Origin of the sequence: Nonomuraea rosea (assembly GCF_039539705.1) — a bacterium.
In the GTDB taxonomy this organism is placed as follows: domain Bacteria; phylum Actinomycetota; class Actinomycetes; order Streptosporangiales; family Streptosporangiaceae; genus Nonomuraea; species Nonomuraea rosea.
Map to the genome: position 1 here is coordinate 57,281 of NZ_BAABDQ010000028.1, position 56,937 is coordinate 114,217.

53 protein-coding genes (1 of these 53 running past the window's edge) are annotated in these 56,937 nt (G+C 69.4%); 12 read left to right on the top strand and 41 right to left on the bottom strand.

Going from position 1 to position 56,937, the window contains the following annotated elements:
• Together ABEA43_RS44660 and ABEA43_RS44665 are read right to left on the bottom strand one after the other, a co-directional pair.
• On the bottom strand, positions 1-836 hold the 5' portion of the coding sequence (locus tag ABEA43_RS44660; protein ID WP_345572047.1) for an ABC transporter ATP-binding protein. The gene continues 232 nt to the left of window position 1, outside the view; the window shows 836 of its 1,068 coding nt (coding positions 1-836); it begins with the start codon at positions 834-836; its stop codon lies off the left edge, out of view.
• 13 nt (positions 837-849) lie between these two features.
• Positions 850-2,283 carry a gamma-aminobutyraldehyde dehydrogenase gene (locus tag ABEA43_RS44665; RefSeq protein ID WP_345572049.1) on the bottom strand — a complete coding sequence of 478 codons (1,434 nt, stop codon included), beginning with the start codon at positions 2,281-2,283 and terminating at the stop codon, positions 850-852.
• A gap of 198 nt (positions 2,284-2,481) precedes the next feature.
• Here ABEA43_RS44665 and ABEA43_RS44670 point away from each other — a divergent pair, with 198 nt between their 5' ends.
• Entirely contained in the window at positions 2,482-2,973 is a 492-nt protein-coding gene (locus tag ABEA43_RS44670) for an Lrp/AsnC family transcriptional regulator (RefSeq protein ID WP_345572051.1), read from the top strand.
• Positions 2,974-2,982: 9 nt separating this feature from the next.
• Here the strand turns inward: ABEA43_RS44670 and ABEA43_RS44675 are convergent, their stop codons facing one another.
• The 12 genes from ABEA43_RS44675 to ABEA43_RS44730 form a co-directional block, all read right to left on the bottom strand.
• Entirely contained in the window at positions 2,983-3,666 is a 684-nt protein-coding gene (locus ABEA43_RS44675; protein WP_345572053.1) for a cyclase family protein, read from the bottom strand.
• Positions 3,666-5,174 (bottom strand): purine-cytosine permease family protein, encoded by a 1,509-nt coding sequence (locus ABEA43_RS44680; RefSeq protein ID WP_345572054.1) that lies wholly within the window; start codon positions 5,172-5,174, stop codon positions 3,666-3,668. Before ABEA43_RS44680 ends, ABEA43_RS44675 begins: the two co-directional genes overlap by 1 nt.
• Positions 5,171-6,124 (bottom strand): agmatinase, encoded by a 954-nt coding sequence (gene speB / locus ABEA43_RS44685; RefSeq protein WP_345572056.1) that lies wholly within the window; start codon positions 6,122-6,124, stop codon positions 5,171-5,173. Before speB ends, ABEA43_RS44680 begins: the two co-directional genes overlap by 4 nt.
• A 133-nt stretch (positions 6,125-6,257) precedes the next feature.
• A complete protein-coding gene (locus ABEA43_RS44690) occupies positions 6,258-7,148 on the bottom strand; it encodes a hypothetical protein (RefSeq protein ID WP_345572058.1) in 891 nt (296 codons plus the stop codon).
• 31 nt (positions 7,149-7,179) lie between these two features.
• The gene (locus tag ABEA43_RS44695; protein WP_345572060.1) at positions 7,180-9,921 is read right to left on the bottom strand and encodes a glycoside hydrolase family 38 N-terminal domain-containing protein; all 2,742 of its coding nucleotides are present in this window, start codon (positions 9,919-9,921) and stop codon (positions 7,180-7,182) included.
• The gene (locus ABEA43_RS44700; protein ID WP_345572061.1) at positions 9,918-11,015 is read right to left on the bottom strand and encodes a Gfo/Idh/MocA family protein; all 1,098 of its coding nucleotides are present in this window, start codon (positions 11,013-11,015) and stop codon (positions 9,918-9,920) included. Before ABEA43_RS44700 ends, ABEA43_RS44695 begins: the two co-directional genes overlap by 4 nt.
• The gene (locus ABEA43_RS44705; protein ID WP_345572063.1) at positions 11,012-11,917 is read right to left on the bottom strand and encodes a TIM barrel protein; all 906 of its coding nucleotides are present in this window, start codon (positions 11,915-11,917) and stop codon (positions 11,012-11,014) included. Before ABEA43_RS44705 ends, ABEA43_RS44700 begins: the two co-directional genes overlap by 4 nt.
• A 40-nt stretch (positions 11,918-11,957) precedes the next feature.
• Entirely contained in the window at positions 11,958-13,133 is a 1,176-nt protein-coding gene (locus ABEA43_RS44710) for a CehA/McbA family metallohydrolase (RefSeq protein ID WP_345572065.1), read from the bottom strand.
• Positions 13,130-14,194, bottom strand: coding sequence for an ABC transporter ATP-binding protein (locus tag ABEA43_RS44715; protein ID WP_345572067.1), 1,065 nt, complete (start codon positions 14,192-14,194; stop codon positions 13,130-13,132). The genes ABEA43_RS44710 and ABEA43_RS44715 overlap by 4 nt, the downstream gene beginning before the upstream one ends.
• Positions 14,194-15,012 (bottom strand): carbohydrate ABC transporter permease, encoded by an 819-nt coding sequence (locus tag ABEA43_RS44720; protein ID WP_345572069.1) that lies wholly within the window; start codon positions 15,010-15,012, stop codon positions 14,194-14,196. The genes ABEA43_RS44715 and ABEA43_RS44720 overlap by 1 nt, the downstream gene beginning before the upstream one ends.
• Entirely contained in the window at positions 15,009-15,947 is a 939-nt protein-coding gene (locus tag ABEA43_RS44725) for a carbohydrate ABC transporter permease (RefSeq protein WP_345572070.1), read from the bottom strand. Before ABEA43_RS44725 ends, ABEA43_RS44720 begins: the two co-directional genes overlap by 4 nt.
• Complete coding sequence (locus tag ABEA43_RS44730; protein WP_345572072.1) at positions 15,922-17,292, bottom strand: extracellular solute-binding protein; 1,371 nt, start codon at positions 17,290-17,292, stop codon at positions 15,922-15,924. Before ABEA43_RS44730 ends, ABEA43_RS44725 begins: the two co-directional genes overlap by 26 nt.
• Positions 17,293-17,468: 176 nt before the next feature.
• Here ABEA43_RS44730 and iolC point away from each other — a divergent pair, with 176 nt between their 5' ends.
• The 5 genes from iolC to ABEA43_RS44755 all read left to right on the top strand — a co-directional run bounded on the left by iolC (position 17,469) and on the right by ABEA43_RS44755 (position 23,044).
• Entirely contained in the window at positions 17,469-18,407 is a 939-nt protein-coding gene (gene iolC, locus ABEA43_RS44735; protein WP_345572074.1) for a 5-dehydro-2-deoxygluconokinase, read from the top strand.
• A 5-nt stretch (positions 18,408-18,412) separates the two neighbouring features.
• Positions 18,413-19,309: a Cgl0159 family (beta/alpha)8-fold protein gene (locus tag ABEA43_RS44740; RefSeq protein WP_345572231.1), complete on the top strand. Its 897-nt coding sequence runs from the start codon at positions 18,413-18,415 to the stop codon at positions 19,307-19,309.
• Positions 19,306-20,145, top strand: a complete 840-nt coding sequence (gene iolB / locus ABEA43_RS44745) for a 5-deoxy-glucuronate isomerase (RefSeq protein ID WP_345572077.1) — start codon at positions 19,306-19,308, stop codon at positions 20,143-20,145. Before ABEA43_RS44740 ends, iolB begins: the two co-directional genes overlap by 4 nt.
• Positions 20,142-21,989 (top strand): 3D-(3,5/4)-trihydroxycyclohexane-1,2-dione acylhydrolase (decyclizing), encoded by a 1,848-nt coding sequence (iolD, locus tag ABEA43_RS44750; protein ID WP_345572079.1) that lies wholly within the window; start codon positions 20,142-20,144, stop codon positions 21,987-21,989. The genes iolB and iolD overlap by 4 nt, the downstream gene beginning before the upstream one ends.
• Before the next feature lie 62 nt (positions 21,990-22,051).
• Complete coding sequence (locus ABEA43_RS44755) at positions 22,052-23,044, top strand: AI-2E family transporter (RefSeq protein WP_345572081.1); 993 nt, start codon at positions 22,052-22,054, stop codon at positions 23,042-23,044.
• A gap of 179 nt (positions 23,045-23,223) precedes the next feature.
• On the opposite strand, the gene ABEA43_RS44760 is transcribed toward ABEA43_RS44755, so the two are convergent.
• The gene (locus tag ABEA43_RS44760) at positions 23,224-23,724 is read right to left on the bottom strand and encodes a DivIVA domain-containing protein (RefSeq protein WP_345572083.1); all 501 of its coding nucleotides are present in this window, start codon (positions 23,722-23,724) and stop codon (positions 23,224-23,226) included.
• Between the two features lie 138 nt (positions 23,725-23,862).
• Here ABEA43_RS44760 and ABEA43_RS44765 point away from each other — a divergent pair, with 138 nt between their 5' ends.
• From ABEA43_RS44765 to ABEA43_RS44775, 3 genes are read left to right on the top strand one after another with little or no spacing between them, the layout of a single operon-like run.
• Positions 23,863-24,609: an ABC transporter ATP-binding protein gene (locus ABEA43_RS44765; protein ID WP_345572085.1), complete on the top strand. Its 747-nt coding sequence runs from the start codon at positions 23,863-23,865 to the stop codon at positions 24,607-24,609.
• Positions 24,606-25,274 carry a hypothetical protein gene (locus tag ABEA43_RS44770; protein WP_345572086.1) on the top strand — a complete coding sequence of 223 codons (669 nt, stop codon included), beginning with the start codon at positions 24,606-24,608 and terminating at the stop codon, positions 25,272-25,274. The genes ABEA43_RS44765 and ABEA43_RS44770 overlap by 4 nt, the downstream gene beginning before the upstream one ends.
• Positions 25,275-25,310: 36 nt before the next feature.
• The gene (locus ABEA43_RS44775; RefSeq protein ID WP_345572088.1) at positions 25,311-26,024 is read left to right on the top strand and encodes an SGNH/GDSL hydrolase family protein; all 714 of its coding nucleotides are present in this window, start codon (positions 25,311-25,313) and stop codon (positions 26,022-26,024) included.
• A gap of 135 nt (positions 26,025-26,159) precedes the next feature.
• Here ABEA43_RS44775 and rlmN read toward each other — a convergent pair whose 3' ends face one another.
• Complete coding sequence (gene rlmN / locus ABEA43_RS44780) at positions 26,160-27,260, bottom strand: dual-specificity RNA methyltransferase RlmN (RefSeq protein ID WP_345572090.1); 1,101 nt, start codon at positions 27,258-27,260, stop codon at positions 26,160-26,162.
• A gap of 119 nt (positions 27,261-27,379) precedes the next feature.
• Here rlmN and ABEA43_RS44785 point away from each other — a divergent pair, with 119 nt between their 5' ends.
• Positions 27,380-28,402: a suppressor of fused domain protein gene (locus ABEA43_RS44785; RefSeq protein WP_345572092.1), complete on the top strand. Its 1,023-nt coding sequence runs from the start codon at positions 27,380-27,382 to the stop codon at positions 28,400-28,402.
• A gap of 9 nt (positions 28,403-28,411) precedes the next feature.
• Here ABEA43_RS44785 and ABEA43_RS44790 read toward each other — a convergent pair whose 3' ends face one another.
• From ABEA43_RS44790 to ABEA43_RS44815, 6 genes are all read right to left on the bottom strand, one after another.
• Positions 28,412-29,251: a phosphatidate cytidylyltransferase gene (locus tag ABEA43_RS44790; protein ID WP_345572094.1), complete on the bottom strand. Its 840-nt coding sequence runs from the start codon at positions 29,249-29,251 to the stop codon at positions 28,412-28,414.
• A 105-nt stretch (positions 29,252-29,356) separates the two neighbouring features.
• Positions 29,357-29,914, bottom strand: a complete 558-nt coding sequence (gene frr / locus ABEA43_RS44795; RefSeq protein ID WP_345572096.1) for a ribosome recycling factor — start codon at positions 29,912-29,914, stop codon at positions 29,357-29,359.
• Between the two features lie 43 nt (positions 29,915-29,957).
• A complete protein-coding gene (pyrH, locus tag ABEA43_RS44800) occupies positions 29,958-30,656 on the bottom strand; it encodes a UMP kinase (RefSeq protein WP_345572098.1) in 699 nt (232 codons plus the stop codon).
• A 146-nt stretch (positions 30,657-30,802) separates the two neighbouring features.
• Positions 30,803-31,636 (bottom strand): translation elongation factor Ts, encoded by an 834-nt coding sequence (gene tsf / locus ABEA43_RS44805; protein WP_345572100.1) that lies wholly within the window; start codon positions 31,634-31,636, stop codon positions 30,803-30,805.
• A 1,043-nt stretch (positions 31,637-32,679) separates the two neighbouring features.
• On the bottom strand, positions 32,680-33,666 hold the full coding sequence (rpsB, locus tag ABEA43_RS44810) for a 30S ribosomal protein S2 (RefSeq protein WP_345572102.1): 987 nt from the start codon (positions 33,664-33,666) through the stop codon (positions 32,680-32,682).
• Between the two features lie 846 nt (positions 33,667-34,512).
• Positions 34,513-35,127, bottom strand: coding sequence for an ArsR/SmtB family transcription factor (locus tag ABEA43_RS44815; protein WP_345572104.1), 615 nt, complete (start codon positions 35,125-35,127; stop codon positions 34,513-34,515).
• A 69-nt stretch (positions 35,128-35,196) separates the two neighbouring features.
• Between ABEA43_RS44815 and ABEA43_RS44820 the strand changes: the two genes are divergently transcribed.
• On the top strand, positions 35,197-36,651 hold the full coding sequence (locus ABEA43_RS44820; protein WP_345572106.1) for an MFS transporter: 1,455 nt from the start codon (positions 35,197-35,199) through the stop codon (positions 36,649-36,651).
• 235 nt (positions 36,652-36,886) lie between these two features.
• On the top strand, positions 36,887-38,038 hold the full coding sequence (locus ABEA43_RS68320; protein WP_425570488.1) for a M23 family metallopeptidase: 1,152 nt from the start codon (positions 36,887-36,889) through the stop codon (positions 38,036-38,038).
• A gap of 682 nt (positions 38,039-38,720) precedes the next feature.
• Here the strand turns inward: ABEA43_RS68320 and ABEA43_RS44825 are convergent.
• The 19 genes from ABEA43_RS44825 to ABEA43_RS44915 form a co-directional block, all read right to left on the bottom strand.
• The gene (locus ABEA43_RS44825) at positions 38,721-39,821 is read right to left on the bottom strand and encodes a tyrosine recombinase XerC (RefSeq protein WP_345572108.1); all 1,101 of its coding nucleotides are present in this window, start codon (positions 39,819-39,821) and stop codon (positions 38,721-38,723) included.
• A 579-nt stretch (positions 39,822-40,400) separates the two neighbouring features.
• Positions 40,401-41,696 carry a DNA-processing protein DprA gene (dprA, locus tag ABEA43_RS44830; RefSeq protein WP_345572110.1) on the bottom strand — a complete coding sequence of 432 codons (1,296 nt, stop codon included), beginning with the start codon at positions 41,694-41,696 and terminating at the stop codon, positions 40,401-40,403.
• A 41-nt stretch (positions 41,697-41,737) separates the two neighbouring features.
• Positions 41,738-42,058: a hypothetical protein gene (locus ABEA43_RS44835; protein WP_345572112.1), complete on the bottom strand. Its 321-nt coding sequence runs from the start codon at positions 42,056-42,058 to the stop codon at positions 41,738-41,740.
• 652 nt (positions 42,059-42,710) lie between these two features.
• Positions 42,711-44,246, bottom strand: a complete 1,536-nt coding sequence (locus ABEA43_RS44840; protein ID WP_345572113.1) for a YifB family Mg chelatase-like AAA ATPase — start codon at positions 44,244-44,246, stop codon at positions 42,711-42,713.
• Complete coding sequence (locus ABEA43_RS44845; protein ID WP_345572115.1) at positions 44,247-44,606, bottom strand: YraN family protein; 360 nt, start codon at positions 44,604-44,606, stop codon at positions 44,247-44,249.
• Between the two features lie 871 nt (positions 44,607-45,477).
• Complete coding sequence (locus ABEA43_RS44850) at positions 45,478-45,801, bottom strand: DUF2469 domain-containing protein (RefSeq protein WP_026215037.1); 324 nt, start codon at positions 45,799-45,801, stop codon at positions 45,478-45,480.
• 39 nt (positions 45,802-45,840) lie between these two features.
• Entirely contained in the window at positions 45,841-46,509 is a 669-nt protein-coding gene (locus ABEA43_RS44855) for a ribonuclease HII (protein ID WP_345572117.1), read from the bottom strand.
• Between the two features lie 52 nt (positions 46,510-46,561).
• Complete coding sequence (gene lepB / locus ABEA43_RS44860; RefSeq protein ID WP_345572119.1) at positions 46,562-47,155, bottom strand: signal peptidase I; 594 nt, start codon at positions 47,153-47,155, stop codon at positions 46,562-46,564.
• Entirely contained in the window at positions 47,155-48,015 is an 861-nt protein-coding gene (gene lepB / locus ABEA43_RS44865) for a signal peptidase I (protein WP_345572121.1), read from the bottom strand. The genes lepB (ABEA43_RS44860) and lepB (ABEA43_RS44865) overlap by 1 nt, the downstream gene beginning before the upstream one ends.
• Positions 48,016-48,157: 142 nt before the next feature.
• On the bottom strand, positions 48,158-48,520 hold the full coding sequence (rplS, locus tag ABEA43_RS44870) for a 50S ribosomal protein L19 (protein ID WP_345572123.1): 363 nt from the start codon (positions 48,518-48,520) through the stop codon (positions 48,158-48,160).
• Between the two features lie 136 nt (positions 48,521-48,656).
• Positions 48,657-49,436: a tRNA (guanosine(37)-N1)-methyltransferase TrmD gene (gene trmD, locus ABEA43_RS44875; RefSeq protein WP_345572232.1), complete on the bottom strand. Its 780-nt coding sequence runs from the start codon at positions 49,434-49,436 to the stop codon at positions 48,657-48,659.
• Entirely contained in the window at positions 49,436-49,936 is a 501-nt protein-coding gene (gene rimM / locus ABEA43_RS44880; protein ID WP_345572125.1) for a ribosome maturation factor RimM, read from the bottom strand. The genes trmD and rimM overlap by 1 nt, the downstream gene beginning before the upstream one ends.
• 70 nt (positions 49,937-50,006) lie before the next feature.
• Positions 50,007-50,252, bottom strand: coding sequence for an RNA-binding protein (locus tag ABEA43_RS44885; RefSeq protein ID WP_020546537.1), 246 nt, complete (start codon positions 50,250-50,252; stop codon positions 50,007-50,009).
• A gap of 1 nt (position 50,253) precedes the next feature.
• A complete protein-coding gene (gene rpsP, locus ABEA43_RS44890) occupies positions 50,254-50,766 on the bottom strand; it encodes a 30S ribosomal protein S16 (protein ID WP_345572128.1) in 513 nt (170 codons plus the stop codon).
• A 308-nt stretch (positions 50,767-51,074) separates the two neighbouring features.
• Positions 51,075-52,619 carry a signal recognition particle protein gene (gene ffh, locus ABEA43_RS44895; RefSeq protein WP_345572129.1) on the bottom strand — a complete coding sequence of 515 codons (1,545 nt, stop codon included), beginning with the start codon at positions 52,617-52,619 and terminating at the stop codon, positions 51,075-51,077.
• Positions 52,620-52,676: 57 nt separating this feature from the next.
• The gene (locus tag ABEA43_RS44900) at positions 52,677-53,237 is read right to left on the bottom strand and encodes a GTP-binding protein (protein WP_345572130.1); all 561 of its coding nucleotides are present in this window, start codon (positions 53,235-53,237) and stop codon (positions 52,677-52,679) included.
• A 7-nt stretch (positions 53,238-53,244) separates the two neighbouring features.
• On the bottom strand, positions 53,245-53,649 hold the full coding sequence (locus ABEA43_RS44905; RefSeq protein WP_425570489.1) for a DUF742 domain-containing protein: 405 nt from the start codon (positions 53,647-53,649) through the stop codon (positions 53,245-53,247).
• A gap of 5 nt (positions 53,650-53,654) precedes the next feature.
• Positions 53,655-54,077 carry a roadblock/LC7 domain-containing protein gene (locus tag ABEA43_RS44910; RefSeq protein WP_345572131.1) on the bottom strand — a complete coding sequence of 141 codons (423 nt, stop codon included), beginning with the start codon at positions 54,075-54,077 and terminating at the stop codon, positions 53,655-53,657.
• A complete protein-coding gene (locus tag ABEA43_RS44915; RefSeq protein WP_345572132.1) occupies positions 54,074-56,860 on the bottom strand; it encodes a sensor histidine kinase in 2,787 nt (928 codons plus the stop codon). The genes ABEA43_RS44910 and ABEA43_RS44915 overlap by 4 nt, the downstream gene beginning before the upstream one ends.
• Positions 56,861-56,937 lie beyond the last annotated feature (77 nt).

Here is a 56,937-nt window from a genome sequence, read left to right on the forward strand (position 1 = left end):
TCGGGCCGTACGGTGACCGTCACGTCGCCCTCGTGCCCCGGCACCAGGACCCGGCCCCCGCCGATCTTCAGCTCGCCGCCGGTCGCGGTGCCGGCGAGCAGGTTGGAGGTGCCGATGAAGCCCGCCACGAACGCGGTCGCGGGCCGCTCGTAGATCTCGCGCGGCCTGGCGAGCTGCTCGACCAGGCCGTCGTTCATGACCGCGATCCGGTCGCTCATGGTCAGCGCCTCGTTCTGGTCGTGCGTCACGTACACGAACGTGATGCCGACCTCCCGCTGGATGCGCTTGAGCTCGATCTGCATGGCCTGGCGCAGCTTGAGGTCGAGCGCGCCGAGCGGCTCGTCGAGCAGGAGCGCGCGCGGCCGGTTGACCAGGGCCCTGGCCAGCGCCACGCGCTGTTGCTGGCCGCCGGACATCTCCCGCGGCCTGCGCTTCTCCCTGCCGGTCAGATCGACGATCTCCAGCATCTCGCCGACCCGCCGCCTGATCTCCTCCTGCGGCGTCCTGCGCTGCTTGAGCCCGAAGGCCACGTTGTCCCAGACGCTCATGTGCGGGAAGAGCGCGTAGGACTGGAAGACCATGTTCACGTCCCGCTTGTTCGGCGGGACGTTGGTGACGTCCTTGCCGAGCAGCTTGACCACGCCTTTCGAGGGCTCCTCGAAGCCGGCGACCATGCGCATGGTCGTGGTCTTGCCGCAGCCGGACGGGCCGAGGAGGGAGAAGAACTCCCCCTCGGCGATGCCCAGCGTGACGCCCCTGACCGCCTGGACGACCTCGCCATGCGAGAGGTACTCCTTGACGACGTCCTCAAGCTCGATCGCGTTCAGCTCAGTCATCCCAGGCACTGTCCTATTCGCCGATGTAGTGCATGACGTGCTTGACCCTGGTGTAGTCGTGCAGGCCGAAGACCGACAGGTCCTTGCCGTACCCGGAGTGCTTGAACCCGCCGTGCGGCATCTCGGACACGAACGGGATGTGCGTGTTGACCCAGACCACACCGAACTCCAGGCGGTTCGACATGCGCATGGCGCGGCCGTGGTCGGAGGTCCAGACCGAGCCGCTGAGGCCGTACCTGACGTCGTTGGCCTTGGCGAGCGCGTCGGCCTCGTCGGTGAAGGTCTGCACGGTGATCACCGGGCCGAAGACCTCGTTCTGCACCATCTCGTCGTCCTGCTTGAGCCCGTCGACGACGGTCGGTGCGAAGAAGTAGCCCTTGTCGCCGACGCGCTGGCCGCCGGTGAGCACCTTGGCGTGCGCGGGGACCCGGTCGATGAAGCCCTGGACCCTGGTGAGCTGGTTCTCGTTGTTGAGGGGGCCGTACAGCGCCTCCTCGTCGGCCAGGTCGCCGGTCACGGTCCCGGCGGCGGCCTCGGTCAGCGCGGCCACGAACTCGTCGTGCACGCTCTCGTGCACCAGCACCCGGCAGGCGGCGGTGCAGTCCTGGCCGGCGTTGTACAGGCCCGCGGTGGCGATGTCACCCGCCGCCTTGCGCAGGTCCTTGACGTCCTCGAACACCACGACCGGCGCCTTGCCGCCGAGCTCCAGGTGCACGCGCTTGAGGTCGTCGGCGGCGCTCTTGGCGACCGACATGCCCGCGCCGACCGAGCCGGTGATGGCGACCATGGACGCCGTCGGGTGGCTCACCACGAGGTGGCCGGTCTCGCGGTCGCCGGTGACGACGTTGAAGACGCCGGCGGGCAGCACCTCGCCGAGGATCTCGGCGAGCTTGAGCGTGGAGGCCGGGGTGGTGTCGGACGGCTTGAGCACGACCGTGTTGCCGGCCGCGAGCGCCGGGGCGATCTTCCAGACCGCCATCATCATCGGGTAGTTCCAGGGCGTGACCTGGCCCACCACGCCGATCGGCTCGTGCCTGATGACGCTGGTGTGCTCGGCGAGGAACTCGCCCGCCGTCGGGCCCTCCAGCGTCCGCGCCGCCCCTGCGAAGAAGCGGAAGTGGTCGGCCGCGACCGGGGTCTCGTCCTCTGCCATGCGGGCGCGCGGCTTGCCGGTGTTGAGGCACTCGGCCTCGTTGATCTCCTCGGCTCGCGCGTCGATCGCGTCAGCCACCTTCAGCAGCAGATTCGCCCGCTCGCCCGGGGTGGTCCTGCCCCACGACTCGAACGCGGCGGCCGCGGCGGCGAAGGCGGCATCGACGTCCTCGGCGCCGGAAACGGGCGCCTGCACGTACGCGTCGCCCGTGCAGGGGTCGATGATGTCCGAGAATCGCCCGCTCTTGGCGTCCACGAACTCACCGTTGATGAAGTTCTGCAGACGGGTAGTCATGCGCCCTCCTCGTGAGGTGGCTGAGATGCCGCGACTCTTACAGAGCGTGTGCATCTGGACAAGGGATTTCGTGGTGAAGATATCAAATTGCTACGAATTCGCTTGACAGACCGCCAGGAACTGACAACATGTCGCAGCAGGACGGCAACCCAGCGGGCATACCCCCGTAACGCCGGACCGCTAGGAGGACCCCTCTCGATGACCACGCCGCCCCGCGTCCGCCGCGCCAACGCCAGCACTGGGCCTGTGGTGCTCGACGATCTGTCCAAGCAGATCATCGAGCAGCTCCAGGGCGACGGGCGCATGCCGTACGCGGCGATCGGGAAGGCGGTCGGCCTCTCGGAGGCCGCGGTGCGGCAGCGCGTCCAGCGGTTGCAGGACACGGGCGTCATGCAGATCGTGGCGGTCACCGACCCGCTCACGCTCGGGTTCCCCCGCCAGGCGATGATCGGCATCAACTGCGAGGGCGACCTGGAATCGGTCGCCGACGAGCTGGCGGCCATCGACGAGATCGACTACGTCGTGCTCACGGCGGGCTCCTTCGATGTGATCGTCGAGGTGGTCTGCGAGGGCGACGGGCACCTGCTGGAGATCCTCAGCAAGATCCGCGCCATCCCCGCCGTGCGGGCCACGGAGTCGTTCGTGTACCTGAAGCTGCGCAAGCAGACCTACTCATGGGGCACCCGCTGACCCACCTGCTCATGGGGCACCGCTGACCCACCCTGCTGATCCACCCTGCCGACCTACCCTGGCCACGGCCCTGACCGGCGCGCCGTCGGCGCCGGGGAGCCGTAGCGGCAGCATGAAGACCTCGATCGGCCTGCCGCTCGCCTGCGCCCGCAGGAGACGGTCGAGGCCGGTCAGGTTCTCGGCGATGACGGCGTGCGCGCCACACAGCACCCGGTGCGCGGGGAGGTCCGCGGCGGGCGTGGGGTCCACGCTCAGCGCGTCGATGCCGACCGTACGCACGCCGCGGGCGACGAGCAGCGCCGCGGCCTCCTCCGTCAGGAACGGATGGCCCTCGTACGCGGCCGTCCCCCAGTGGAGCGACCACCCGGTGGCCACGAGCACGATCATCCCCTCACCCACGCCGCCCTCGAACGCCGCCGGTCCGATCGGGGACCGCGGCGCCAGGCCTCGGGCGTCCACCACCACCGCGGGCCCGCAGAACCGATCGAGCGGCAGCGCGTCGAGCGCGGGCAGCGAGTCGTCGATGTGGAACGGCGCGTCCACATGGGTGCCGGACTGGGAGCCCAGGTGCAGGCCCAGCACGTTGACGCCGTCGCGCGCGACGGTGAGCGCCGGCCCGATCGAGACCTCCGGATCACCCGGATAGACGGGCATCCCGGTCTCGATCGGCACCGACAGATCGACCAGCTCCATCAGGCGACCGGCTCCGCGACCGCGTCGACGATGGGCAGCACCGGGGTGTCGGCCGAGCGGACCAGGCGCGGCCCGTCGGGCCCGTACACCTCGCGCGGCTCGGGGAAGGCGGTCAGCAGCGCCAGGTAGAGCAGCGCCGCGACGGCCAGTCCGACCGGGAGCGAGACGTCCACCCCGCCCGCCAGGTCGCCGAGCGGCCCGACGAACTGGCCGGGCAGGTTCACGAACATGAGCGCCAGCCCCGCCGAAACCAGCCAGGCGCTCAGCCCCCGCCAGTTCCAGCCGTGCGCGAACCAGTAGCGGCCGCCGCGCTGACGCCGGTTGAAGACCTGCAGCGCCTCCGGGTCGTACCAGCCCCGGCGCGTCACGTAGCCGAGCATCATGATCACCATCCACGGCGCCGTGCACGTGATGATCAGCGTGGCGAACGTCGAGATGCTCTGCGTGAGGTTCGCGGCGAAGCGGCCGACGAAGATGAACACGATCGACAGCGTCCCGATGAACACCGTGGCCTGCACCCGGGAGAAGCGCGGGAAGACGCTGGAGAAGTCGAGGCCCGTGCCGTAGAGGGAGGTCGTGCCGGTGGACATGCCGCCGATCAGGGCGATGAGGCAGACCGGGACGAAGTACCAGCCGGGCGAGACGGCCAGCAGGCCGCCGACGTAGTTGGGCGCGGCCGGGTCCACGTATTCTGCGGCCTTGGCGGCGATGATCGAGGCGGTGGTCAGGCCGAAGAGGAACGGCAGGATGGTGGCGATCTGCGACAGGAAGGCGGCGGCCATGACCCGTGAGCGCGGGGTGCTGGCCGGGATGTAGCGCGACCAGTCGCCCAGGAACGCGCCGAAGGAGACCGGGTTCGACAGCACGATCAGGGCCGCGCCGATGAACGACGGCCAGAACAGCGGGTCGCCCGGCGGGAGCGAGCCGGCGTACGACGGGTCGAAGTCACCGGCGAAGGCGAACACGCCCAGCACGAACAGCAGCGACGCCGCCGCAACCGCGATCTTGTTGACGAACAGCATGAAGCGGAAGCCGTACACGCAGACCACGAGCACGAGGACCGCGAAGACCGCGTACGCGACCCCGTACGACAGGTCGGAATCCGGCAGCCCCGCCAGCCGGTGCGCCCCGCCCACCAGCGCGTCGCCGGACGACCACACCGAGATCGAGAAGAACGCGATCGCGGTCAGCAGGGACAGGAACGAGCCGACGACCCGGCCGTGCACGCCCAGGTGGGCGGAGGAGGAGACGGCGTTGTTCGTGCCGTTGAGCGGCCCGAACAGCGCCAGCGGCGCCAGGATCAGCGCGCCGACGACCAGGCCGAGCACGGTGGCGGCCAGCCCCTGCCAGAAGGACAGGCCGAACAGGATGGGGAAGGCGCCCAGCACGCAGGTGGCGAAGGTGTTGGCGCCGCCGAACGCGACCCTGAACAGGTCGATCGGGCGGGCGCTGCGGTCAGGGTCGGGAATGCGCTCGACCCCGTAGGTCTCGACCTCGGTGATGCTCATGACGACTGCTCCTCCTGGACGTTCTTCGCCTGCAGGGCCAGCAGGCTGACGAGGTCGTAGACCACATGGGAGGCGGCCACCGAGGTGATCTCCGCGTGGTCGTAGGCGGGGGCCACCTCGACCACGTCGGCCCCGACGAGCCGGCAGCCGGCCAGGCCGCGCAGGATCTCCAGCAGCTCCCTGCTGGTGAGGCCGCCCGCCTCCGGCGTACCGGTGCCGGGGGCGTGGGCGGGGTCGAGCACGTCGATGTCGACGGAGACGTAGAGCGGCCGGTCGCCGACGCGCTGGCGCAGCACGTCGATCACCTCGTCCAGCCCGCGCCGCAGCACGTCGGCCGCGGTCAGGATGCCGAACCCGAGCCGCCGGTCCTCCTCCAGGTCCTTCTTGCCGTACAGCGGGCCCCGGATGCCGACGTGGCTGACGGCCTCGGTGTCGAGCAGCCCCTCCTCGACCGCCCGCCGGAACGGGGTGCCGTGCGTGTACTCGGCCCCGAAGTAGGTGTCCCACGTGTCGAGGTGCGCGTCGAAGTGCAGCAACGCCACCGGCCCGTGCTTCCTGGCGGCCGAGCGCAGCAGCGGCAGCGCGATCGTGTGGTCGCCGCCGACGGTGACCAGCTTGGCGTCCAGCGCGTCGGCCGCGCCCTCGATGGCCTCGATGGCCGCGCCGATGTCGAACGGGTTCGCCACGATGTCCCCGGCGTCGGCCACCTGCACCCGCTCGAACGGGGAGACGTCCAGCCCGGGATGGTAGGGCCGCAGCAGCCGCGAGGCCTCCCGGACGGCGGCGGGCCCAAACCTGGCGCCCGGCCGATAGGACACGCCGGCGTCGAACGGCACGCCCACGACCACCACATCAGCCCGCCGAACCTGGTCGAGCCTGGGCAGCCGGGCGAAGGTCGCGGGCCCGGCGAAGCGCGGGACCTCGGAGGAGTCGACGGGACCTGTGTTCATGTCGGCCAGTGTTCGTCATGCTCCTGACCTGCGACAATTGTCTTCGGCACAAAGTGCTGCGGCGTGTGTTGTGGCTGACCACAACACACGCCGACGAACGAGACCGGCTCAGGACCGGGAGCTCAACGATGGCTCAATCGAAGAGCTCCTCCGTGGAGCCGGCGGAGTAAGCCCGCTGGAACCAGGCTTCGAGCTGGGCCGTGTCCTCGCACCCGTTGACCCGCGCCCGGATTTCCTCGGACACCGCGAAGCCACGCAGCTCCAGCAGCTTCAGAAGCAGCTTGGCCTCACCCTTGGCCTCACCCTTGGCCTCACCCTTCGCCGCGCCTTTCGCCTCACCCTCGGCCAGCAGGCTCTCGGCGTACTCGCCTTGGTATGGATAGGTCTGCATGGCCATCAGTCTTCCCCATTCCTTCTGTGCGATGCCGGTCAGCGACACGGCGATGTAACGGCCGTACTGCCCGGCGAGCTGACGATCGAGTTCGTTCAGAGCCTTGTCCAACGTGCCCAGGATGTCCCTGAACAGCGGATCGTCGCTCTTGGTGACGGCTGACACGATGGCCAGCCCGATATTGCTCAGCGCCTCGGCCACGTCGGTGATGACCGGGGTGTTGTCGGGGCCGATGACCAAGGGGGTCAGCGTCAGCCCCGGATGGCCCGTTTCGATGGGCTTGGCGGCCCAGCGGGCGATGTTTCGATCTGGGCAGATGACGACCAGGCAGGTCGGGCACTTCTCACGCGCCCGGAAGTTGGCGATGTATTCCAGCCACGAATACATCTTCTCGTCATCTCGCCCACGCTGCGTCTCGGTGATGATGCCGAGCTTGTGCTCGTTCTCGCCATAGAGCAGGGCGCCGTCAGCGCGGCACACCGACGGCGCGGCCTCCGACAGCTCGGGCGAGGCCAGGCGGGCCTCGCCCGATTCAGGTATCGGCAGGTCGAACAACGCCCGCAGCATTTGTGCGGTGTGTCCGAAATTGAGGGTGGTGATCTTTGTCAGGCCCTCGTGTTGCTGGGTGACCATGACGGAGACATTACTACATGTGTTCTAGTCATTACTCAGCGTTTGCCAACTGGATCGTGGCGATCTCCCAGGCGTTCAGTGGCAGGCGGATCGTTCCGTCCGTCACCGGGATCGGTGCGCCGGGGCGTCCGCGCAGGTCGGCGTGCCGGGCCTGGCTGAACGTGCCCTCGATGACCGCCTCCGTGCCCGCAGGGGTCAGGGCCACCACGCGGAGCTCCTGCCACTCGTCCCGCATCCTGAGCGAGGTCATCACCACCCCCGCCCCCGTCACCGACAGGCCGTGGCCGGGCTGCGGCAGCGCCAGCAGGTCGCGATCGCCCTGGCCGGGCAGCACCAGCAGGTCGTGGCGGAACGTCTCCGCGTGCGGCACCACCTCCTGCCACGACTCCCCGTACGGCATCAGGGCCAGGCTCACCGAGCGCAGCCCGCGCGACTGGGCGGCCGGGGTGGGCAGTTGCGGCCCCGCGGGCTCGGGGCGCAGGGCGTTGCGGTTGCGCGAGAGGTAGCCGACCGAGCGCAGCAGCGTGAGCGCCAGCTCCCCGTCCGCCAGCTCGTACTCCGTCACGTGCTCCAGCAGCGCCGCCACCCCGCCGGCCGCCACCCACGAGGAGGCGGGGAAGGTGGGCAGGGGCGTCTCGCCGCAGCCGCCCTCCGACGTCAGCCCGCGTGTCACGACCGCGAACTGCCCCTCGGCGTGCGACTGCTCCGCCGCGGCGGGCAGCGGCACGTGCAGGCGCACCCGGTGGTCCGCGCAGCGGTTGTCGAACTCGACGTGCAGCCGGACGTACGGCTCGCCCGCGCGCAGCTCCACGCGGGTGGTGACGACGATCTCCTCCATCCGCCCGCTGCGGGCGGCGGCGGGCAGCTCGGGCGAGCCCTCGACGCCGTCGCCCGCCGCCGGCCACAGGTACGTGCGCCGCACGTCCACCGCCGCCACCAGCGGGCCGGAGCAGACCAGCTCGCTCTCGACCGACACGGGCTCGGACACCAGCAGATCGCCGGCGGGCGGCGCGTAGTTGTAGGTGTCGCCCACGTCACCGCCGTCCACGATGCGACCGGCGCCCGTGACCGTCGTCCCGTCCTGGCCCACCAGCGTCAGCGTCCCGTCGGCCGCGATCACGACCCGCAGCAGCCCGTTGTCCAGCACCCGCTCGTCGCCCCGCACCGGCAGGGTCGCCGAGTCCGAGCTGAGCCAGCAGGACGGGTCGTGCTCCAGGGGCAGGCGGCCGGCGGCAGGCCGGTCGCCGAACACCTTGGCGTGCGACGCGGTCCGCAGGCTGGTGTGGCCCAGCGGCGGCACCTCGACCATGGCCGCGACCGTGCGGCGCGGCTCGGCGAGGATGCGTACGCGCGTCACGCCGGCCACGGCCCCGCGCAGGTCGTCCACGTCGAAGGCGGCCGAGGTCTCCCGCGCCACCGTGAACGTCAGCGTCCCGTCCTCGACCGACCAGTTCGTGATGTGCTGCCCGTACAGCTCGGTCCCGTGCACGAAGGTCAGCGCCGTCGCCGGGTCCATCTCCTCGTCGAGCAGCAGCGTGGGCGCGTACTCCAGCGGCTGCGTGGGCACCGCCGCGCGAGCCGGGTCGACCAGCGGGTCGTTCCCCGCGACGTCCACGATCACGACGCCGCGCCGGGTGGCGGGCGTCGGGTTGACCACGAGCACCCCGTCAGCCGGTACGGACGCCGCCAGGTGCGCGGTCACCATGTCGCGCACGGCCTGACCGAGCTGCTCGGCCTCCGCGATCCGGGCGGCCACCTGCTGGGCGGTGTCGTCCACCCCGCAGCCGGTCACCGAGTCGTGGCCGCTGGCGTCCACCAGCCGCCACCACGCCATGTCCAGGAAGCGTCCCGGCCATTCGCGGCCCCAGAGGGTGGCCAGCGGCTCGGCGTAGCGTTCGACCATCCGCTCGGCGCGGCCCATCGCCTGCTTGACGTGGGCGCGGACGGAGATGACGCCGGGCAGGATGTTGGCCCGCGCGTGGGAGCGCAGCTCGCCGGTGACGCGCGGGAGCCCCGCCACATCACCCGAATAAGCCCCGATATATCCGGACAAGGTGTCCATGCGGGCGCCGATCGCCGACACCATCTCCGGCAATCCTCGGACCGGCGCGGAATGGTCGGTCCCGTACATCGCCAGCAGCGACCCTTCGGGCCCGTGCCACTCGCGCATCGTCGCGACGAACGCCGCCGCCCGCCCCGCCAGCCCCGCAGCGTCGTGGAACAGGTGCGCCCCGTTGCCGTAGCCGCCCGCCGGCAGGTACTGCGTACGCAGCGCCGTCCCGTCGGGCGCGACCCAGGCGAAGGCGTCGGTGGTCACCGAGGACGGCACCCCGCGATAGACGCAGGCGTGCAGCAGCCCGGCCTTGCGCAGGATCTGCGGCATCTGCGCCGTGTGCCCGAACATGTCCGGCAGGTAGCCCACCGGCATCGCGCCGCCGAGCTTGTCCGCCCGGTCCATGCCGAGCTCCAGGTTGCGCACGATGTTCTCGCCCGAGCACAGGAACTCATCCAGCAGGATCTGCCACGGCCCCACCGCCAGCCGCCCGGACTCGACGAGGGCGGCGATGCGGTCGCGGTTCTCCGGCCGCACCTCCAGGTAGTCGTCCACGCAGGCGAGCTGCCCGTCGAGGGTGAAGTGGTAGCCGGGCTCGCGTTCCATCGTGTCGAGCACCTCGTCCAGCAGCGCCACCAGGCGCAGCCGGAAGCGCTGGAACGGCTCGTACCACTCCCTGTCCCAGTGTGTGTGCGGTACGACGACGATCTCCGTGCTCACGCTGCTTCCCCTCCAATGGGCAGTCCATGCTGTACGGCGTAGCGGGCGGCGATCCGCTGGGCCGTCACGATGTCCTCCAGGGCGCCGCTCGCGCCCGTGAGCGGCGGCTTGCCATCGTTCACGAAAGCATGGAAGGCGGCGAGCTGTACCTCGAATGCCTCAGTCACGTCACGCCATTCGTTACGGCTCCCCGATCCGAAGACACCGGAGACCCCGGAGACCACGGTGAGCGTCGTGGGCGCGTTCATCAGGTAGGGCGAGGGGAAGACCAGCTCCAGCGAGCCCCGGTCGTGGTGGATGACGACGGTCTCGCGGTAGGCCGGATAATCCTCCAGGTAGTGCCAGCGGATCGCGAACCTGCCCGCGACCGGCAGCGGCCCGGAGATCTCGATGGACCCGGGCGCGGGCCCCCAGGCGTCAACGTACGAAATTTCGGCAGGCGACCCGGTAAAGCGCCTCAAGAGCGACAAATCGTGGCAGATCGAGCCGAGCGATACCCCGTACACATTCCGTACCACGTCCGTGGCCGTCTCCCCCAGCGCCCGCGAGACGAGCGCCCGCTCAGCCCCCCGCAGCGAGCCGAGCAGCTCCGGGTCCACGTCGCGCGCCTGCGTCAGGTTCGCGAAAGCCAGCTGCGACTCCCCGCTCGGGTGCAGCACGGTCACCTCGACCGACCTGACCGCCTCCGGGCCGCCCAGCTCGGCCAGCAGCTCCTCGGCCCGGCGCACGGCCGGGTCGTACTGCTTCATGTAGCCGACCATCAGCCGCCCCTCGGGCAGCGCCGCCACCTCCGCCCTGGTCAGCGCGAGCGGCTTCTCGCACAGCACGGCGTACCCGGCGGCCAGCGCCTGGCGCACGGCCTCGCCGTGCGAGCCGGAGAACAGCATGACGACCGCGTCGAAACCGCCGTCGGCGAGCAGCTCCGCCAGCTCCGTGTACCGCCTGGCCGTGCCCAGCCGGTCGCCCACGGCGTCGGCGAGCGTGCGCGACAGGTCACAGACGGCCGTCACCTCGAACAGGTCGCGGCGCCTGGACAGCAGCGGCACGTAGACCGCCTGCGTGACGGCGCCGCACCCCACAAGAGCGAGTTTCACAGTCCCAAGTCCTTCAGCTTCTGGCGGTTGGCGGCCTGGTCGGCGATGTTCTGGGCGACGGTGCGGCGGCCGGGCAGGGTGTCCTGCTCGATGATGATCCAGCCCGCGTAGCCGATGTCGTCGAGCGTGCGGATCACCGCGGGCAGGTCCAGCTCACCCTCGCCGAGCCGGGCGAACCCGCCGCGGCCCATGAGCTCACGCAGGTCGGAGCCGTCGGCGAGGGCGGCGGCCAGGATCTTGGTGTCGCCGTCCTTGATGTGGACGTGCCCGACCCTGCCCGACCACTCGCGCAGCGCGGTCACGGGGTCTCCCCCGGCCAGCAGCAGGTGCCCGGTGTCGAGGCAGAGCTGCACGTCGGTCAGCTCCAGCAGCCGCTCCACGTCCTCCGGCGTCTCGACGAAGGTGCCGAGGTGGTGGTGGAAGGCGGGCTCGAACCCGCGCTCGCGGCACCGGCCGGCCGCCTCCTGCACGCGGGCGGCGAAGGCGGGCCACTCGGACGCGGGCAGCCCAGGAGCGCTCCCGCCCGGCCGCGCGAACCGCTCGGCCGTCCCCGGGCAGGCCAGCGTGGGCCGCGGTCCGAGCCCTTCCGGCGCCTGGGGCGCGGCGGCGAACACCTCCAGCGCGGCCTCCAGCGCGGGCAGCCCGTACGCGAACGCCTCAGCGTCCTCGAAACGCAGGTCCACCCAGCCGCCCGCGAGCAGCAGGCCGTTCGCCGCCAGGCGGCCGGCCAGCTCGGAGCCGGTGCCCAGGTAGCCGATCGGCCCGGAGTCGATGCCCTCGTAGCCGGCCTCGGACAGCGCGCGGACCATCTCGTCCGCGCTCAGGGGCGGCGGCGCGTCGCTGAGCTCGAACACGCCGAAGCTCACGGGGGCGTTGGCGACTTTCCTCACGCGAGTGCTCATGGCTTGACTCCGTTCCTCAGCGGCTCGCTCGCCCGGATGCTCACTCGCATAGGGCGATGACCTCGTTCTCGTACGTCTCCAGCCGGTGCCGTCCCGCCCCGGCGCGCAGCAGCACACGCGTGCCGCGCACCACCTGCCGCTCGCCGTCCGGCCGGACCAGCACGAGGCCGTCGGCGTCCAGCGCCAGCAGCTCGTCACCCAGCCTGACCAGCAGCGGCCCGTCGGGGTCCGTGGAGACGGCGGTGCGCCCGGCCCGCACGCCGTCCAGCACCGCGCTCGTGTCCTCGGCCAGCACCCAGGTCGTGGGCGACCCGGGCAGCCCGTCGGAGCCGGAGCGGTGGAAGTCGCTGCCGCCGATCGCGATCACATCGTCCCGCCAGGCGTCGGCCCAGGCCAGCGGCGCGCCCCAGCGGCGGTCCCACCAGCCGGAGCTCCAGACCTCGGCGACCCGGGGCCGGCGGCTGATCGGCAGCAGCCAGGCGCAGTCGCCGCCGAGCGGGTGGTTGATGGAGATCAGGCCGCCCGCGCGCTCGGCGTGCTCGGCCCACGAGTCCGCGGGCCGGCGGAAGTCCACCCAGCCGACCTCGCCGAACACGTTCGCGTGGCCCCGGTCGGTGGTGACCTCCTGGCCGGGGATGAGCGTGATGTCGCGTCCGATCTTCGCCAGGTGGGGATGGTGGCTGACTGTGTTGTGGTCGGTGACGGCCAGGAAGTCGAGCCCGCGCCCGTGGGCCAGCTCGGCCAGCTCGGCGATGGTCAGGCTGCCGTCGCTGTGCACGGTGTGGGCGTGGAAGTCCCCGGCGAACCACCGCAGGCCGTCCACATCGGGCAGGTCGCGGCGCGGCGGTCGCTCCCCGTGCGGCGGCTCGGCGACGACCGGCTCCGGCGGCGCGACGGTCTCCGTCGTGATCTCCAGCGTGTAGTCGAGCCCCTGCGGCGGGATCCGGTGCAGGCGCAGCCACACGTGCCAGGTGCCCGATTCGGGCTCGCCCGGCAGGTAGCCGGGGGTCGCCCAGTCCGCGGTGATCGTGTACTCGTCGCGCGCGCCGCCCGACCAGCCGCGGAACCCGTCCGGCGCGCCGCACCCGAGGTCGATCACGCCCTGCGACCTGTCGTACGCCAGCTTGACGGTCACGGCCGCGGCGCCCGCGGGCACCTCGAACGGGACCTCCCGCAGGATCCGCTCCAGCCGGTCGTCCAGACTCCAGCGGCTCACACCAGCTCTCCGTCCCGGTAGACCAGGGCACGGTCACGCCTGGGCAGCGCGAAGCCCTCGTCGCCGATCCCGGGCTCGCTGCCCTCGGGCACGACGGCCTGCACGCTCACGTCGTTGACGTCGAGCGTCACCAGGTGGGACGCGCCCAGGTTCTCCATGATGACCACCTTCCCGCCCAGCGCGCCCTCCGCGGGCTCGGCGGAGTAGGCCATGTACTCGGGCCGCACGCCGTACACGATCCGCTCCCCGTCGGACAGCCGTCCCTCGGCCGAGGCCGGGACGGCGACCTTGCACCCTGCCACGTCCAGCGTGTCACCTCGTACGGCCCCGTCCAGCAGGTTCATGGGCGTCGAGCCGATGAACCCGGCCACGAACGTGTTCGCGGGCCGCTGGAACACCTCGGCCGGTGTACCGATCTGCCGGATGTGCCCGGCCTCCATGACGGCCATCCTGTCGGCCATGGCCAGCGCCTCCGCCTGGTCGTGCGTGACGAAGACGGTGGTGACGCCCAGCTCGCGCTGGAGCTTCTTCAGGAACGTACGCGCTTCGAGCCGGAGCCTGGCGTCCAGGTTGGACAGCGGCTCGTCGAACAGGAACGCCTGCGCCTGCGTGGCCATCACCCTGGCCAGGGCCACCCGCTGCTGCTGCCCGCCGGAGAGCTGGCCGGGCCGCCGGTCCATGAGCTGGTCGAGCCCCAGCCGCGTCCCCACCTCCAGGGCCTTGTCGCGGCGCGCCCCCTTGGCGACCTTCTTGATCCGCAGCGGGTAGGCGATGTTGTCCGTGACGTCCATGTGCGGGAACAACGCGTAGTCCTGGAAGACCATCGCGATGTCCCGGCCGCCCGGCTGCACCCCGGTCACGTCGCGGCCGCCGATCACCACGGACCCGCCCGTGGCGGTCTCCAGCCCGGCGATCGTGCGCAGCAGCGTGGTCTTGCCGCAGCCGGAGGGGCCGAGCAGGGCGAAGAACTCGCCGTCGGGTACGGCCAGGTCGAGCGCGTCGAGGGCTTTCACCCCGCCGGGATAGACCTTGGTCAGCCCGCGTAGTTCGATGGCGGCCATTAACGCTTGATCCCTCCGTGGAAGCGGAAGCCATACTTCTTGCTGACGAACAGGTACATGAGCACCACGGGAACCGAGTAGAGCAGGCCGAACGTGGACAGCATGCTGAGGTTGGCCTGGCCGCCCTCGGTGTACAGCGTGTACGTGATCACCGCCGCCGGCTGCTTCTCGACGTCGCTCAGCAGCAGGTACGGCATCAGGAAGTTCCCCCACACGTTGGCCACGGCCCAGACCCCGATCGTGGCCAGCCCTGGGCGTACCAGGGGCACCACCACGTGCCGCACGATCTGCAGCGGCGTGGCCCCGAACACCCTGGCCGACTCCTCATAGGACTGCGGCGTGGAGTCCATGAAGTCCTTCAGCATGAAGATCGCCGCGGGCAGCAGGCCGCCGGTCAGGATGAGGATCACGCCGAGCTGCGAGTCGATGAGGTTCAGCTCCACCGCGAGCTGGAACAACGGCACCATGGCCGCCGTCCCCGTGATGATCGACGACAGCAGCAGCAACGCGTACAACAGGGCGTCCCGGCCGGGCAGCCGCACCCGGCTCAGCGCGTACGCGGCCAGCGCCGCCAGCGCCACCACCAGCACGGCCGTCCCCACCGACAGCACCACCGAGTTCCACAGCGACGGCAGCGCGTACGGGTGATCCAGGACCGCCAGGAAGTTGTCCAAGGTGAAGTCGGGCACCGAGACCTCGTAGGTGGGGTCCGAGGTGAACGGCGCCGTCACCAGCCACAGCAGCGGGATCGTGAAGAAGGCCAGCAGCACCGCGATCAGCGTGTAGAAGCCGATCCGGCCCAGGACGAAGCGCGTCATTTCTTGCTCCGGAGCAGCCGCAGGTAGAACACCGCCACGACCAGGTTGATCAACAGGATGATCGTGGACACGGCCGCGCCGTAGCCCAGCTCGCCGCTCTGCAGCGCCACCTTGTACACGTGCACGGCCAGCACCTCGGACTTGCCGTCGGGGCCGCCCGCGGTGAGCAGGAAGGGGGTGAAGTCGTTGAACGTCCACAGGCTGATGAGCAGCAGGTTCGTCAGGATGTGGCCGCGGATGTGCGGGAAGACCACGTCCCTGAGCTGCTGCCAGCCGGAGGCCCCGGCCAGGCGGGCGCTCTCCAGGTGGGAGGGCGGCACGTTCCCGAGCGCGGCGCCGTACAACATCATCGAGAACGCGGTGCCGCGCCAGGTGTTGAACACGACGATCGACAGCATGGGGTGGTCCAGCAGCCAGGCGAAGCCGGGGATGCCGAGCAGCGCGTTGAGCGTGCCGCCGTCGCGGTCGAGCAGCGCCACCCACAGGAACGACACCACGGCGCTCGGCAGGATCCAGGCCAGGATGACCAGGCCCTCCACCAGCCGCTTCAGCGGGCCGCGCCGGTCGCGCAGCAGCCACGCGATGGTGAAGCCGAGCCCGACCTGGCCGATGACGGCCGAGCCGAGCACGAACTGCGTGGTCAGCCAGGTCGAGCTCCAGAATTCGGGGTTCGACACCGCGCCGAGGAGGTTGTCCAGCCCGACGAACTGCGGCTCCGCGGCGGCGGCCCCGGTCAGCCGGTAGTTGGTGAGCCCGAGATAGAGCACCCACAGCGCGGGGAAGACCAGGAAGATCGCGATGAGCAGCAGGGCGGGCGCGGCGAAGGCCCCGGCCCGCAGCCTGCCCAGGCCCGCCGCGTCCGAGCTGTAGCGGCGGGCGGGCCCGGCCTCTCCGGCCGACTCGGGGGCCTCAGGAGGCGATATTGCCTGCGCCACCGGCGATTCCTTCGAGCTTCTTCTGATAGTCGGCCGCCGCCTGGTCGGGCGCGGTGCCGCCCACGACCGCGGCGGTCGCCTCCTGCAGCGCCACCGACACCTGCGGGTAGAGCGCGACCGGCGGCCGGTAGGCCGTCAGCGGCAGCACCTTCTCCGAGATGAACGTCAGCAGCGGCTCACCGGCGAGGATCTCCTTGTTGACGTCGGTACGCGGCGTCACGCGGACGTTGCCGTCCTTGGTCTCCTCCTTCAGCGCCTCGGGCGAGAGCGTGAAGGCCGCCAGCTCGAAGGCCTCCTTCGGGTGCTTGCTGTTGGGGTTCACGGTACGCAGGGCGCCGCCGGACATGCTGACGAAGTCCTGGCCGCGCAGGCCCTTGCCGGGCTCCATGGCCGGGATCATGGCGTAGCCGACGACCTGGTCACGGTCGTCCATCTTGGCCACGCCCTCCTTGGGGTTGACCACGCCGCGCCAGAAGTAGTCGCCCTCCATCAGGATGCCGATCTTGCCCTGGGCGAACTGCTGGAACGACTTGTCGCGCCCCTTGGCCTCCTGCTGCAGCTTGGGATCGCCGAGGCCACCGCCGTAGATCTTCTGGTAGAAGCCGAGCGCGTCCTTCAGCGGCTGCGCGGCGCCGGTCCACTTGCCGTCCTTCTGCACCTCGCCGCCCGCGCCCGCGAGCAGCGGCAGCACGCCCTGCATCGCGGTGGCCTCGCCCATCGCGGTGCCGGCGTTGATCTGGATCGGCACGGGCACGCCCGAGGACTTCAGCTTGGTCCCGGCGTCGAGGATCTCCTGCCAGCTCTTCGGCTGCCAGTCGGCGGGGAGCCCGGCCTTCTGGAAGAGCGTCTTGTTGAAGTAGAGGACCCGGCCGTCGGTGCCGACGGGCAGGGCGTACTTCTTACCGTTGAACTCCGTCATGCCCTGGACGGCCTCAGGGATCTGGGACCAGCCGTCCCAGCTCTCGGCCTCGGCCCCGATCAGGTCCGGCAGAGGCTTGAGATAGCCCGCCTCGGCGAACTCGCCGGCCCAGATGCCGTCGATGTCGATCACGTCCGCGCCCTTGCCTGACTTGAGGTCGAGGGAGAGCTTGGTCTTGTACTGTTCGTCGTCGACGCCGCTGGGGACGAACTTGACCGTGACGTTCTTGCCCTTCGCCTTCTGCGCCGCCTCGAACTTGGGAATCACCCAGTTCGCGATGAAGTTCGCGGCGGCGGCGTTCTTGCCGCCCGCGATGGCGTTCTGGGCGATCGTCAGCTCGATGGCGTCGCCGCCACCCCCGCCGGACGACTGGCCGCAGGCGGCGAGCCCCAGCCCGGCCGCGGCGAGGACCGCGACCACACCCATAGACCGTTTCCGCAAAGCCATGCAAACCCTCCGACGTGTCCTTAAAGGGGAGGAGCCAGTGGCCAATATGTCATGACATTCATATGACGTAAAGGCCCGGCCATAATAGGTAACATAGCGGACATCCGAATGTCATGACAATATGCCATAGTGTGGAAGTTAGCCCTGGAGGTGCTTTGTACGATCTGATCACGATCGGCCGCTGCGGCGTCGACGTCTACCCGCTGCAGACCGGCGTCGGCCTGGCCGACGTCGAGACCTTCGGCAAGTTCCTCGGTGGCAGCCCGACGAACGTCGCCGTGGCCGCGGCACGGCACGGGCTGCGCTCCGCGGTGATCACGGGCGTGGGGGCCGACCCCTTCGGCGAGTTCGTCAGGCGCGCGATCCGCGGGTTCGGTGTGGACGACGCCTACGTGAGCACCGTCGAAGGGCCGCCGACGCCCGTCACGTTCTGCGAGATCTTCCCTCCCGACCATTTCCCGCTCTACTTCTACCGCGGCGAGCACCCGCCCGATCTGCAGATCACGCCCTCACTCCTGGACCTGGAGGCCATCGGCGCGGCGAGCGTGTTCTGGTTCTCGCTGACCGGCCTGAGCCAGGAGCCCAGCGCCGCCGCCCACGCCGCGGCCCTTTCCGCGCGGAAGACCGGCTGGACGGTGTTCGACCTGGACTGGCGGCCGATGCTGTGGGAGTCGCCCGAGGCGGCCCAGGCCGCCGTGCGCGGGGCGCTGCCGTACGCGAACGTGGCCGTCGGCAACCTGGACGAGGTGGAGACCGCGGTCGGCGTACGCGATCCGGAGGCCGCCGCCCAGGCGCTGCTGGACGCGGGCGTCCAGGTGGCCATCGTGAAAATGGGCCCTGAAGGGGTTTTCGCGCGTACCTCTGAGGAGAGCGCCTTGGTGGAGCCGGTGGAGGTGAAGGTGGTCAACGGGATCGGAGCGGGCGACGCGTTCGGCGGCGCGATCTGCCTCGGGCTGCTGCGCGGCTGGCCCCTGGAGCGCACGATCCGCTTCGCCAACGCGGCGGGCGCGTTCGTCGCCGCCCGCCTGGCCTGCGCCGATGCCATGCCGTCCACGGCGGAGGTCGAGGACCTGCTGAACGGAGTGCGTTCTTGACTGACATGACGCTGCCCAGGACCACCGGTTACGAGCGGCTCACCCACATCCGCGCCACCAGGCCGGAGGAGATCGCCGCGGCCGCGGCGCGACGCGAGCGGCGCGGGCTGCCGGTCGAGGGCGAGCGGCTGCTGATCATCGCCGCCGACCATCCCGCGCGCGGCTCGCTGGGCGTCCGCGACCGGCCGCTGGCCATGGCCAGCCGCACCGACCTGCTCGACCGGCTCCAGGCGGCGCTGGCCAGGCCGGGCGTGGACGGCATCCTGGCCGCGCCGGACGTGCTGGAGGACCTGCTGCTGCTGGGCGCGCTCGAAGGCAAGCTGGCCTTCGGCTCCATGAACAGGGGCGGCCTGCAGGGCTCGGTGTTCGAGCTGGACGACCGCTTCACCGGCTTCGACGCGGCCTCGATCGACGCGATGCGGCTGGACGGCGGCAAGATGCTCTGCCGCATCGACCCCGGCGACCACGCGACGGTGGCCACGCTCGAGTCGTGCGCCCGCGCGGTCACGGACCTGGCCCGCCGTCGGCTGGTGGCCATGGTGGAGCCGTTCTGGTCGCAGCGCTCGGAGTCGGGGGCGGTGCGCAACGACCTGTCCCCCGAGGCGGTGATCCGGTCGATCAGCATCGCCCAGGCGCTCGGCGTCACCTCGGCCTACACCTGGCTCAAGATCCCCGCCGTGCCGGAGATGGAGCGGGTGATGGCCGCCACCACGCTGCCCGCCCTGCTGCTCGGCGGCGACCCGCCCGACATCGACGCCGCCTTCGCCGACTGGCACCGCGCGCTGAGCCTGCCGGGCGTGCGGGGGCTCGTCGTCGGGCGCGCCCTGCTCTACCCTCCGGACGACGACGTGGCAACCGCCGTAGACGGCGCCGCCGCCCTGGTTCGAGAGGTCCGCGCATGACACACCTTCCGTACGGCAAGGCCGCCAACGCCCCCTGGGCGGTCGAGATCACGCCCTCCCTGGCCGGCTGGACGTACTCGGGGCTGCGGGTCGTGGACCTGGCCGGTGAGCCGGTGTCGTTCCTGACGGGCGAGGAAGAGGTGCTCGTCCTGCCGCTGGCGGGGTCGTGCTCGGTCACGCTGCCCGGAGCGACGTACGAGCTGGCGGGCCGCGCGTCGGTCTTCGACGGCCCCTCCGATTTCGCCTATATCCCGATTTCTACGCAGGTGACCCTGGAGGGGACCGGCCGGATCGCGCTGCCCTCGGCCCGCGCCACCCGTGCCCTGCCGCCCCGCCACGTCACCGCCGCCGAGGTCCCCGTCGAGTTCAGGGGCGCCGGCCAGGCCAGCCGCCAGGTGAACAACTTCTGCGCCCCCGGCGTCTTCGAGTGCGACAAGCTCATGGCCGTGGAGGTCCTCACGCCGGGCGGCAACTGGTCCTCCTATCCGCCGCACAAGCACGACACCCCCAACCCGGGCGAGGCCGTGCTGGAGGAGATCTACTACTTCGAGGTGGCCGCCCAGGGCCTCGGCTACCAGCGCGTCTACTCCTCGGAAGGCGGCCAGATCGACACCCTGGCCGAGGTCTCCTCGGGTGACGTGGTCCTGGTCCCGTACGGTTACCACGGCCCGTCCATGGCCGCGCCCGGCTACGACCTCTACTACCTGAACGTGCTGGCGGGCCCGGCGGAGCAGCGTTCGATGGCGTTCTGCGACGATCCCCGCCACGCCTGGATCCGCTCCTCCTGGGAAGACCAGCCCACCGACCCCAGACTGCCGTTCGGGAGGACATCATGACCCGGTTGACCGTCGCCCAGGCCGTCGTGCGCTTCCTGGCCGGCCAGTGGACCGAGCGCGACGGCGTGGAGCACCGGCTCATCGGCGGCTGCTGCGGCATCTTCGGCCACGGCAACGTCGCCGGGCTCGGCCAGGCGCTGGCCACCTCGACGGAGGACCTGCCCTACCACCTGAGCCGCAACGAACAGGCGATGGTGCACACCGCCGCCGCCTACGCCCGGGCCAGCAACCGGCTGTCCACCCTGGCCTGCACCACCTCGATCGGCCCCGGCGCGACCAACATGATCACGGGTGCGGCGGGCGCGACGATCAACCGGCTGCCCGTGCTGCTGCTGCCCGGCGACATCTTCTCCACCCGCGTGGCCGGCCCCGTGCTCCAGGAGCTGGAGGACCAGCGCTCCTACGACATCTCCGTCAACGACTGCTTCAAGCCGGTCTCCCGCTTCTGGGACCGGATCAACCGTCCCGAGCAGCTCCCGTCCGCGCTCCTGGCCGCCATGCGGGTGCTCACCGACCCGGCCGAGACCGGCGCGGTGACGCTGGCGCTGCCGCAGGACGTGCAGGCGGAGGCGTTCGACTGGCCGGACGAGCTGTTCGCGCACCGCGTCTGGCACATTCCCCGTCCGCGCCCCGAGCGGGCGGCCCTGACCAGGGCCGCCGAGCTGATCAGGTCGGCGGCCCGCCCGCTGATCGTCGCGGGCGGCGGGACCATCTACGGCGAGGCCACCGAGCAGCTCAGGATCTTCGCCGAGACGCACGGCGTCCCGGTGGCCGAGACGCAGGCGGGCAAGGGCGCGCTGCCCCACGGGCACCCGCTCGCCGTCGGCGCGATCGGCGCCACCGGCACCACGGCCGCCAACGCGCTGGCCCGCGAGGCCGACGTGATCATCGGCGTCGGCACCCGCTACAGCGACTTCACCACGGCCTCCAGGACCATCTTCGCGCCCGACGCCCGGTTCGCGAACATCAACGTCACCGGCTTCGACGCCGCCAAGCTGTCCGGCCTGCAACTGGTCGCCGACGCCCGCGAGGCGCTGGCGGACCTGAGCGAGGCGTGCGCGGGCTGGGGCACACCGGCCGCCTACCGCGAGCGGGCCGCCGAGCTGACCGGGGTCTGGGACGCGGCCGTGGACACGGCGTACGGGCTCGACGGCTCGCCGCTGCCGCAGTCCGCGGTGATCGGCGCGGTCAACGCGGCAGCGGGCGCCGACGGCGTGGTCGTGTGCGCGGCCGGGTCGATGCCCGGCGACCTGCACAAACTGTGGCGGCCGAGCGGCCCGGGCAGCTACCACGTCGAGTACGGCTACTCGTGCATGGGCTATGAGATCGCCGGCGGCCTGGGGGTCAAGATGGCCGCCCCTGAGCGCGAGGTGTTCGTCATGGTGGGCGACGGCTCGTACCTGATGATGGCCCAGGAGCTGGTGACGGCGTTCTCCGAAGGGATCAAGCTGGTCGTCGTCCTGGTGGACAACTCGGGCTTCGCCTCCATCGGCCGCCTGTCGGAGAGCGTCGGCGCCGAGCGGCTCGGGACCGCGTACCGGCATCGTGACGGCGGGCCGCTGCCGGTGGACCTGGCCGCCAACGCGGCCAGCCTCGGCGCGTCCGTGCTGCGCCCCGAGTCGATCTCGGAGCTGCGCAAGGCGCTCGACACGGCCCGCACGGCCAGGGAGACCACGGTGATCTACGTGCGCACCGACCCCATGGCCGACGACGCGCCCTCCTCCGAGGCGTGGTGGGACGTGCCCGTGGCCCAGGTGGGCACGACGAGCGCGACCTACGCGGCGCGGGAGACGTACGAGGCGAACAAGCGCTCGCAGCGTCCGCACCTCAGCCCGCCCGGCTGATCAGGGTTGCCGCCGATCACCTGTGGGAACCCCTCTGACCAGGCATGATCTGGGGGGATCGGATGAGACCGTGGCGGGTGGTCGGCTGGGTCGCGGTCATCGCGGTGGCCCTGTTCTGCCTCTACCACGTGTGGACGGTGGCCATCTCCCTCGTCATCGGCGTGTTCATCACGGCGCTGCTGCTGCCACCGGCCCACTGGCTGCGCTCGCGCGGGCTGAACCGCGCGGCGGCCACCGCGATCGTCTTCACGGCCGGCCTCCTGCTGGCCGCGGCGCTGATCGCGCTGCTGGTGCCGCCCACCGTGAACAGCCTGGCCGAGCTGCGCTCCAGCGTCGGCAAGGTGCTCGACGACCTGCACAACCTGACCGCCAGGTTCGGGCTCGACGACCAGCAGCTCGTCGCGCAGGCCAGGGACTACCTGGCCGGCCAGGGCCGGCAGATCACCAGCGGGGCCCTGGCCGGGGTCAGGACGGTCGGCGAGATCGTGGTCGGGGCCGTGCTGGCGGTCATCCTGTCGATCTACTTCGTGCACGGCGGCGACCGGCTCTTCCGCTGGCTCGTGGACCTCGCGCCCGTCGCGGCCAGGGCGCGCATCTCCGAGGCCGGTCACCTGATCTACTCGGTGATCGGCCGCTACATCCGCGGGATCGCGATCGTGGGGGCGGTGGACGGGTTCTTCATCGGGATCGCGCTGTGGATCCTGGGGGTGCCGATCGCGCTGCCGCTGGCGGTGCTGACGTTCGTCGGCGCGTTCCTGCCGGTGGTGGGGGCGTTCATGGCCGGGCTGCTCGCGGCGGTGGTGGCACTCGTGGCCAAGGGCTGGCTGGTGGCGCTGATCGTGGTCGCGGTGACCGTGGCGGTGCAGCAGATCGAGGGGCACGTGCTCGCGCCGCAGATCTACGGCAAGGCGCTGGACCTGCCGGGGGCGGTGATCCTGGTCGCGATCACGGTGGGCAGCGTGGTCGCCGGCATCACCGGCGCCTTTCTCGCCGCGCCGGTGGCCTCGGTGATCGTCGCTCTGCTCCGCAGGACTCCCGGGACGGTCAGAGCATGAGCTCCAGCTCGTGCCCGGACTCCGGGACGGTCAGAGCGTGCGCTCCAGCTCCAGCTCGTGCCTGATCGGGATGCGTCGGACTCGGCCGGAATGCTCGGTTTGAGGGCTCGCGCCCGATCGACGCCGTGGCGGTGCAGGGCGATCAGGTCGAAGCCGCGCTCGCGTCCACCAGCTCGCACTTAGTGGCGCTGCTCCAGCACGTCCGCGATGCCTGCCAGGAAGGAGTCCACGTCCGCGATGAGGTAGCCCGACCTGATCAGCACGGTCGAGAACTTGGCCCCGCGCACGTCCTTGGCCGTCACGGGATAGTCGGTCGTGCCGCGCAGGGTGGCCACGATCCGGTCGAGGAAGGAGTCGATCTCGTCCTCGTTGTAGCCGGTGCCCATGCGGCCGGGACGGAAGGCCACCCGCTCGACGCGGGCCGCCTGGGTCTCGAACCACTCCTCGCGCAGCATGTCGCCGGTGGGCTCGGCCATGGCCAGGCGGATGGGCCGGTTGGCCAGGGTCTCCAGCGCCACCACGAACGCCTCCAGCGCGAAGTCGACCGCGGTCTCCTGGTAGCCGCCGCGTCTGGCGCGGAACGTGGCGCCGCGGACGTCGTCGGCGGTGACGGGCTCCATGGCGCGCGAGCCCCGGCCCAGGGTGGCCTCGATCCGCCCGATCAGGGCGTCGACCTCCATGGGGTCATAGCCTGAACGCATACCCATGACGCGCGGAAAGCGGTTCAAGCTCACTCCTTTTGAAACGTGCTGAGGGGTACCTCCATTGTGACGCCCTTTATCACGACCATGCGACCTGACGGCTAGCGTGGCAGCACCATGCGTCTGTCTCAAATCTCCTTCCGCTATCGAAAGCGTGATCCGTTCGTCATCCAGGAAGCCGATGCCCGGCTCGTCCCCGGCGACGTGATCGAGCTGACCGGGGCGAACGGGGCGGGCAAATCAACCCTGCTCCGCCTCCTGGCAGGTCTCGCCGAGCCGACGATCGGGACGATCGCCGACCGCCCGGCGGTCGTCGGCTTCGCCCCCGACCGCTTTCCCTCGGCCCAGCCGTTCACGGTGACGGCGTACCTGCGCCACATGGCCCGCGTACGCGGCGGAGCCCGCTGGGAGCCGTGGGCCGAGCGCCTGAACATGGGCCACCTCCTGGCCCTGCCGCTCGGCGAGCTGTCGAAGGGCAGCGCGCACAAGGTCGGCCTGACCCAGGCGCTGATGGCCGACCCGGGCCTGCTGATCCTGGACGAGCCGTTCGCCGGGCTCGACGCCGACACCCGCGACACGCTGCCCTCGATCGCCATGGAGATCGGGGCGCGGGGCGGCATCGTCATCGCCAGCGACCACCAGGGCGGCCTGCGCGGCCTGCCCGGGCTCCGCCAGTGGTCGATGGTCGACGGACGGCTCAAGGAGAGCTCAGAGGCCCTTCAGGAGCCGGAGACCGCCCCTCGGGCAGGAGGGCGCCAGGAAGCGGTCGTGGCGGTCACGTTACCCGCGGCCGAGCTGCCCCGCTTCCTCGCCAGGATGCGCGGCGAGGGCTACCGGGCCCGCGAGATCGAGGAGACCGGATGATCGCCCTGGCCGTCTTCCGCGTGGCCGCCTACATCCGTTCGCACCGCGTCTACCAGGCGCTCCTGCTCACCTTGGCGGTGCTCGCGATCGTGCACGGCAGCCGGGCCCCGAGAGGCGCTGAGGCCAGCGTGCTCACGGACGGCGCCATCCTGCTCATCCCCGTCCTGGCCTGGGCCGCCAGAAGCCTCCTCGACACCGAGCCCGACCGGCAGCGCGAGATGTCCGCGATCCAGGCGGGCGGCCGGGGCAAGGAGGTGGCCGCGGGGCTGATGGCGGCGTTCGCGGCGTGTGCCGTGATCGCGGCGCTCGGCCTGGGCTGGGCGCTGCTGCTCGGCGTGAGCCAGACGCCGCAGCCGGGCGTGCTGGCCGCCTCCCTCCTCCTGTACGGCGTGGCCGCGCTGACCGGAACCGTGCTGGGCGCCCTCACCAGCCGCGTGATCCTGCCGTCCCCGGCCGTGTCGATCATGGCCCTGCTCCTCGGCTTCATGGTGATGCTGCTGCTCAGCGCCTCGTCCCTGTACTGGCTCACCGTCCCGCTCATCCCGTGGATGAAGGCCGCGAACGACGGTCAGCTGCTCACCCAGGTCCCGCCGCTCGCCGCCATCTCGCTGGCCTGGTGCCTGGCGGGGCTGGCCGCCTATCTGTGGCGCCGGCGCAGGGTGTAGGTTAGTGAGCGCTCACCCACCCTTGAGGAGGCGTCGGTGAAACTCATCTGCATCGGTGACAGCATCACGCGCGGCCAAGTGAGTGCCGACTACGTGGCTCTGCTCCGGGCGCGGCTGCCCGGGGTGACCGTGCTCAACTCCGGCGTCAACTACGAGGTCTCGGCTCAGACGCTCAAGCGGCTCGACGACGTCATCGGGCAGGACCCGGACGTGGTGACCGTACTGATCGGGACGAACGACGCGAACTCCACGCTCAACCCGAAGCTCGCCAGGACGCTGCACAAGCGCTGGGGCCTTGCCACGCCTCCCAGCACCGCGGAGTACGCCGCGAACCTCACCGCCATCGCCAAGCGCCTCCAGGACGAGACGATGGCCAGGGTGGGGCTGCTCTCCCTGCCGGTCATCGGCGAGGATCTCGGCTCGGAGCCGGTACGGCGGGCCGCCTCGTACAGTGCGGTCGTCCGGGAGGTGGCGGCGGATCAGGGGGTGGCGTACCTGCCGCTCAACGAGCGGATGACCGCGTACTTGGAGGAGCAGGGCAGGACGCCCGGCACCCACTACCGGGCGGAGGGGCGGCTGGCCCAGACCGCGGCGATGCAGCACTTCCTGCTCGGCCGCCGCCTGGACGCCATCTCCAGGAGCCGCGGCCTGCAGCTCACCACGGACACCGTCCACCTGAACGGGCGGGGCGCCGCGATGGTCGCCGACCTGATCGAGGCGTTCTCCGCCCGCTCGATCGCCCCGCACTGACCTCCGGGGCCTCCCGCTCCTCGCCCGCTCGGCCTGGGGGCTGCCTGCTGCCCGCCCGATCCGGCGGGCTGCCCGCTACCCGCCCGAACTGGGAGGCTGCCCGTTGCGCGCCCGCTCGGCCTAGGGGCCTGCTTGTTACTCCGCGGCGGCGAGCTGGCCGCAGGCGCCGTCGATCTCGCGTCCGCGCGTGTCGCGGACCGTCACCGGCACGCCGTGGAGCTCCAGCCGCCGCACGAACGCCCGCTCGTCCTCCGGCCGCGACGCCGTCCACTTGGAGCCGGGCGTGGGGTTGAGCGGGATCAGGTTGACGTGCACCAGCTTGTTCTTGATCAGCTTGCCGAGCAGGTCGGCCCGCCACTCCTGGTCGTTGATGTCCTTGATCAGGGCGTACTCGATCGAGACCCGCCGCTTGGTCCTGGCCGCGTACGCCCAGGCGGCGTCGAGGACCTCCGAGACCTTCCACCGCGTGTTGATCGGCACCAGCGTGTCACGCAGCTCGTCGTCCGGCGCGTGCAGGGACAGCGCCAGCGTGACGGGCAGCCCCTCGTCGGCGAGCTTGCCGATGGCGGGCACGAGACCCACGGTGGACACGGTGACGCCGCGGGCGGAGATGCCCAGCCCGTCCGGCGCCGGCTCCACCATGCGGCGGACCGCGCCGATCACCTGCTTGTAGTTGGCCAGCGGCTCGCCCATCCCCATGAACACGACGTTGTTCACCCGGGCGGGCCCACCGGGCACCTCGCCGGCCGCCAGCGCGCGAGCGCCGGAGACGACCTGCTCGACGATCTCCGCGGTGGACATGTTGCGGGTCAGGCCCGCCTGTCCCGTGGCGCAGAACGGGCAGTTCATGCCGCAGCCGGCCTGTGACGACACGCAGATCGTGACGCGATCGGGATAACGCATCAGCACCGACTCGACCAGCGCCCCGTCGAACAGCCGCCACAGCGTCTTACGGGTGGTGCCGCCGTCGGTGGTCTGCTCCTTGACCGGCGTGAGCAGGCTGGGCAGCAGCGCGGAGAGCTTCTCACGAGAGGCCGCGGGCAGGTCCGTCATCGCGCCCACGTCGGTGGTGAGGCGCTCGAAGTAGTGGCGGGAGAGCTGGTCGGCGCGGAACGCCTTCTCGCCCAGCTCGGTCACCGCGGCCCGCCGGTCGGCCATCGACAGGTCGGCCAGATGCCGTGCGGGCTTGGCCCGCCGGGGCGCGACGAAGGTGAGCTGACCTGGGGGCTGGGACACGTTCCTGCCTTTGCTTGAAGGGTTGTGGACCAGGGTATTGAACGTTTGGATCGGAGGTGGCATTCCTGGTCACGCTGCGGCTCGCATCGGGCTCATCGCCCGATCTACAGTCATCTCGTATGGCGATTTTTCGGTCGGCATCAAGCGAGGGTGGCACCGAGGTCGTACTCGCCGCCGGTAATCCGTACGGCAGCCGGACGCTCGTCGTCGAGCGGGACGAGGACTCCTCGGTAGCTTACCTGTGCTCGCCCGACGGCACGGTCCACGGCGCCGTCTGGCTGGCCAACCATCGCCCGGCCCCGCCGGTGGTGGACCTGGCCAGGATCAACTCCGGGCTGCCGCCGCTGATGCCGCGGCCGAACACGCTGCATCCCGACGGCCGCAGGCCGCTCGGGCAGCTCAGCGCGCTGTGGTTCGAGGAGGGTGACGGGGTCGCCCTGTACGAGGACGACGACCTGCTGGCGGTCATCCCCGGCTGGGCCGACATGAGCAGGGGCATGCCCGGCTACGCGCGTGACGCGGTGGGCGAGTCGCCGTTCGCCTGGGCGCTGTCCGAGGCGCTCGAAGGGCTGCGTCCCCGTATCTCCAACGCCAGGTCCTACTGGCGCTGGCGGCATGGCGAGGGGTCGTGGCCGTCGTTCCAGCAGTTCGTGATGGGGCATCTGGATCGGGTGCTCGGTCCGGCCGGCCGCTACTGGGACGCCAGCGGCGAACGCCTGCCCACCGTCGGCATCACCGAACGCCCACCGCACGCCGAACGCGGCTTCAGCGTGGTGTCCACGGTCGGGATGAGCTGCCAGCGGATGCCCACGGTCGAGCAGTGGATCGACCAGCCGGGCGCGTACGCCAGGATCGAGCTGGCCGTCGCCACCATCGAGGACCCGAGGGACGCGGCGCTGCTGCTGGTGTGGCTGTCCCAATATCCGTGGCATTCGGTCACGTGGCTCGGCCACGGGCACACGGCGCGGTGGTATCACGAGCCGTCGACGTTCCCGCTGGGTCCCCAGTATTCAGGCGTCCTGATGCGCGCCGATCCTCCCGGCATGCCCGACATGTCAGGATTTGGCTTCGGTGGTGAGGCCGTACGGTGGCTCTGGCTGACCCCCGTCACCGCGGAGGCCATGGAGGCCCAGCCCCATTAGCGTTCGCCGCTAGAAGAACAAGGTCATCAGCAGCCACGCCGGGACCAGCGTCGTCACCAGCGAATCGAGCCGATCCATCAGCCCGCCATGCCCGGGCAGAATCGTGCCCAGGTCCTTGATGCCGAGATCCCGCTTGATCATCGACTCGATCAGGTCGCCCACGGTCGCCAGCACCGCCGCCAGCGCGCCGATCAGCGCGCCCTGCCAGATGTCCCCGTCCAGCAGCCACACCACCAGCCAGGCCCCGACCGCCGTGCACGCGACGACGGACCCGGCGAGCCCTTCCCAGGTCTTCTTCGGGCTGATGACCGTCATCTGGTGCCTGCCGAACAGCACTCCGGCGATGTAGCCGCCGATGTCGCTGGCCACGGTCACCGCGACGAAGATCAGCACCCGATGGTGGCCGTCGTCCTCCGTGAGCAGCAGCGCGACGAACGCGCTCAGCATCGCGGGATAGAACAGCGTGAACACCGACGCCGTCGCATCCCGTACGTAACCATCGGTGCCGTCGCTGAACATCCGCCAGATCAGCAGCACGAACGCGAAGATCGCGAACGCCGCGATCAGCCAGACCGGTCCGCCGAAGTAGGCGCCCGCCTGCATCCCCACCAGGCCCGCGAGCACCGGTATGGCGGGCACCTTGATGCCGCGGGTGCCGAACGCCTTGATCAGCTCGAGCACACCGACGCCCACGGCCGCCACCACGACCACAAGGAAAAGCTCCTTGATCGTGTAGAGCGAGCCGATGGTCAGTCCGCCCAGCACCACGCCGACCGCTATCGCGGCAGGCAGGTTCCTTCCGGTACGGCTGCCGCCGCTCGAGCTGGTGCCAGCCGTACGTTCTTCCACAGAGTTCTCCAAGAGCCACGGCCCCCACCGCCACGGCGAGGGCCGTAGAGCAGACCCGCTTCCTGCGGCGGCCCACTGAACGCGGTCCGCCGTGCGGCGCGCCGCTCAGACTTCGAGCAGCTCGGCTTCCTTGTGCTTGAGCAGCTCGTCGATCTTGGCGACGTGCTTCTGGGTGAGGTCGTCGAGCTCCTTCTCGGCCCGCCTGACCTCGTCCTCGCCCGCCTCGCCGTCCTTGATCATCTTGTCGAGGATCTCTTTGGCGGTGCGGCGGATGCTACGGATCGACACCTTGGCGTGCTCGCCCTTGTTCCTGGCGACCTTGATGTAGTCCTTGCGGCGCTCCTCGGACAGCTCCGGGAACGTCACGCGGATCACGTTGCCGTCGTCGGTCGGGTTGACGCCAAGGTCCGAGTCGCGGATGGCCCGCTCGATCGCGGTCATCGAGCTCTTGTCATAGGGCTGGATGAGCACCATGCGCGCCTCTGGCACGTGGAACGACGCCAACTGCTGGATCGGCGTCGGCGTGCCGTAGTACTCGGCATTGATCTTGTTGAACATCGAGGGGGTGACTCGGCCCGTACGGATGCTCGCGAAGTCCTCCTTCGCGACCGAGACGGCCTTGTCCATCTTGTCCTCGGCTTCGAGGAGGGTTTCGTCGATCACAGCGGCTCCCTGTCTTCTAGCTGGCGGGGTCGGGCTCGCTCCCTCATTTGCCTGCGGGACTCACCAGCGTGCCGATCTTCTCACCGCGGACCGCTCGCAGGATGTTGCCCTCGCCCATGAGGTCGAAGACCACGATGGGCAGATCGTTGTCCTTGCACAGGCTGATCGCGGTGGCGTCCATGACCGCGAGGTCTCGGAGCAGCACCTCGCCGTAGTCGAGGTGGTCGAACCTGACCGCATCCGGGTTCTTACGAGGGTCGGAGTCGTAGATCCCGTCCACTTGCGTGCCCTTGAGCAGCGCCTCGGCGCCGATCTCCAGGGCCCGCTGGGACGCCGCGGTGTCGGTGGAGAAGAACGGCGAGCCGAGCCCGGCGCCGAAGATGACCACGCGCCCCTTCTCGAGGTGCCTGATCGCGCGGCGCGGCAGGAACGGCTCAGCCACCTGCTGCATGGTGATGGCGGTCTGTACGCGTGTCTCCACGCCCCGCCGTTCGAGGAAGTCCTGGAGCGCCAGGCAGTTGATGACCGTGCCGAGCATGCCCATGTAGTCGGCTCTGGCCCGGTCTATGCCGCCCTGCGAGAGGGTCGCGCCGCGGAACATGTTGCCGCCCCCGACCACGACCGCGACCTGCACACCCTCTTTGACCGCCTCGGCGATCGAGTCGGCCAGGTGATCGACGACCACGGGATCGATGCCCAGCGGATCGCCACCGGCGAACGCCTCGCCTGACAGCTTCAACATCACCCGCTTCCATCTAAGCGGATTTTGCGGGTTATGAGGCGAAGAAGCCGCCGTCCGTGTGGATTCGTGGGTTGGCTCCCGGTGGTCCTGCACGGCGGCGGCCTCCTTCAATTCGGCGGATCGTTGAGCTGGCAGCTTGCCTAAGCCTAAGCCTGACCAACCTTGTAGCGGACAAAGCCCAGGACCTCTACGCCGTTCTCCTCGGCGTACTTGCCCACGCTCTTCTTGTTCTCCTTGACGAAGGCCTGCTGGAGAAGGGTGAAGTCCTTGTACCAGCCGTTGACGCGGCCCTCGACGATCTTCGCGATCGCCTGCTCGGGCTTGCCCTCGTCGCGGGTCATCTCCTCGAAGAGCTTGCGCTCCTTCTCGACGACCTCGGCGGGCACGGAGTCGGCCTTGAGGTACTGCGGCGCCATGGCCGCGGCGTGCTGCGCGATGTCCTTGGCGACGTCGGCGTTCGGCTTGTCGAGCTGGACCAGCACGCCGACCGCCGGCGGCAGCGCCGGGTCGGTCTTGTGCATGTAGGCGCCGATGTAGCCGCCCTCCAGCACCGCGAAGCGGCGGATCTCGATCTTCTCGCCGAGCGCGACGTTGGCCACGTCGAGGTGCTCCTTGACGGTTTGGCCGTCGAACGAGGACTCCAGCAGCGTCGCCACGTCGGCGGGCTTGGTGTCGAGCACGTGCGCGACGACCTGGCCGGCCAGCTCCTGGAAGCGCTCGCCCTTGGCCACGAAGTCCGTCTCGCAGTTGAGCTCGAGCAGCGCGGCAGCGGAGTCGCCGTCCTGCTTGAGCGCCACGAGGCCGTTGGAAGCGGTGCGGGCCTCGCGCTTGCCCACGTCCTTGGCGCCCTTGAGGCGCAGCAGCTCGATGGCGCGGTCGAAGTCGCCCTCGGACTCCTCCAGCGCCTTCTTGCAGTCCATCATGCCGGCAGCGGTGATCTCGCGAAGCCGCTTGACGTCGGCCATGTTCACGGAAGCCATTGCTCTTTTTCCTTGTGGGATTTCGTCGTGGATCGGGTGGGTGCCGGGCACCCGCCCTTGGTTGGTACGGCAGACGCGCGCCGTACGAGGAGCCGTGGTCTTGCTCTGGGCCCGGATCGGCCCGGCTTTGCTGCTGCTTCGATCGGCATACTGCCCAGCCTCGCCTCGGCCTACCACCTGAGCTTTGACCGGCCTCGCCCCCGAACCTCCGGGTGCGTCGACCTGGCCTGCCACCTCAGCCTGCTTGGCTGCCTGGCCTGCCTCAGTCTGCCTGGCCTGCCGCCTCAGCCTGGCGCCAAACCCCTGGCCTGCCGCCTCAGCTTGACACCGAACCCCTGGCCTGGCGACGACCGCGTGTCTCTCGCGGCCGACTTCGCCTGCCCAGGACGCTCAGCGCCTGGTGGTCCGCCATATTCAGCTGTTCAGCCGACCGGCTGCCGCACCATGCAACCACCCTTGCCGGATGCCTGCCTGGCGCCACAACCGCGCCGTGCCGGTTCGTTGCCTCACGATGCAGTTGCCCCTGCCGGAACGTTGCCCGATGAAGCGACTACGCCCTGCCGGGCCGCTGCCCGCACAACGCGACCACCTCGCCGGACGAGGCAACCGCCCTGCCGAGAGACGACACCCGAACCAGTCGCCGCCCCACCAGAGGCAACCACCGGAACCCGGTCGCCACCTCACCGGCGACAACCGACCGATCGCCACCTCGCCGGAGACAACCACCGAACCAGTCGCTACCCCGTCCGAGGCGACCGATCGAACCGATCGCCGCCTCGTCCGAGACACCGACCGACTGATCGCCGCCTCATCGGAGACAACCACCCGGACCAGTCGCCACCTCACCGGAGACAACCGCCTCGCCTTGACCTCACCGGCCATCTGCCCGGGCGTGGAGCGCGGTGCGGTCGAAGTGCCGCTCCGCGCCCTACCTCGCCCGGGCGAATGCCGTGTGCGGTGGCCCCGCGCTGCTCAGACAGCCAGACTTGCGGGCTCTTTGCGGGCTCAGGCCCGAGCCTCAGACTCGGGCCTCAGCTCTGCTCTCAGGCCTGCTTCTCGGTCTCGTCGCCGGCCTCAGCCTCGGGAGCGGCGCTCTCCTCAGCAGCAGCCTCGGGGGCAGCAGCCTCCGGAGCAACCTCAGCCTCAGCCTCAGCCTCGGGAGCCGCAACCTCAGCCTCGGGAGCAACCTCAGCCTCAGGGGCCGCAGCCTCAGCCTCAGCCTCGGGAGCCGCGGTCTCAGCGGCGGCCTGCTCGCCAGTGCCCTGCTCGATGAGCTCGCGCTCCCACTCGGCCAGCGGCTCGGCGGCGGCCGGCTTCTCGTCGCCACGAGCGGCGCCGGAGCGAGCCATCAGACCGGCGGCGACACCATCGGCGACGACCCTGGTCAGCAGGCCGACGGCGCGGATGGCGTCGTCGTTGCCCGGGATCGGGTAGTCGACCTCGTCAGGGTCGCAGTTGGTGTCGAGGATCGCGACGACAGGGATGCCAAGCTTCTTGGCCTCGCTGATCGCGATGTGCTCCTTCTTCGTGTCGACGATCCACACCGCGCTGGGCACGCGGCCCATGTCGCGGATGCCGCCGAGCGTGCGCTCGAGCTTGTCCTTCTCACGCCGGCGCATGAGGAGCTCCTTCTTGGTGAGCCCCGAGGCGGCGACGTTGTCGAAGTCGAGCTCCTCGAGCTCCTTCAGGCGCTGAAGCCTCTTGTGCACGGTGGAGAAGTTGGTGAGCATGCCACCCAGCCAACGCTGGTTGACGTACGGCATGCCAACGCGAGCGGCCTGCTCGGCGATGGCCTCCTGGGCCTGCTTCTTGGTGCCGATGAAAAGGATCGTGCCGCCGTGGGCGACGGTCTCCTTGACGAAGTCGTAGGCACGGTCGATGAACGACAGCGACTTCTGCAGGTCGATGATGTAAATGCCGTTGCGCTCGGTGAAGATGAAGCGCTTCATCTTCGGGTTCCAGCGCCGGGTCTGGTGCCCGAAGTGAACGCCGCTCTCGAGCAGCTGTCGCATGGTGACGACGGGGGCCATGTGCTGGTCCTCCAGGTCTTGGCGCCCTGCGGATGGGCGCGGTTCTCGGTTGTGCCGCGGCAGCGCGTTGTCTACCGCCCTGATGCCCCGAAACCGCTCCCGCCGGGCACAAGGCCCGGACCGATGGCGCGGTCCGCAATGGGGCATGCGAAGTCGGCCTGTGTCACAGGCCATCGAAAAGTCTACCTCCCACGCCGCCCCGGCCTGACCGTCTACGGTCAATCGGACATTCCGCCCGTCTGCCATCCCCCAAGCCCAGCGGCCCCAAGCCCAGCCACCCCGCCGCTTGACCCGCCCCGACCCACCTGCCGGACCCGCATCCGCGCTGAACCAACAGCCCCGCGGCCCGCCCCCCGGACCCCCGTACACACTCAACCAACAGCCCCGCGGCCCGCCCCCCGGACCCGCACTCAACCAACCACCCTCAGCCCATCCCGGACCCACGTCCCCGCTCAACCAACCACCCTGCGGCCATCCCCGGACCCACGTCCCCGCTCAACCAACCACCCTGCGGCCCGACCCCCCAGACTCGCATCCGCACTCAACCAACTACCTCATGCCCCCGACACCCGAACCTGCGTCCGCGTCGACCAACTCATCCACCCGAACGCCTCACCCTCCAGCGGAACTCCCCTCGCCAAAGGGCTCGCCCCCTCGGAAGGCCCAACCGTCGCACCACCCCTCGAACGGCTCGTTTACCGGCGGCCCCAGACAACTCCCAGGCGCCTCCCCAGGCAACCCACCACCCCACCCCCCGTCAGCCGGCTTCCCCCGGGCGGCTCAACTGCCTATTCGACGCGCAAGGCAGCCCCCGAGCCGAAAGGCCAGCATCACAACCCTCCTCAATCAGCCCGCATCGTGATCTTCGGTCGGCAACCCCGGCACCGGCCGCGCAACAGTCGGAAAGAGATTGATCTGCGCCTCAGCCATCCTGGCCCCACTCGGCGCCGCCTCCGCGCTCCGATGCCGCGCGAAATAGGGCTCGATCAGCTTCTCAATCGCGTCGTTGAGCTGCACCATCTCCTCAGCGTCAATCCTGATCCGGTGCCGGCTGAAGCGGGCGGCATCCCGCCATTCCGGAAGCTCCCTGTCGACATTGGACAGGGCCAGGTCCGCCTGCTCGTTCGCCTCCCGGCGAATCGCCGCCATCAACGAGACCTTGGCATCGCGCACGTCCGGCTGATCCTCGGGCTGCACCCCAACCCGGATCGGCACGTTCACGGACTGCCACAGCCGCTCCCTGCCATCCCCACGAGGCGGCGCGTCTTCGACGAATCCATACTTCGCCAGCATCCGCAGGTGATAGCTGGCCGCACTGGGCGTGATCCCCGCGATCTCCGCCACCTCCGTAGCGGTGGCACTGTCCTGGGTCCCCAGCCGGTCAAGAATCATCAGCCTCGCCGGGTGAGCCAGCGCCCGCATCGCCTTGGGGTCATCGAGCCAGTTGCCATCCCGCGTCATGTGCCAACGGTACCCGTCATCCGATATGAAGTGTTGCCTTCATAACTATGAAGGGATATCTTCATAGTTATGAAGCGTTCCTTTCACAACCGCCGGACCACGTCCAACCCACCTTCGGCCGCCCCGTCACCCTCCACCCACAGCACCCCTTCCGAAGCCTTCAGCCACGAGCCCGACCACCCGGTCGAGGCCTTCACCACAGCAGATCCTCAGCCGACCCCCCTCCGAAAGCAGCGCGACTACCGCTTGCTCTGGTCAGCCCGCACGATCTCGGTCACCGGCTCAGAGGTCTCCAAGCTCGCCATCCCCCTGACCGCGATCACCCTGTTGACCGCCTCTCCGTCCCAGATGGGATTGCTGACCGCGGCCGCCTCCGTGCCCGCCCTCTTGTTCGGTCTCCAGTCGGGCGCCATCGCCGACCGGCTCATCCGGCACCGCCCCCTGATGATCGCTTGCGAACTCGTCTCCTGCGCAGCCGCCGCGACAGTCCCCATTGCCTGGCTCCTCGGCCTCCTGAACGTTGCCTGGCTGATCATCGTGGCCCTGGTGATCGGCACAGCCGGAGTGCTGTTCAGAGCGGCCAACTTCCCTCACCTGGCAGCCGTCGTCCCCCCTGTACAGCGCACGGAGGCGATAGCCGGTTTCCACGCCTCCTACTCGGTAGCGTCCGTCAGCGGCCCCGGCCTGGCCGGCCTCCTGGTCCAGGTGCTCACCGCCCCGCTGGCCGTACTGGCGGAGGCGCTGTCGTTCCTGACCTCTGCCCTGTTGCTCCGTACGATCCGAACCCCCGAGAAGAACGAGCCAGCCGTCTCCCGGGGCATGTGGCGCGACGTCGTAGAAGGATTGAAGGCCAGCGTCACCCACCCCGTTCTCCGCGCGTTGCTGGGCGCAGGGGTAACGATCAATTTCTTCGCATCGGCGTACACGGCCGTCTACATGCTCTACATGGTGAACACGCTCAACATCCCCAAAGGCCTGATCGGCGTCCTCATCGCCCTGGGCGGCGCAGGCGGCCTGCTGGGCGCCTGGGTCACGTCCCGCCTGTCCAAGCGCTACGGCGAGAACCGCATCCTGCTCATCTCAGTGATCTTCTTCCCCGTGGAGATCCTCGCGGTGGGCCTGATCACCGGCCCTCTCTGGTGGAAGCTCTCCCTGCTCGCCCTCACCGGAACGATCACCGGCGCCGTCGTCGTAGCCTTCGCCACCTGCATGGGTGCCATCAATCTTCGCGAAACCTCCCCAGACCTCCGCGGCCGGGTGAACTCCACCATGACTTTCGCAGTCCAAGGCGTCCTGGCTCTCGGCAGCCTCGCAGGCGGCGTACTGGCCGAGTTCCTGGGCCTGCGCTCGGTAATCCTCATCTGCGCACTGGGCGTGGCCACGAGCGCAATCTGGATCTGGACCTCGCCCCTACGCCCAAACCGCCGCCCCACCACGCCGCCCCGAGAAGTCGCCGCCACCCACTCGGCTAAAGCACATTCCCTGAACGATTTGATCAACGTCAAGCGCCACGCCACGGTCTAACGCAACCGATCAGAAGCCACCCACACCCGCCACCAACCAGACTCAAGCGACACACAAATGTCCGAGAAACACGCAGCTGAAGCAGAGCGATACGCACTCCATAATGCCGGACCCGAACCCCCACCCAGCCCACCGCCGACCCCCTTATCCACAGGTCATGCACACAGCCCCTCCTCCCTCCACAGAATCCCGTTCACCACCCCGAGCCCCAACCCACCTCGGCCAAACTCGCGCCATGCACTCCCCCACCACCCCCAAGCCAACAGGCCTTCTACCCCCCTCTCGCCACACACCAGCCCGAACCACCCGCTCCCCTCACCACCAGCTTTCCGCAGCCGCCACCAAGGCCACCGCGGCAATAAGCCCAGAGTCCGCACACCCAACCCCACGCTCAATCCCCCCCCCCCCCCCCGCACCCTCAAAAGCCGTGACCACCACGGTCACCACCATCACGATCCTGCTCACCCCGATCCTGACCCTCACCGCCTCGGCTTTCGCCGTCCTGATCCTCGCCATCCCCACGCCCAGCGCAAGGGCCTCACCCGCGACCTGGCGCTGGCCGCTGGAAGGACAGCCGCGCATCCTCCGCCGGTTCACCCCGCCCCCGGAGCCCTGGCTCGCCGGCCACCGCGGCATCGACCTTGCCGCTCCCACCGCCACCACGGTCGTGTCCGCAGGCCAGGGCACAGTCCACTTCGCCGGCCCCGTGGCAGGCAAGGGCGTAGTCACCATCGACCATCCAGACGGCCTCCGCACGACCTACCTCCCGGTCGCAGCGTCCGTACGCCGAGGTCAGCCGGTCGCCCAAGGAGCCAAGCTGGGAGTCATAGAAGCCTCAGCTGAGCATTGCCAGGAGTCGTGTCTGCACTGGGGCCTGCTCCGCGACACCCTCTACCTAGACCCTCTGCTGCTCCTGGCCCGCGCCCGCATCCGCCTCCTCCCCTTCTGGCCGACGAGCACCACGAACACGTCGGACGCCCTCACCACCCGCGCGAGATCCCCTCTCACCACCGCTGACGCAAAATCTCCCGCGCTCCCCCAGACAGCCCTTCCCGGCACCCCCTCCCCGAGACTTCCCGCCCTCCCTCGCACAAGATCCATAGGACTCCCGCCCCACCAGCCCCTCGAACCCACGCCACCCGAGCCACCGTCCCAGGCCGCCGCAACCAACGCACCGTTCCTGACCCGCTCGGCCTCAACACCCACGGCCCCCGCCCTCGGCCTCGGCACCCTGCTAGGAACGACCCTCCTGATCCTTGTCCTCGCCCGACGTCGACGACGGCGCACCAGAACGAGTCAGGCCCCACCCCGAACAGGCCAGCACCGCAAACAGAGCCGCAGAAGAACCCGTAAACGCCGACCTACGTCCTCACCACCACCGTGGTAACCCATCGCCCAGCCCACGCCACCAGACCGCCCACCCGCCGCCCGACCACGCACCAACACCACCCACCGCAGAAGCGACCGCCCCGCGAGCCACCCACCGCACGAGCCATCCACCGTAGGAGCCCTTCACCGCACGAGCCCTTCACCGTAGGAGCCCGCCCCACAGGGAACGCTTCACCTGCAGAATTCCACTCGGCAGGAAACGCGTCACCGCAGAACCTCACCCGCCAGGAACGCTTCACCGAACAGACGGCTCAGCGCTCGATCGAACTTCACCGCGAGTCCCTGAACCAAGTTCAACCACCCATCTCTCGTGGACAGCATCCTCACCAGCCAAGAAGCTGCACCGAATCACCCTGGCCAGGCATGAGAAGAACGCCATTAGCCCGAGCTCTGCGGGGGCTGTCAAAGCCGGTAGACAGACCAGGGCACCGCCCTTGGCATCCAGCGACCGAGCCCCGAATCCCCGAACCCACCGTCGTACCAGCTCCTGCGTCATCGTCACCTGCCGGACCTCGCCCTGGCCTGCCCGAACCTGGCTGTTTGCACCGCAACGGCAACAGCAACATCAGTGCCGGCCCCGGCGTCATCGCCCCAGGGAGCGAGCACTTGGCCTCAGACCGTCTGCGGCCCGGCGGCTGGGGCTTTCGGCCACCACACCAGCAGGTGCATCGGGCAAGAGGTCACGCCCGGGGATGCGCCTGCCGATACGCGGCGCGGAGGCGCTCGATCGAGACGTGTGTATAGATCTGCGTGGTGTTCAAGGACGCATGGCCAAGCAGTTCCTGGACGCTGCGTAGATCCGCACCGCCCTCCAGCAGGTGAGTGGCCGCGGTGTGGCGCAACCCGTGCGGGCCCATGTCCGGCACTCCCTCCACCTGCGCCAGGCGCGCGTGTACCACTCGCCGGACGGTCCCCGCATCGATGCGGCCCCCGCGTACCCCCAGGAACAGCGCCGATCCCGAGCCCGCGCGCATCCACAGTGGCCGCCCATGGATGCACCACCTGTCCAGCGCTCGAAGGGCAGGCAGGCCGAACGGGACCGAACGCTCCTTACGCCCCTTGCCCAGGACCCGGATGACGTGCCGCTCCCGGTCAACGTCGTCGACGTCCAGCGAACACAGCTCGCTCACCCGCACACCTGTGGCATAGAGCAATTCGAGCAGGGCTTGATCACGCAGTTCTTTGGGCTCCCCCTCCGAAGGCGCATCCAGCACGGCCTGCGCCTGTTGCTGATCAAGTACGGCGGGCAGTGGACGAGGGGCCTTGGCACTTCCGAGCAGCAGCCCGGGGTTTGTCGGCAGCCAGCCGCGGCGATGGCAGTATGCGGTGAAGGTGCGAGCGCACGCGGTTCTGCGCGCCAGCGTGGCGCGGGACTTACCTGCCCCGTGCTGTTCGGCCAGCCACTCCCTCAGCGTTGCGATATCAAGCACTTCGAGCTGCCCGTCCAGATGGTCGAGCAGGGCGTTGACGTCAGATAGGTAGGCCCGGACCGTATGCGAAGAGAGATCGCGTTCGAGCCGGAGGTATCGCCCGAAGTCAGCCACTACCCCGTCTCTGTCCACAACGGCATTCTCGTCCACTCTCAAATATTCGCGCATGTCCGCCCTCTTGGTCGGGTCTGAGGCTTCCGCCGGCGCCGCATACTGGTCTCGCTTGTCCGGGTCTCGGCCTTCCATCACGGCTGTGTACATGCCCAGCTTCAGATCTTGTCCCGCCACCGCGCACTGGTCCAGGTCCCGGCCCTGCCGGACGACCGAGCGCTGGTCCGGGTCGTGGTCCAAGCACCGGCCCAGCTGCCCCACGACGGCGCACTGATCCGGGCTCGGGCCTCATCCCGCAACCGCGTACCAGTCCAGGCACCCGCCCCTGCTCCATGACCGTGCGCTGGTCCAGGTCGTGATCCAGGCCGCAGCCCTGCCCGACGACCGAGCGCTGGTCCGGATCGGGGCCATGCCTCGCAACCGCATACCAGCCCAGACTTGGGCCTTGCCCCGCAAACCGCGTACCGGTCCTGAGGTCGGGTCTTGCGCCGCTGAGGCGTCTGTGAACCAAGGTTTCGGTACGGAGGAGAGCGGTTGCGGGCGAGGCCCAAGCCCGGCCCAATGCGCGTGGTCGTGGGGCAGGACCAGGGCCTGGACCGTTACTCGGTTGCGGGAGGAGGCTCGAGCCCGGGCTGGTACGCGGTTGCGCCGCACCTGGGATCTCCACCATCCGCCCAAGTCTGACGCCTCGGGTGAAACGACGAGACTCGATCTGGCCTGCCTCTTTGGGTTCGGTCTTCGCCTCGCTGGTTATGCTCACGAAAATGCCCGAGCTTCGCTCTGACCGCTCGCTGCGTGGGTTGTGCGCTCGTACGGTGATCAGTCTCTGTACGCAGGGGCAGTTGAGCCGGCCTGGTCCGGGAGGTCGTCGTCCGGGAACGGGGGGTCTTGGGTGGGATCGACGTCTTCCCTCACGGGCGGAGGCTCCAGCACGGCGGATTCAGCGGCCCTTGGGTAGGAGGCTCGCTGTTTGCGGAGGCACCAGCCCTTCGCAGCTCGTTCTATGTAGCCGGCGGCGGCCAGGCCGCCCAGTGCGCTGAGCGTGGCATCGAGGCCCACGCCTGCCGCGACCGCGATCGAGGCAGGGCCGGCGCCTCCCCGGGCGGGGATCGCGTCTAGGACCCTCCTGGTCGGTTCGTTGAGCTTGTCTCGGGGCACCGCCGGGGATCGGGAATGCGAAGCCAGGTCGTCGCCTAGGACGCCGACGAGGTCGATCATTTCCTCTGGTGAGGTGATGCAGACTGCTTTGCGTTCGCGGAGAAGCTTGTGGCAGCCGGCTGACATGCCTGAGGTGACCGGGCCGGGGACCGCCCCAAGGTGCCTGTTCAGGGTCAGGGCGTGGGTGGCCGTGTTGAGGGCGCCGCTGCGTAGGGCGGCTTCGACTACCACGGTGCCTCGCGACAGGGCGGCTATCAGGCGGTTTCTTATGAGGAAGCGGGCTCGCGTGGGGTGGACGCCGGGTGGGCACTCGCTGATCACCAAGCCCTGCTCTCTGATCTCGGCGAAGAGCGTGTCGTGCCCGCTCGGGTAGCAGACGTCCACGCCGCAGGCCAGGACCGCCACCGTTGGCGAATCGGCGACCAGCGCTCCTCGGTGCGCCGCGCCGTCCACGCCGAACGCGCCTCCCGAGACAACGGTCCAGCCTGACTCACTGAGGCCGACGCCGAACTCGGCTGCGGCATGCACGCCATACGCCGTTGCGGCGCGGGCACCCACTACCGCCACGGACTTGAGGCAGGCGAAGCGGAGGTCTGCCGTGCCGTGAAGCCACAATCCGAGAGGGCGGCTCGTGCCTAGCTGGTTGAGTTGGCTGGGCCATTCGGGGGTGTCGGGGATGATGAGCCTGGCTCCGGATCTTTCTCCGGCCTCTAGATCTGCGGCTGGGTTGGCGGCCGATAGGCGGGCGTGCCAGGCATTCAGGCGGGCGGTCAGGTCCCGTGGGCGATCCTCCTGGTCTTCCGTGAGTTGGACGTCTGGAGGCAGGGTCCGGGTGCGGATCGCCTCGACTACCCAGGGGGCGCCATGTTGCGCGACAAGATGGCCCATGATCGTGTCGCCTACGTCGGCGGCTCTCATGAGAGCGGCTCTGGCCTCGCGGTCGGCGCTGGTCGACACAGTGACCGTGGAAGCCGTAGGAGCTGTAGGAGCTGCGTGGGTCACGCCTTCTTGGACTTGAGCTCGGGCTTGGGTCCGGCCTGGGGCTTGCGCTTGGCCTTGGGAGTGGCCTGGCGCCTGGGCTTGGACTTGGGATTGAGCTTGGGATTGAGCTCGGACGCAGGCTTGGCCTTGAGCTTCGGGTTCGGGTTCGGGTTCGGGTTCGGGTTCGGGTTCGGGTTCGGGTTCGGGTTCGGGTTCGGGTTCGGCTGGAGCTGTGCTGGAAGTGCTGCTGGTGTCTCGTCGGGGTGTACGGGCGGCGCTCGTTCCGGCTGTTGCGGCTGGATCGGCAGCGCTCTTTCCGACAGGTGCCGCTTCAGCAAGGTCGGTTCTGTCCGGTTCGGAGTCACCGGAGGTCGTCGGTCCTGGAGTTGCGCTGGCGGAGCCGGCGGTGGTGGTTGTACGGGTGCTGGGTGGCCCTCCGTGCGAGGCGGCGGTGGGTACGTCGTTGCTTGGGGGAGTGCATGGGGCTGTGACGTTTCCAGGTGTGCCGATGTCGCCAAAGCGGGCGAGACTTTGCGGTGGCCGCGCTGCTGATGCTCCCGGCGGTGCTGGCTTTCGTTCTTCCGTGAGTGCGCTCGTGGCGGCTGACGGCGGCGGTGCTGGCGTGGTCGCGCTGATCGTTGGTCGACTCTCGTCTGCTCCTGTAGGCGAGGTGGCGGTTGCGGGCGGGCGAATTGAGGCTTCTGCGGGTGGTGCCAGCGCAGAGGTCTTGGTGTGCGGGATGAATGGAGTCGATCTAGTGAGCCATTTGCCTGAGGGCAGGTCTTCCCGGGTCGATCGGGTGGTTGGGGCTGCTGGGGGCGTACCTCTGGGCGGGCTGGGTGAGGTTGACCAGGCGAGCCGACTGGGTGGGGGCGTGCTTGTGGGTGGGTTCGGTCGGGTGGGTGGGCTGGGCATGAGTGCTCCTGGAGGTGGGGTCGGCGTCCTTTGTGGGTGGGGTATTGGTTCTTGGTGGATGAGGGAGGGGAAGCGTTACGACTCCACTCCGAGCCAGAAGCTGAGGGCCGCAGTCGTCTCCTCTTCTCCTGGGCCGTCTTTGTCGGCCAGGTCGGCGAGGGTCCAGGCGACGCGCACGACGCGGTCGAGGCCGCGGGCGCTGAGGGCTCCCGAGTCGAGGCAGGACGTTGTGGGTTTCATCGCCGCGGCGGAAGGGCGGTAGTCGGAGTGGAGGAGCGAGGAGGGGATCTCGGCATTCGTCCGCCAAGAAGTTCCGGCCAGGCGCTTGGCCGCTCGCTCCCGGGCTACGAGAACGCGTTCGGCCACGGTCTTGCTGGTCTCCACGAACTGGCGGTCGGCCATGAGCTCGCGTCTGGACGAACGTGCCACGGTGACCTTCATGTCCACCCGGTCGAGGAGCGGGCCTGAGAGTCTGCCCAGATAGCGCCGCCTGACCGTGGGGGAACACCTGCAGGTGTCCCCCTGGTCCTCGGCTCGGGCGCATGGGCAGGGGTTCGCCGCCATGATGAGCATGAATCTGGCGGGGAACGTGACCGAGCCGGCCGATCTGGACACGGTCACGCGGCCGGACTCCAGCGGCTGTCTCAGCGAGTCGAGCACATGGCGGGGGAACTCTGGGGCTTCGTCCATGAAGAGGACGCCTCTGTGGGCGAGCGAGACCGCCCCCGGGCGGACGATCGTGCTGCCGCCGCCGATGATCGCGGCGGCCGTCGCGGTGTGGTGTGGGCTGACGAACGGTGGCCTGCTCATCATCGGAGCGTTGGACGGGAGCGCGCCCGCGACCGAGTGGATGGCCGTGACCTCCAGGGCATGGTCGAGCTCCAGGTCAGGCAGGAGGGTGGGGAGGCGTTCGGCCAGCAAGGTCTTTCCGGTGCCAGGAGGCCCGAGCATCCACAGGTTGTGGCCGCCCGCCGCGCAGACCTCCAGGGCTCGGCGGGCGACCGGCTGGCCCACGACGTCCGCCAGGTCGAGCATGGGGTCGACGGTGGATCTCGGTGGCTCTTCGTATGCCTCGACCTGGGGCTCCGGTGGATCGTCTCCCTTGCGCAGCCACTCGACCAGCTGGCGCAGGTGCGCCACGGGGACCACTCGTACGTCCGGAACCAGGACTGCCTCCGCCGAGTTCGCGGCTGGGACGACGACTGTGGTGTCTCCGTGTTTGGCAGCGCCGAGGATGGACGGGAGAACGCCGCGCACGGGTCTTATCCGGCCGTCGAGGCCGAGCTCGCCCAGGAAGAACAGCTCCGCGACGCGCTCGGCGGGCACCACTCCTGCGGCGCCCAGGATGGCGACGGCTATGGCCAGGTCGAATTGGGAGCCGCGTTTGGGCAGGCTGGCGGGGAAGAGGCTGACGATGATGCGGGCGTCCGGCCAGGGATAATTGCTGTTGACCATGGCGGATCTCACCCGGTCGCGGGCCTCGCTGAGCGCTGTGTCCGGGAGGCCGATGAGGTGGATGCCCGCCAGGCCGTTTCCCACGTCGGCCTCCACCTCGACCGTGCGGCCCGTGACGCCTACCAGGGCCACGCTCCGGGTGCGGGCCACCGCCATCTAGACCGCCCCCCGTACGTGGCGCAGGGCGAAGTCTCCGGCGAAACGTTCGAGCGCGATCACGTCCACCCGCACGGTGTCGAACGTGCGCGGCTGCGTGGCCAGCCATCTGGCGGCGAGCATCCGGAGTCTGGCGAGCTTGGCCGGGCTTACGGACTCCAGAGCTGTGCCGTGGGATCTGCCCGAGCGGGTTTTGACCTCGACGACGATCAGATTGGGGCCTTCTTCGGCGATGATGTCGATTTCGCCGTGGCGGCAGCGCCAGTTGCGGTCGATGATCTTCATTCCCTCGGCCTCCAGGTAGGTCACTGCTACCTGTTCGCCTTGTTTGCCTAGCTCGCGATCGTGCTTTGCGGCCATGGGCGGCCACCTCCGTCCGGTACAGGTCCGGGGTTGACCTTCGCGGATGAGGGGTGCTGGAGGAGGGGCCGAACGTCGTTCTGGGGATTGTGGGGGGAGGTTACTGGCAGGTTGTGGATGAGCAAGCGGCCGGGGGTTGCGATGGTGCGCGCCCGAGGGGTCACTACTGATGGCATTCGGGCGGGCGGGTGATGGCGGTGCCGACGCTGTTGGTGGAGGCATTCAGGGGGCTGGGTGGTGCGGCGGAGCTGATGGCGGTGCCGACGGTGGAGGCACTGGGTGGGGGTGCTGCAGTCGAGGTGCTGGGGCTGCGCTTGGGCTGGCGGAGAGGCAGTAGGGCTGGCGCTGGGTTACGCCTTGCGGCTATTGGGTGCGCAGCGCTGGGGGTCCCGTGCCCGCCGGTGTCGGTGACGTCCTCAGTCCAGGCCCTGCGGGACCATGGCCCCCGCCTGTGGGTTTCTGACCGCCAGCCAGGGGTCCTGACCTTGCCGCCGGGGGCCTGACCTCGCAGGGGCCGATGCCTGACCTTGCAGGGGCCGATGCCTGACCTCGCAGGGGCCGATGCCTGACCTTGCAGATCTGGAGCCTCGCCCTGAGGGCCGCACAGGTCCTGCGGCGGGCCGGCGCATGGCCTTGCGGGGCGGCCGCATCGCCAGCAATGGCCGTGATCCCCGCCCGTGGCCGTGATCGTTTGACAACGGCCATGCCAGCTGGGGTTGAGACGGAGCGCGGGCTGATGGCTGAGGGGTGCGGGGCGGCGGCGGCCGGCGGGCGCAAGGCTCCGCAAGCCAAGCCGACGGACGCAAGGCTCCGCAAGCCATATGAACCCGCAGCCCCATGGCCCCGATAACCCCATGCCCGATAACCGGGCCTATCCGGAGAAGCCCTCCTTAGGCATCTCCAGGTCCGCCTTGGCCAGCTCCTCCACGTTCACGTCCTTGAACGTGACCACCCGCACATTCTTCACGAACCGTGCAGGCCGATACATGTCCCACACCCAAGCGTCCTGCATCTTCACGTCGAAGAAGACATCACCGTTCTCCGCCGTCCGGACGTCGAGATCGACCGAGTTGGTCAGATAGAAGCGCCGCTCAGTCTCCACCACATACGTGAACAACCCGACGACATCGCGGTATTCGCGGTAAAGCTGCAGCTCCATCTCGGTTTCGTACTTTTCGAGATCCTCTGCGCTCATCGCGGTCCTCCTGTCGTACCGGTCCCCCGGTTCGCCTGGTCAGGCAACCCCGGCCCCCATTTCATTCTCACCCATCTCCCTCGCCACCGTGACGAAGGAGTAACGGTGATCAGGACATGGCCCGTGCGTTTCCAGCGCCAGCCGGTGTCCTGGTGTGACATACCCCTTGTGCTCAGCGAAGCCGTACTGCGGGAAGCGCACGTCCAGCGCGACCATCAGGCGATCCCTCGTCACCTTGGCCACGATCGACGCCGCCGCCATGCACGCGGCCACCTGGTCCCCCTTCCACACGGCCAGCGACGGCGCCGGGAGGCCCGGCACCGGGAAGCCGTCGGTCAAGATGTACTCCGGGTCACAGGGCAACTGTGCGACAGCTCGCCGCATTCCTGAAACGTTGCACTTGTGAAGACCTTTGGCGTCGATCTCCCCAGGCGGGATGATGACGATACCCACGTGGGAGACGCGCATGATCTGGTCGTAGAGACGCTCACGCACCGCCGGTGAGAGCACCTTCGAGTCGCCGAGCCCGTCGAGCTGCTTGCGCAGGACGACGGCCGCGACCACGAGCGGCCCCGCGCAGGCGCCACGGCCTGCCTCGTCGACGCCCGCGATAGGGGTGAGGCCGCGGCGGGCCAGCGCCCGCTCGTAGGCGTAGAGACCGGAATCGCGACGGACGACACTCGGTCGAGGGCGGAACGCATCTGTCATGACAGAGGCAGCGTACGCCCCATTCGCCGCAACCCGCGACTGAAAGAACCCTCTACTTGACCTTGTCGAAAATGTCGGGACGGGAGAAGAGATAGCCCCGGGAGAGCGGCCAGTAACGGACGACGGCCTTGCCGATCACCGCGTCCACCGAGATGAAGCCGCCACCGGGCTCCTCCATGTGGGCCCGGGAGTCGGCCGAGGCGGTGCGGTGGTCGCCCATCAGCCAGATCTTCCCGGCGGGCACCGTGACGTCGAACTTATCGCCGGAAGCGAAATCGCCGGGGAAGAGGTAGGACTTCTCCTCCAGGGCCGTGCCGTTGACGGTGATGCGCTTCTTGGAGTCGCAGCACACCACCTTGTCGCCGCCCACGCCGATGACCCGCTTGATGGTGTCCTCGCCGTTCCAGCCCTTGAACACCACGATGTCGCCGCGCTCAGGCGCGCCCGCCAGCTTGTTGACGAACACCCGGTCGTTGACCAGCAGAGTGTTCTCCATCGACACGGACGGGATGTAGAACGAGCCCACGACGAACGCCTGCAGCAGCAAGGCGATGCCCACGCCGAGGATCAGCAGCAGGACCGTCTCGCGGAAGCCGCCCTTCTTCTTCTCTTTCCCCACGCGATCCGCCTTCTTGGTGACGGCCATCAACGCCTCCTCCCCAGCCAGCGCCGACGAACCAGGACCAAGGGTACGGCGAGCCCGAACCCGGCGACCAGCGGCACGGCCCCGCCGAGTGCCTGGAGACCGGGCTGCGCGAAGGTGTCGGGGATGTCGAGCGAGGAGGCCCGGTTGAACGGCCAGACGATCACGAACGCCCGTCCGATGACCTGACCTTCGGGAATGGAGCCGCCACCGGGGTCACCGGTGTGGGAGCGGGAGTCGAGCGACACCGAGCGGTGGTCGCCCATCACCCACAGTCGTCCTTGCGGCACGGTGATGTCGAAGAACTTGTCGGAGGGCACGTTGCCCGGATAGAGGTAGCTCTCCTCGTCGATGGCCGTGCCGTTGACGGTGATGCGGCCCTTGGAGTCGCAGCACTTGACGTGGTCGCCACCGACCCCGATGACCCGCTTGATGTAGTCCTTCTCGCCGGGCACGACACCGAACGCGGTGCCGACCCACCTGAAGAACCCCGCCACCGGATTGGACGGCTCCTCCATCTGGAACTCGCCGTCCCAGGAGTCGACGCCGGAGAAGACCACCACGTCCCCGCGCTCGATGTCGCGCATGTGGTAGACGAGCTTGTTGACCAGGACCCTGTCGTTCTTCAGCAGGGTGTTCTCCATCGACTCCGACGGAATGTAGAAGGCCTGGACCACAAACGTTTTGATGATCAGGGCCAGCACGAGGGCGACGACGACAAGAACGGGAAGCTCTTTCCAGAACGACCCTTTCTTCTCATTCTTTCCGCCCTTTGCCGGCTTCTGAGTCTCTTCGGCGACCACGTCCACCTCGTCCTCGACAGGGCGGCGCGCCGCGCCGTTCTCCTGGCTCTCGCTAGTCATCGCTGACGAGCCTAGATGATGGAGCGGCTCGACAAGCCTCGACCGACGTTACACCCATGCATGAGTCGCTCCGCATAAAGGAAACGCCCTGTAAAGCCGAAAGGCCCGCGCCGGGGCACGGGCCAAACGGAAAAACCAGCGGCTACTTGCCGACCGTCATGTCACGCTTCTCGCGGATACGGGCGGCCTTGCCGCGCAGGTCGCGCATGTAGTAGAGCTTGGCGCGGCGCACGTCGCCACGGGTCACGAGAACGATCTTCTCGATGATCGGGCTGTGCACGGGGAAGGTACGCTCGACGCCCACGCCGTAGCTGACCTTACGGACGGTGAAGGTCTCGCGAGCGCCGCTGCCCTGCCTGCGCAGCACGAAGCCCTTGAAGACCTGGACGCGGGAGCGGTTGCCTTCGACGACTCGTACGTGAACCTCGAGCGTGTCACCGGGGCGGAAATCCGGCACGTCGCTGCGCAGGGTCGCTTTCTCGAGCTCCTGGATCTTCGTGTGCATGAGAGCTGTCCTCAAGTCCTCGCGAGCACGCGGAGGTCCACCCGGCCGAAGCTCGCGGCGGACGCGCTTGCTGATTTGATGACCCGGGACCATTACCCGGGCATGACTGACCAACCGTGTGACGGTTACCAGCGATTCAGTTTGCCATATCTTCCGGCCCGGCGCGAAACGAGAGCTCGTCGAGGAGCTTCCTGTCGTGCTTGTCGAGGCTCGCGGGGTCGAGCGCCGCCGCCAGCTCCGGCCTGTTCCTGACCGTACGCCGCAGCGCCTCGTCCCGCCGCCACCGGGCGACCTTGCCGTGATGCCCGGACAGCAGCACGGCGGGCACCTCACGGCCGCGCCAGACGGGCGGCTTGGTGTAGACGGGGCCCTCGACCAGGTTCTGCATGGACCCGGGGGCGAAGGAGTCGTCCACGGCCGACTGCGCGTTGCCGAGCACGCCCGGCAGCAGCCTGCCGATGGCCTCCACCATCACCAGCACCGCCACCTCGCCGCCGGCCAGCACGTAGTCGCCGATGCCGACCTCGTCCACCCGCAGCCGCCCGGCGTACTCGTCCATGACGCGCGAGTCGATGCCCTCGTAGCGCCCGCACGCGAACAGCAGCCACGGCTCCGCGGCCAGCTCCTGCGCGAGCTCCTGGGTGAAGGGCCGCCCGCTCGGCGTCGGGACGATCAGGCGCGGCGAGCCGTCCCCGGCCACCGCGTCGATGGCCTCGCCCCAGACCTCCGGCTTCATGACCATGCCGGGCCCGCCGCCGTAAGGGGTGTCGTCCACGGTCCTGTGCACGTCGTGGGCCCAGTCGCGCAACTGGTGCACGCGTACGTCGAGCGTGCCCCGCTCACGAGCCTTGCCGATCAGCGAGACGTCGAGCGGCGCGAAGTATTCGGGGAAGATCGAGACGATGTCGAGCCGCATCACAGCAGGCCTTCTGGCGGGTCGACGACCAGCCGCCCGCCCGCCACGTCGACCTCGGGCACCAGGGCCTTGACGAACGGGATGAGAGCCTCCTCCGCCCCGCTCCTGCGGACCACGAGGAGATCCTGACCGTGGTGCAGAACGTTGGTGACCTCGCCCACGGGCTCGCCCGCGGTGGTCTCCACCGCCAGGCCGATGAGCTGATGGTCGTGGAACTCGTCGGGGTCGTCCGACGGCGTGACCTCGGACGAGTCGATGACCAGCATGGTGCCCCGCAGCTCGTCCGCCACGTCTCTGTCGGCGATCCCGGCGAAGGACACCAGCAACATGCCCTTGTGCCAGCGACGGCTCTCGATGAGGAGCGGACCTCTGTCCGCGGGGTCCGTCGCGAGCGCCGTGCCGACGGCGAAGCGCAGCTCGGGTTCGTCGGTGCGCACCTCCACGGTCACGTCGCCGCGTACTCCGTGTGGACGGCCTATCCGGCCGACGACCAGCTGCACGTGAACCTGCCCTTTCTAAACGCGAGCGCCCCCACCGGACAGAAGCCGATGAGGGCGCGCAAACCTGACGCTAACGGACTGCTTCGTCCAGATCGAGCAAGTCGACCCGCACATACTTCCCGTCGGCCAGGGCGTTCACGACTGTGCGCAGCGCCTTGGCGGTGCGCCCGCCGCGTCCGATGACCTTACCCAGGTCCTCGGGGTGCACCCGGACCTCCAGGACGCGCCCGCTGCGAATGCGGCGTGCGCGGACCCGGACATCGTCGGGATGTTCGACGATGCCCTTAACGAGGTGCTCGAGAGCCTCCTCGAGCACGTCAGGCCTCGCCCTCGGTCTTGGTCTCGACGGGAGCGGCGGGAGCGGCCGGAGCGACAGGAGCCGCAGGAGCGGCAGGAGCGGCGGCCTCGGCTGCCTCGTCCTTGGCTGCCTCGTCCTTCTTCCTGGCCCGCTTCGGCGTGGTGGTGGCGGCCGTGCCGGTGTCGCCACCGGACAGCGCCTCCTTGGCCGCGGCCTCGTAAAGGGCGTGACGGTCGGGCGCGGGCTCGGCGACCTTCATCGGCGCAGGGGCGGGCTCGCCCTTGAACTTCTGCCAGTCGCCCGTGAGCTTGAGCAGCTTGAGCACCGGCTCGGTCGGCTGCGCGCCGACACCCAGCCAGTAAGCGGCCCGCTCGGCGTCGATCTCGATGCGCGAAGGGTCGTTCTTCGGGTGGTACAGGCCGATCTCTTCGATCGCCCGGCCGTCACGCTTGGTGCGGCTGTCGGCGACGACGATTCGGTACTGAGCGTTGCGGATCATGCCGAGCCGCTTGAGCTTGATCTTGACTGCCACGGGTGTGGTCTCTCCTGCATTCGAGCGTGGGTGAACGGCATCTCGCCGAGTGGGGCACGACGGGACGACGCTCCAGGGACAGGCGCGTCCTGCGGGAGGTGAGAGGGCACCCGCGTGGTCACGATGTTCCAACATGCCATTGTGCCAGATCGAAGACACTGCCTTCGACCTCCAGCAGCAGGTCACCGCAAAGGCTGGGCAAGTTCGTGGCAGGCGGCGCCCACCAGGAACCCCCGGCACGGCCATGACCTGCCCGATCGCCGACCGGCCCGGAGTGACCCGGGCGGACGGCATGCGCCGAAAAAGGCCTACTGCTGGCCGGGAAGCTTGAACTTCGACGGGTCGAAGCCCGGCGGGAGCTCCAGGCCGGGAGGCAGCTTGCCGCCGAGGTTGCCCAGCACCCCGCCCGGCTTGGGCTCGGCGGGAGCCTCGTCCGGCGACGCCTTGCCCAGGGCCGCCTTGCGCGGGTCGCCGCTGACGCGCCGCCCCTTCTTGACCTTCTTCTGCGCCTTGCCCGCCTTGCGCCCGCCCGGCATGCCGGGGATGCCCATGCCGCCCGCCATCCGCTTCATCATCTTCTGTGCCTCGAAGAAGCGGGTGACCAGGTTGCTCACGGCGGTGACCGTGACGCCCGATCCGTTCGCGATGCGGGAACGGCGGGAGCCGTTGATCATCTTGGGGTCCTGGCGCTCGGCCGGGGTCATCGAGCGGATGATGGCGGCGATGCGGTCGAGGTCGCGGTCGTCGATCGAGTTGAGCTGGTCGCGCATCTGCCCCATGCCGGGCATCATGCCGAGCAGATTCTTGATCGGCCCCATCTTCTGGACCATCATCATCTGCTCGAGGAAGTCCTCGAGCGTGAAGTTTTCGCCCGACGTGAGCTTGCCCGCCATCTTGGCGGCCTGCTCCTCGTCGAACGTCTTCTGGGCCTGCTCGATCAGGGTGAGGATGTCACCCATGTCGAGGATGCGGGAGGCCATCCGGTCGGGGTGGAAGGCGTCGAAGTCTTCCAGCTTCTCGCCGGTGGAGGCGAACATGATCGGCCGGCCGGTGATGTGCCTGACCGAGAGCGCCGCACCGCCGCGGGCGTCGCCGTCGAGCTTGGTCAGCACCACGCCGTCGAAGCCGACGCCCTCCATGAACGCCTGCGCCGTGATCACGGCGTCCTGGCCGATCATGGCGTCGACCACGAACAGGATCTCGTCGGGGCTGACCGCGTCGCGGATGTCCGCGGCCTGCTGCATCATCTCCTGGTCGATGCCGAGGCGACCGGCGGTGTCGATGATGACGATGTCGTGCTGCAGGCGCTTGGCCTCGTCGATCGACTGGCGGGCGACCGCGATCGGGTCGCCGACGCCGCTGCCCGGCTCGGGCGCGTAGACGGCGACCTGGGCGCGCTCGCCCACCACCTGGAGCTGCTGGACGGCGTTGGGGCGCTGCAGGTCGGCCGCGACCAGCATGGGCGCGTGGCCCTGCTCGCGCAGCCAGCGCGCCAGCTTGCCCGCCAGCGTCGTCTTGCCCGCGCCCTGGAGGCCCGCGAGCATGATGACGGTCGGGGGCGTCTTGGCGAAGCGGATGCGCCGGGTCTCGCCGCCGAGAATCCCGATCAGCTCGTCATTGACGATCTTGACGACCTGCTGCGCAGGGTTGAGCGCCTGGGACACCTCGACGCCGCGGGCGCGCTCCTTGACCTGGGCGACGAACGCCTTGACCACCGGGAGCGCGACATCGGCCTCAAGCAGCGCGATGCGGATCTCACGAGTGGTGGCGTCGATGTCCGCGTCGGACAGCCGCCCCTTGGCTCGGAGGGAGGAGAAGACCGATGTCAGCCGGTCGGAAAGCGTCTCGAACACGTGGTTGGCCAGTCCTCGAAGCGAATATACGTCTAAGACTCCAGCCTATCCGCTTCCCTAGCCGCTCCAGCCTGGCACGGCCATCCGGGTTGTGAGCGCGTGCTCGACCAGGTTGATCAACGCGGTCTTGACCGAGTCCTTCGACCTGGCGTCCAGGCGCACCATCGGGATGTGCGGGGCCAGAGTGAGCGCGTCGCGAACTTCCGCGTCGCTGTGGGCGTATTGGCCGTCCCAGCCGTTCACCCCCACGATGAACGGCAGCTGGGCCTCCTCGAAGTAGTCGATGGCCGGGAAGCTGTCGGCCAGCCGGCGGGTGTCCACCAGCACGACCGCGCCGATGGCCCCGCGTACGAGGTCGTCCCACATGAACCAGAACCGGTGCTGCCCGGGGGTGCCGAACAGGTACAGGATCAGGTCACGGTCGAGCGAGACGCGGCCGAAGTCCATGGCGACGGTCGTGGTCGACTTCAGCGGCGTCATGCCCAGATCGTCGATGCCGGCCGAGGCGTCGGTCATGACCGCCTCAGTGGTCAACGGCATGATCTCCGACACCGCGCCGACGAACGTCGTCTTGCCCACCCCGAACCCGCCCGCGACCACGATCTTCGTCGAGGTCAAACCGGGGCTAGAGCCTGCGTAGTCCACTGAGCACCCTTTCCAGCAGGTTGACGTCCGGCCTACCCGCTTCCAGCTGCGGCTGATGCACTCGAACCAGGCCCTCGGCCGCCATGTCCGCGATCAGAACACGCACGACGCCGAGCGGGATCCGCAACAGCGCCGACACCTCGGCCACCGACCTGACCTGCAGGCAGAGCTGGCTGATCGCTTTGTACTCGGGCGTGATGTGCGAGAACTCCCGGTGCTCGGCGGTCGCCGAGGACACCAGGGCCTCCATCGCCAGCTTGACCTTGGGCGCCGTACGCCCGCCGGTGACGGCGTAGGGCCGCACCGGCGAGGCGGGGTCAGAGCTGGGGGGCGGCGACGGGGGTTGTGGGTCCCAGCCGCCGCTGTTCCATCTAGGGTCTGTCACCTATATCACCTGGTCTGGCTGGCGCGCAGCTCCGCGCGCACAGCCGGGGTCAGCACCTGTCCGGCGCGATCGACCATCAGCGTCATCTGGTACGCCACCAGCCCCATGTCACAATCCGGAGCCGCCAGCACCGCCAGACACGAGCCGTCGCTGACCGACATGATCAGCATCAGCCCACGCTGCATCTCCACGATCGTCTGATTGACCGCGCCACCCTCGAACACCCTGGCCGCGCCCTGCGTCAAACTCACCAGACCCGACGCGATCGCAGCCAGCTGATCAGCCCGATCAAGCGGAAAACCCGACGAAGCCGCCAGCGGCAGACCATCGGACGAGACGACCACCGCGTGCGCGACCCCCGGAACGGTACTGACGAAGTCGGTGATTAACCAATCCACCCCGCGTGCCGCGTGGCTCAGGTCGTTCACGCGCCCTCCTCCCTGCTGTCATTCCTGGAGCCGGACGAGTACGTCCGGCCCTCGCTGATGTCGTCGCGCGCGGCCCTGAAGCCCTGCTGGAAGCTCGACAACCTGCTGCGCACCCGGTCGGGCGAGACCGCCGGCATCGGGGCGACACCCTTCGGCGCGGAGACGGTGTCGGCCGAGCCGGGCACCAGGTTCGCCTTCGGCACCCGCTTGGGCAGACCGGCCGCCGTCGCGCCGTCGCGTGCCGGCTCGACCACGGCTTCCGCCGCGCTCCAGCCGGCGTCGGCCTTGGCCGAGCCCCAGGTGGCGCCGCTCTCGACACCGTGGTCGAACCAGGCGGACTCGACCGAGGCGAAGATCGGCAGGTACTCGTCGCCGGCCGAAGCTGGCTTCACCACCGGGATCGGGCCCGTCGCCGCGGACTCGGTCTCCGGGTAGTCGTAGCGCTGCTGCGCCATGGGCGCCGGCTGCTCGCGCTGCCAGGAGCGGGCCTCGTCGGGCCGCGCCCCGCGCTGGGGCAGCACCTGCTCCCCCGTCGAGGGGCCGCGTGAGGACACCCACACGTCGGCGGAGGAGTCCGCGGAGTTGGAGGACATCCAGCCGCCGGCTTCGGCGGGCCAGGCGGGCACCGACGGCCAGGAGCCGCTCTGCGGCGCCGGCTCCGACGGGTAGGACGGATACGACGGGTGCCCTGGGCCGAGCTGGTAGGACGAGGCCGGCCATGGGCTGGCGGCCGCGGGCTGCGGCGTGGAGAACGCCTCCTCGCGGGGGGGTCCCGCCGCGGGGGGCGCGCCCGTCCCTGCGTTTCCCGCGAACTGCGGGGCCTGTGCGCCGAGCAGCGACTCGGGGATGAGGACCATGGCGGTCAGGCCGCCGGAGCCGTGCGGGCGCAGCTGCACCCGGATGCCGTGCCGGTGGGCCAGCCTGGCGACCACGAACAGGCCCATGCGGCGCGAGACGGAGACGTCCACGGTGGGCGCGTCGGTCAGCCGCTCGTTGGCATGGACCAGCTCCTCCCCGGTCATGCCGATGCCGGAGTCGCTGATGGAGAGCATGATGCCGCCGCCGTCGATCCGGCTGCCGGAGACGGGGACGCGGGTCTCGCGGGGCGAGAACGACAGGGCGTTCTCGATCAGCTCGGCCAGCAGGTGGATGATGTCGTTGACGGCCTGTCCCGCGATGGAGACGCCTTCCGGCACCTCCAGCACGACCCGCTCGTAGTTCTCGACCTCCGACAGCGAGGCCCGCGCGACGTCCACCAGCTTCACCGGCTGGCTCCACCGCCGCGGCGGATCCTGACCCGCCAGCACCAGCAGGTTCTCACTGTTACGCCGCATACGCGTCGCCAGATGGTCCAGCTTGAACAGGTTCCCGAGCCGCTGCTCGTCCTGCTCACCCTGCTCCAACCCATCGATCAACGTGATCTGCCGCTCCACCAGCGTCTGACTACGCCGCGACAGGTTCACGAACATCGCATTCACATTGCTCCGCAGCCGCGACTCCTCACCCGCCAGCCGCACAGCCTCACGGTGCACCTCGTCGAACGCGCGCGCCACTTCGCCGATCTCGTCTCTGGAGGAGATCTCGATGGGCGGCACCTGCACTTGCTCGGGGCTGACCTCGCTGTTGCGCAACTGGCGGACGAGGTCGGGCAGGGTTCTGCCGGCGATCTTCAAGGCGTCGCCGCGCAGGCGGCGCAGCGGGCGTACGAGGGAGCCGGCCATGAGGGCGGTGATCGCGAGGACCAGGACCAGCAGGATGACCACGAGGCCGATGTTGATGGCGGCCAGCTGCCGCTCACCGCTGGCGACGTCGGCGCTGCGGGTGGCGACCTGCTCCGCCAGCGTCTTCTGCACCTGGTGAAGCCGGTCGACGGCCTCGCTGATGGACTCGAACCAGCGGTCCGCGTCCTTTGTGGTGGCCGAGTCGAGCTTCTGCAGCGGCTCGCCGGCGTTCTGCAGCAGGATGGCCCTGGCGATGTAGAACTCGGCGCGGCCGATCTTCACGCTGGCGACGGTGTTGTCGAACGTCTGGCGCTGGTCGGGCGTGGCCACCGCGCGGAACGAGGCCCGCTCGCTCTCACGCCGGGAGCGGGCGTCGAGGAACGCGTTGAACTCCGGCTCCTCGAAGAACCCTCTGACGGTCGCGCTCGTCAGCAGGGCGCGCTGCCTGGACGCCTGTTCCTCGGCGCGGGCGATGGCTCGCAGCGCGGCGGAGGTGGCGATGAGCTGCTCGTCCGTGGAGCCCTGGCCGAGCTCGTCGTAGAGCTGCAGCATGTCGGCGATGCTCTCGGAGTACTTCTCCATCGTCGGCAGCGGCGGGAGCTGCGACTTGCTGACGGTGTCGCGCAGCGACGCGAGCTGGCTGAGCCGGGTCCTGATGCGGTCCAGGTTCCTGCGGCCGAGGTCGGACAGCGACGGCTCGGCCGTCTTCGCGACCGCCAGAGTGCGCTTGACGCTGGCGTCCACGATCTCCTGCTGGCTCTTGAGCCGGCTGCCCTCGATGCTCCGCTTTCCGGAGACGACGAACCGGCTGGCCAGGTCGCGCTCGGCGCCGACGTCGCGGGCGAGCTCTCCGAGCTGCGTGATCAGCGAGCCGACCTCGCTGATGTGCTGGTATTCCTGGGCGCTGCTGATCGAAGTGGTGACGCGCAGCCCGCCAAGGATCACGCCCACGATGGTGGGGATGGCGATGAGAGCGATGAGGCGGGTGCGTACACGCCAGTTGCGCAGCGCGAGCGGGCTACCCGACCTGGGCGTCTGTACTTCCTGCAGCTCACCGCCCACAGACTGTTCCGGTACGTCCGGAGCCCTACCACGACCGTGGCCGGTCGTTGTTGTCCTCACTGGTGGCAACCTCTCGC

Excerpts from the sequence above, each read along its gene's own strand:
- ABEA43_RS44665 (WP_345572049.1), bottom strand. The coding sequence starts at position 2,283 with ATGACTACCCGTCTGCAGAACTTCATCAACGGTGAGTTCGTGGACGCC.
- ABEA43_RS44670 (WP_345572051.1), top strand. The coding sequence starts at position 2,482 with ATGACCACGCCGCCCCGCGTCCGCCGCGCCAACGCCAGCACTGGGCCT.
- ABEA43_RS44675 (WP_345572053.1), bottom strand. The coding sequence starts at position 3,666 with ATGGAGCTGGTCGATCTGTCGGTGCCGATCGAGACCGGGATGCCCGTC.
- ABEA43_RS44680 (WP_345572054.1), bottom strand. The coding sequence starts at position 5,174 with ATGAGCATCACCGAGGTCGAGACCTACGGGGTCGAGCGCATTCCCGAC.
- speB (WP_345572056.1), bottom strand. The coding sequence starts at position 6,124 with ATGAACACAGGTCCCGTCGACTCCTCCGAGGTCCCGCGCTTCGCCGGG.
- ABEA43_RS44690 (WP_345572058.1), bottom strand. The coding sequence starts at position 7,148 with ATGGTCACCCAGCAACACGAGGGCCTGACAAAGATCACCACCCTCAAT.
- ABEA43_RS44705 (WP_345572063.1), bottom strand. The coding sequence starts at position 11,917 with ATGAGCACTCGCGTGAGGAAAGTCGCCAACGCCCCCGTGAGCTTCGGC.
- ABEA43_RS44715 (WP_345572067.1), bottom strand. The coding sequence starts at position 14,194 with ATGGCCGCCATCGAACTACGCGGGCTGACCAAGGTCTATCCCGGCGGG.
- ABEA43_RS44720 (WP_345572069.1), bottom strand. The coding sequence starts at position 15,012 with ATGACGCGCTTCGTCCTGGGCCGGATCGGCTTCTACACGCTGATCGCG.
- ABEA43_RS44730 (WP_345572072.1), bottom strand. The coding sequence starts at position 17,292 with ATGGGTGTGGTCGCGGTCCTCGCCGCGGCCGGGCTGGGGCTCGCCGCC.
- ABEA43_RS44740 (WP_345572231.1), top strand. The coding sequence starts at position 18,413 with ATGACGCTGCCCAGGACCACCGGTTACGAGCGGCTCACCCACATCCGC.
- iolB (WP_345572077.1), top strand. The coding sequence starts at position 19,306 with ATGACACACCTTCCGTACGGCAAGGCCGCCAACGCCCCCTGGGCGGTC.
- iolD (WP_345572079.1), top strand. The coding sequence starts at position 20,142 with ATGACCCGGTTGACCGTCGCCCAGGCCGTCGTGCGCTTCCTGGCCGGC.
- ABEA43_RS44755 (WP_345572081.1), top strand. The coding sequence starts at position 22,052 with ATGAGACCGTGGCGGGTGGTCGGCTGGGTCGCGGTCATCGCGGTGGCC.
- ABEA43_RS44760 (WP_345572083.1), bottom strand. The coding sequence starts at position 23,724 with ATGGAGGTCGACGCCCTGATCGGGCGGATCGAGGCCACCCTGGGCCGG.
- ABEA43_RS44765 (WP_345572085.1), top strand. The coding sequence starts at position 23,863 with ATGCGTCTGTCTCAAATCTCCTTCCGCTATCGAAAGCGTGATCCGTTC.
- ABEA43_RS44770 (WP_345572086.1), top strand. The coding sequence starts at position 24,606 with ATGATCGCCCTGGCCGTCTTCCGCGTGGCCGCCTACATCCGTTCGCAC.
- ABEA43_RS44785 (WP_345572092.1), top strand. The coding sequence starts at position 27,380 with ATGGCGATTTTTCGGTCGGCATCAAGCGAGGGTGGCACCGAGGTCGTA.
- pyrH (WP_345572098.1), bottom strand. The coding sequence starts at position 30,656 with ATGTTGAAGCTGTCAGGCGAGGCGTTCGCCGGTGGCGATCCGCTGGGC.
- tsf (WP_345572100.1), bottom strand. The coding sequence starts at position 31,636 with ATGGCTTCCGTGAACATGGCCGACGTCAAGCGGCTTCGCGAGATCACC.
- rpsB (WP_345572102.1), bottom strand. The coding sequence starts at position 33,666 with ATGGCCCCCGTCGTCACCATGCGACAGCTGCTCGAGAGCGGCGTTCAC.
- ABEA43_RS44815 (WP_345572104.1), bottom strand. The coding sequence starts at position 35,127 with ATGACGCGGGATGGCAACTGGCTCGATGACCCCAAGGCGATGCGGGCG.
- ABEA43_RS44820 (WP_345572106.1), top strand. The coding sequence starts at position 35,197 with ATGAAGCGTTCCTTTCACAACCGCCGGACCACGTCCAACCCACCTTCG.
- ABEA43_RS68320 (WP_425570488.1), top strand. The coding sequence starts at position 36,887 with ATGCACTCCCCCACCACCCCCAAGCCAACAGGCCTTCTACCCCCCTCT.
- ABEA43_RS44840 (WP_345572113.1), bottom strand. The coding sequence starts at position 44,246 with ATGGCGGTGGCCCGCACCCGGAGCGTGGCCCTGGTAGGCGTCACGGGC.
- ABEA43_RS44845 (WP_345572115.1), bottom strand. The coding sequence starts at position 44,606 with ATGGCCGCAAAGCACGATCGCGAGCTAGGCAAACAAGGCGAACAGGTA.
- ABEA43_RS44850 (WP_026215037.1), bottom strand. The coding sequence starts at position 45,801 with ATGAGCGCAGAGGATCTCGAAAAGTACGAAACCGAGATGGAGCTGCAG.
- ABEA43_RS44855 (WP_345572117.1), bottom strand. The coding sequence starts at position 46,509 with ATGACAGATGCGTTCCGCCCTCGACCGAGTGTCGTCCGTCGCGATTCC.
- lepB (WP_345572119.1), bottom strand. The coding sequence starts at position 47,155 with ATGGCCGTCACCAAGAAGGCGGATCGCGTGGGGAAAGAGAAGAAGAAG.
- lepB (WP_345572121.1), bottom strand. The coding sequence starts at position 48,015 with ATGACTAGCGAGAGCCAGGAGAACGGCGCGGCGCGCCGCCCTGTCGAG.
- rplS (WP_345572123.1), bottom strand. The coding sequence starts at position 48,520 with ATGCACACGAAGATCCAGGAGCTCGAGAAAGCGACCCTGCGCAGCGAC.
- trmD (WP_345572232.1), bottom strand. The coding sequence starts at position 49,436 with ATGCGGCTCGACATCGTCTCGATCTTCCCCGAATACTTCGCGCCGCTC.